The organism is Pseudomonas sp. PIC25, assembly GCF_002286785.1.
Taxonomy (GTDB): Bacteria; Pseudomonadota; Gammaproteobacteria; order Pseudomonadales; family Pseudomonadaceae; genus Pseudomonas_M.
In genome coordinates, this window is record NZ_MUJY01000123.1 from 1 (window position 1) to 57671 (window position 57671).

Annotated in this window: 53 protein-coding genes (1 of these 53 running past the window's edge); 26 read left to right on the forward strand and 27 right to left on the reverse strand. The window is 63.1% G+C overall.

The genetic code is table 11. The features are described from left to right. The 3 genes from BZL41_RS14995 to BZL41_RS15005 form a co-directional block, all read left to right on the forward strand. Window positions 1-565 (forward strand): ABC transporter permease (locus tag BZL41_RS14995; RefSeq protein WP_143518097.1); only part of this gene is annotated, 565 nt, incomplete at its 5' end. Next, window positions 562-1251 (forward strand): ABC transporter permease, encoded by a 690-nt coding sequence (locus BZL41_RS15000; protein WP_095600040.1) that lies wholly within the window; start codon window positions 562-564, stop codon window positions 1249-1251. The genes BZL41_RS14995 and BZL41_RS15000, both read left to right, overlap by 4 nt. A gap of 95 nt (window positions 1252-1346) precedes the next feature. Continuing rightward, complete coding sequence (locus BZL41_RS15005; RefSeq protein ID WP_084338704.1) at window positions 1347-1808, forward strand: Lrp/AsnC family transcriptional regulator; 462 nt, start codon at window positions 1347-1349, stop codon at window positions 1806-1808. A gap of 36 nt (window positions 1809-1844) precedes the next feature. On the opposite strand, the gene BZL41_RS15010 is transcribed toward BZL41_RS15005, so the two are convergent. From BZL41_RS15010 to BZL41_RS15025, 4 genes are all read right to left on the reverse strand, one after another. Continuing rightward, window positions 1845-3527, reverse strand: a complete 1683-nt coding sequence (locus tag BZL41_RS15010) for a thiamine pyrophosphate-binding protein (protein ID WP_095600041.1) — start codon at window positions 3525-3527, stop codon at window positions 1845-1847. A gap of 255 nt (window positions 3528-3782) precedes the next feature. Further along, window positions 3783-5174, reverse strand: coding sequence for a VOC family protein (locus BZL41_RS15015; protein WP_095600042.1), 1392 nt, complete (start codon window positions 5172-5174; stop codon window positions 3783-3785). A 147-nt stretch (window positions 5175-5321) separates the two neighbouring features. Next, entirely contained in the window at window positions 5322-6572 is a 1251-nt protein-coding gene (locus tag BZL41_RS15020; protein ID WP_095600043.1) for an aspartate aminotransferase family protein, read from the reverse strand. A 168-nt stretch (window positions 6573-6740) separates the two neighbouring features. Next, a complete protein-coding gene (locus tag BZL41_RS15025; protein WP_095600044.1) occupies window positions 6741-7625 on the reverse strand; it encodes a LysR substrate-binding domain-containing protein in 885 nt (294 codons plus the stop codon). A 132-nt stretch (window positions 7626-7757) separates the two neighbouring features. On the opposite strand from BZL41_RS15025, the gene BZL41_RS15030 reads away from it, so the two are divergent. Together BZL41_RS15030 and BZL41_RS15035 are read left to right on the forward strand one after the other, a co-directional pair. Beyond that, complete coding sequence (locus tag BZL41_RS15030; RefSeq protein WP_095600045.1) at window positions 7758-9248, forward strand: aldehyde dehydrogenase family protein; 1491 nt, start codon at window positions 7758-7760, stop codon at window positions 9246-9248. Between the two features lie 378 nt (window positions 9249-9626). Continuing rightward, the gene (locus BZL41_RS15035) at window positions 9627-11618 is read left to right on the forward strand and encodes an AAA family ATPase (protein ID WP_095600046.1); all 1992 of its coding nucleotides are present in this window, start codon (window positions 9627-9629) and stop codon (window positions 11616-11618) included. A 12-nt stretch (window positions 11619-11630) separates the two neighbouring features. On the opposite strand, the gene BZL41_RS15040 is transcribed toward BZL41_RS15035, so the two are convergent. From BZL41_RS15040 to BZL41_RS15060, 5 genes are all read right to left on the reverse strand, one after another. Further along, the gene (locus BZL41_RS15040) at window positions 11631-12248 is read right to left on the reverse strand and encodes a TPM domain-containing protein (protein WP_095600047.1); all 618 of its coding nucleotides are present in this window, start codon (window positions 12246-12248) and stop codon (window positions 11631-11633) included. A gap of 37 nt (window positions 12249-12285) precedes the next feature. Next, on the reverse strand, window positions 12286-13008 hold the full coding sequence (locus tag BZL41_RS15045) for a YgcG family protein (RefSeq protein ID WP_095600048.1): 723 nt from the start codon (window positions 13006-13008) through the stop codon (window positions 12286-12288). Continuing rightward, window positions 13008-13610 carry a LemA family protein gene (locus tag BZL41_RS15050; protein WP_084338686.1) on the reverse strand — a complete coding sequence of 201 codons (603 nt, stop codon included), beginning with the start codon at window positions 13608-13610 and terminating at the stop codon, window positions 13008-13010. The genes BZL41_RS15045 and BZL41_RS15050 overlap by 1 nt, the downstream gene beginning before the upstream one ends. A gap of 91 nt (window positions 13611-13701) precedes the next feature. Further along, window positions 13702-14922 (reverse strand): CaiB/BaiF CoA-transferase family protein, encoded by a 1221-nt coding sequence (locus tag BZL41_RS15055; protein ID WP_095600049.1) that lies wholly within the window; start codon window positions 14920-14922, stop codon window positions 13702-13704. Between the two features lie 145 nt (window positions 14923-15067). Next, a complete protein-coding gene (locus BZL41_RS15060) occupies window positions 15068-16246 on the reverse strand; it encodes an acyl-CoA dehydrogenase (protein ID WP_084338682.1) in 1179 nt (392 codons plus the stop codon). 176 nt (window positions 16247-16422) lie between these two features. On the opposite strand from BZL41_RS15060, the gene gcvA reads away from it, so the two are divergent. Next, entirely contained in the window at window positions 16423-17376 is a 954-nt protein-coding gene (gene gcvA / locus BZL41_RS15065) for a LysR family transcriptional regulator (protein ID WP_095600050.1), read from the forward strand. On the opposite strand, the gene BZL41_RS15070 is transcribed toward gcvA, so the two are convergent. The 9 genes from BZL41_RS15070 to gspE all read right to left on the reverse strand — a co-directional run bounded on the left by BZL41_RS15070 (window position 17360) and on the right by gspE (window position 25076). After that, window positions 17360-17881, reverse strand: a complete 522-nt coding sequence (locus BZL41_RS15070; RefSeq protein ID WP_095600051.1) for a type II secretion system protein M — start codon at window positions 17879-17881, stop codon at window positions 17360-17362. The genes gcvA and BZL41_RS15070 overlap by 17 nt on opposite strands. A gap of 4 nt (window positions 17882-17885) precedes the next feature. Then, complete coding sequence (gspL, locus tag BZL41_RS15075; RefSeq protein ID WP_095600089.1) at window positions 17886-19025, reverse strand: type II secretion system protein GspL; 1140 nt, start codon at window positions 19023-19025, stop codon at window positions 17886-17888. Between the two features lie 5 nt (window positions 19026-19030). After that, entirely contained in the window at window positions 19031-20008 is a 978-nt protein-coding gene (gspK, locus tag BZL41_RS15080; protein WP_095600052.1) for a type II secretion system minor pseudopilin GspK, read from the reverse strand. Continuing rightward, window positions 20005-20733: a type II secretion system minor pseudopilin GspJ gene (gene gspJ, locus BZL41_RS15085; RefSeq protein ID WP_095600090.1), complete on the reverse strand. Its 729-nt coding sequence runs from the start codon at window positions 20731-20733 to the stop codon at window positions 20005-20007. Before gspJ ends, gspK begins: the two co-directional genes overlap by 4 nt. A 5-nt stretch (window positions 20734-20738) precedes the next feature. Next, a complete protein-coding gene (gene gspI, locus BZL41_RS15090) occupies window positions 20739-21146 on the reverse strand; it encodes a type II secretion system minor pseudopilin GspI (RefSeq protein ID WP_095600053.1) in 408 nt (135 codons plus the stop codon). Continuing rightward, the gene (gspH, locus tag BZL41_RS15095) at window positions 21143-21811 is read right to left on the reverse strand and encodes a type II secretion system minor pseudopilin GspH (RefSeq protein ID WP_095600054.1); all 669 of its coding nucleotides are present in this window, start codon (window positions 21809-21811) and stop codon (window positions 21143-21145) included. Before gspH ends, gspI begins: the two co-directional genes overlap by 4 nt. Beyond that, window positions 21811-22239: a type II secretion system major pseudopilin GspG gene (gspG, locus tag BZL41_RS15100; RefSeq protein ID WP_095600055.1), complete on the reverse strand. Its 429-nt coding sequence runs from the start codon at window positions 22237-22239 to the stop codon at window positions 21811-21813. The genes gspH and gspG overlap by 1 nt, the downstream gene beginning before the upstream one ends. 4 nt (window positions 22240-22243) lie before the next feature. Next, window positions 22244-23458, reverse strand: a complete 1215-nt coding sequence (gene xcpS / locus BZL41_RS15105; protein WP_095600056.1) for a GspF family T2SS innner membrane protein variant XcpS — start codon at window positions 23456-23458, stop codon at window positions 22244-22246. Window positions 23459-23555: 97 nt separating this feature from the next. After that, window positions 23556-25076: a type II secretion system ATPase GspE gene (gspE, locus tag BZL41_RS15110; RefSeq protein ID WP_095600057.1), complete on the reverse strand. Its 1521-nt coding sequence runs from the start codon at window positions 25074-25076 to the stop codon at window positions 23556-23558. Between the two features lie 428 nt (window positions 25077-25504). Here gspE and BZL41_RS15115 point away from each other — a divergent pair, with 428 nt between their 5' ends. From BZL41_RS15115 to BZL41_RS15140, 6 genes are all read left to right on the forward strand, one after another. Next, window positions 25505-27277 (forward strand): DUF1302 domain-containing protein, encoded by a 1773-nt coding sequence (locus BZL41_RS15115; protein WP_095600058.1) that lies wholly within the window; start codon window positions 25505-25507, stop codon window positions 27275-27277. Between the two features lie 26 nt (window positions 27278-27303). Next, window positions 27304-28674: a DUF1329 domain-containing protein gene (locus tag BZL41_RS15120; RefSeq protein ID WP_095600059.1), complete on the forward strand. Its 1371-nt coding sequence runs from the start codon at window positions 27304-27306 to the stop codon at window positions 28672-28674. Window positions 28675-28804: 130 nt separating this feature from the next. Then, entirely contained in the window at window positions 28805-31366 is a 2562-nt protein-coding gene (locus tag BZL41_RS15125; protein WP_095600060.1) for a LuxR C-terminal-related transcriptional regulator, read from the forward strand. A 466-nt stretch (window positions 31367-31832) separates the two neighbouring features. Further along, window positions 31833-32954 carry a Re/Si-specific NAD(P)(+) transhydrogenase subunit alpha gene (locus BZL41_RS15130; RefSeq protein WP_095600061.1) on the forward strand — a complete coding sequence of 374 codons (1122 nt, stop codon included), beginning with the start codon at window positions 31833-31835 and terminating at the stop codon, window positions 32952-32954. A 10-nt stretch (window positions 32955-32964) separates the two neighbouring features. Next, a complete protein-coding gene (locus BZL41_RS15135; RefSeq protein WP_095600062.1) occupies window positions 32965-33279 on the forward strand; it encodes an NAD(P) transhydrogenase subunit alpha in 315 nt (104 codons plus the stop codon). Between the two features lie 2 nt (window positions 33280-33281). Then, a complete protein-coding gene (locus BZL41_RS15140; RefSeq protein WP_095600063.1) occupies window positions 33282-34721 on the forward strand; it encodes an NAD(P)(+) transhydrogenase (Re/Si-specific) subunit beta in 1440 nt (479 codons plus the stop codon). Window positions 34722-34786: 65 nt separating this feature from the next. Here BZL41_RS15140 and BZL41_RS15145 read toward each other — a convergent pair whose 3' ends face one another. Then, window positions 34787-36556 (reverse strand): sulfatase-like hydrolase/transferase, encoded by a 1770-nt coding sequence (locus tag BZL41_RS15145; protein ID WP_256578163.1) that lies wholly within the window; start codon window positions 36554-36556, stop codon window positions 34787-34789. Between the two features lie 139 nt (window positions 36557-36695). Here BZL41_RS15145 and BZL41_RS15150 point away from each other — a divergent pair, with 139 nt between their 5' ends. After that, the gene (locus BZL41_RS15150; protein ID WP_095600065.1) at window positions 36696-37490 is read left to right on the forward strand and encodes a 2OG-Fe(II) oxygenase; all 795 of its coding nucleotides are present in this window, start codon (window positions 36696-36698) and stop codon (window positions 37488-37490) included. On the opposite strand, the gene BZL41_RS15155 is transcribed toward BZL41_RS15150, so the two are convergent. Genes BZL41_RS15155 through BZL41_RS15180 form a run of 6 tightly spaced genes read right to left on the reverse strand, consistent with a single transcriptional unit; the run spans window position 37484 to window position 43211 of the window. Continuing rightward, window positions 37484-38635 (reverse strand): acyltransferase, encoded by a 1152-nt coding sequence (locus BZL41_RS15155; protein ID WP_095600066.1) that lies wholly within the window; start codon window positions 38633-38635, stop codon window positions 37484-37486. The two genes, BZL41_RS15150 and BZL41_RS15155, sit on opposite strands and share 7 nt — an antisense overlap. A 5-nt stretch (window positions 38636-38640) precedes the next feature. Beyond that, window positions 38641-39408 (reverse strand): class I SAM-dependent methyltransferase, encoded by a 768-nt coding sequence (locus BZL41_RS15160; protein ID WP_095600067.1) that lies wholly within the window; start codon window positions 39406-39408, stop codon window positions 38641-38643. An 18-nt stretch (window positions 39409-39426) separates the two neighbouring features. Beyond that, on the reverse strand, window positions 39427-40503 hold the full coding sequence (locus tag BZL41_RS15165) for an acyltransferase (protein WP_095600068.1): 1077 nt from the start codon (window positions 40501-40503) through the stop codon (window positions 39427-39429). After that, complete coding sequence (locus BZL41_RS15170; protein WP_095600069.1) at window positions 40500-41486, reverse strand: glycosyltransferase; 987 nt, start codon at window positions 41484-41486, stop codon at window positions 40500-40502. Before BZL41_RS15170 ends, BZL41_RS15165 begins: the two co-directional genes overlap by 4 nt. Beyond that, on the reverse strand, window positions 41483-42406 hold the full coding sequence (locus BZL41_RS15175) for a glycosyltransferase family 2 protein (RefSeq protein WP_095600070.1): 924 nt from the start codon (window positions 42404-42406) through the stop codon (window positions 41483-41485). The genes BZL41_RS15170 and BZL41_RS15175 overlap by 4 nt, the downstream gene beginning before the upstream one ends. Window positions 42407-42419: 13 nt before the next feature. After that, window positions 42420-43211 carry a sulfotransferase family protein gene (locus BZL41_RS15180; RefSeq protein ID WP_256578164.1) on the reverse strand — a complete coding sequence of 264 codons (792 nt, stop codon included), beginning with the start codon at window positions 43209-43211 and terminating at the stop codon, window positions 42420-42422. Between the two features lie 72 nt (window positions 43212-43283). Here BZL41_RS15180 and BZL41_RS15185 point away from each other — a divergent pair, with 72 nt between their 5' ends. The 11 genes from BZL41_RS15185 to BZL41_RS15235 all read left to right on the forward strand — a co-directional run bounded on the left by BZL41_RS15185 (window position 43284) and on the right by BZL41_RS15235 (window position 54274). Further along, window positions 43284-44039 carry an ABC transporter permease gene (locus tag BZL41_RS15185; protein WP_095600071.1) on the forward strand — a complete coding sequence of 252 codons (756 nt, stop codon included), beginning with the start codon at window positions 43284-43286 and terminating at the stop codon, window positions 44037-44039. A gap of 1 nt (window position 44040) precedes the next feature. Then, window positions 44041-44799: an ABC transporter ATP-binding protein gene (locus tag BZL41_RS15190; RefSeq protein ID WP_095600072.1), complete on the forward strand. Its 759-nt coding sequence runs from the start codon at window positions 44041-44043 to the stop codon at window positions 44797-44799. A gap of 53 nt (window positions 44800-44852) precedes the next feature. Then, window positions 44853-48122, forward strand: coding sequence for a glycoside hydrolase family 99-like domain-containing protein (locus BZL41_RS15195; RefSeq protein ID WP_095600073.1), 3270 nt, complete (start codon window positions 44853-44855; stop codon window positions 48120-48122). A gap of 30 nt (window positions 48123-48152) precedes the next feature. Further along, entirely contained in the window at window positions 48153-49115 is a 963-nt protein-coding gene (locus BZL41_RS15200) for a glycosyltransferase family 2 protein (protein WP_095600074.1), read from the forward strand. A 23-nt stretch (window positions 49116-49138) separates the two neighbouring features. Beyond that, window positions 49139-49738 carry an adenylyl-sulfate kinase gene (gene cysC / locus BZL41_RS15205; RefSeq protein WP_218224526.1) on the forward strand — a complete coding sequence of 200 codons (600 nt, stop codon included), beginning with the start codon at window positions 49139-49141 and terminating at the stop codon, window positions 49736-49738. Window positions 49739-50146: 408 nt separating this feature from the next. Continuing rightward, entirely contained in the window at window positions 50147-50362 is a 216-nt protein-coding gene (locus BZL41_RS15210; protein ID WP_095600076.1) for a DUF1127 domain-containing protein, read from the forward strand. 235 nt (window positions 50363-50597) lie between these two features. Beyond that, complete coding sequence (locus BZL41_RS15215) at window positions 50598-50804, forward strand: DUF1127 domain-containing protein (protein WP_095600077.1); 207 nt, start codon at window positions 50598-50600, stop codon at window positions 50802-50804. A 183-nt stretch (window positions 50805-50987) separates the two neighbouring features. Continuing rightward, the gene (locus BZL41_RS15220) at window positions 50988-51305 is read left to right on the forward strand and encodes a DUF2388 domain-containing protein (protein WP_095600078.1); all 318 of its coding nucleotides are present in this window, start codon (window positions 50988-50990) and stop codon (window positions 51303-51305) included. A gap of 175 nt (window positions 51306-51480) precedes the next feature. Next, a complete protein-coding gene (locus BZL41_RS15225; protein ID WP_095600079.1) occupies window positions 51481-51801 on the forward strand; it encodes a DUF2388 domain-containing protein in 321 nt (106 codons plus the stop codon). A 24-nt stretch (window positions 51802-51825) separates the two neighbouring features. Continuing rightward, a complete protein-coding gene (locus BZL41_RS15230; RefSeq protein ID WP_095600080.1) occupies window positions 51826-53775 on the forward strand; it encodes a DUF4105 domain-containing protein in 1950 nt (649 codons plus the stop codon). Window positions 53776-53848: 73 nt separating this feature from the next. Further along, a complete protein-coding gene (locus BZL41_RS15235) occupies window positions 53849-54274 on the forward strand; it encodes an OsmC family protein (protein ID WP_095600081.1) in 426 nt (141 codons plus the stop codon). A 7-nt stretch (window positions 54275-54281) separates the two neighbouring features. Here BZL41_RS15235 and BZL41_RS15240 read toward each other — a convergent pair whose 3' ends face one another. Beyond that, complete coding sequence (locus tag BZL41_RS15240) at window positions 54282-55469, reverse strand: diguanylate cyclase (protein ID WP_095600082.1); 1188 nt, start codon at window positions 55467-55469, stop codon at window positions 54282-54284. Between the two features lie 184 nt (window positions 55470-55653). Here BZL41_RS15240 and BZL41_RS15245 point away from each other — a divergent pair, with 184 nt between their 5' ends. Together BZL41_RS15245 and BZL41_RS15250 are read left to right on the forward strand one after the other, a co-directional pair. Beyond that, a complete protein-coding gene (locus BZL41_RS15245) occupies window positions 55654-56574 on the forward strand; it encodes an AEC family transporter (RefSeq protein ID WP_174706175.1) in 921 nt (306 codons plus the stop codon). Between the two features lie 111 nt (window positions 56575-56685). Then, the gene (locus BZL41_RS15250) at window positions 56686-57579 is read left to right on the forward strand and encodes a tetratricopeptide repeat protein (RefSeq protein WP_095600084.1); all 894 of its coding nucleotides are present in this window, start codon (window positions 56686-56688) and stop codon (window positions 57577-57579) included. Between the two features lie 10 nt (window positions 57580-57589). Here the strand turns inward: BZL41_RS15250 and recD are convergent, their stop codons facing one another. Continuing rightward, window positions 57590-57671 carry the final stretch of an exodeoxyribonuclease V subunit alpha gene (recD, locus tag BZL41_RS15255; protein ID WP_095600092.1) on the reverse strand. It continues 1772 nt past the right edge of the window, so only the last 82 of its 1854 coding nucleotides appear in the window; its start codon lies off the right edge, out of view; the stop codon is at window positions 57590-57592.

A 57671-nucleotide genomic window follows, 5' to 3' on the forward strand; every position in this document is an offset into this window, starting at 1 on the left:
CTACAAGCCGCTGCAATGGCTGGGCGGAAGCTATTCGACCATCGTGCGCGGCGTGCCCGAGCTGCTCTGGGTGCTGCTGATCTACTTCGGCACCGTCAATCTGATGCGTGGCCTGGGCGAATGGTTCGGCAATCCGGAGCTGGAGCTGAGTGCCTTCGCGGCCGGCAGCATCGCCCTTGGCCTTTGCTTCGGTGCCTATGCCACCGAAGTCTTCCGTGGCGCGCTATTGGCGATTCCCAGAGGCCATAGCGAGGCGGGCCACGCTCTCGGCCTGTCCAAGGGACGGATCTTCTGGCGGCTGATCATGCCGCAGATGTGGCGCATCGCCCTGCCCGGCCTGGGCAACCTGTTCATGATCCTGATGAAGGACACGGCGCTGATCTCGGTGATCGGCCTGGAGGAAATCATGCGGCGCTCGCAGATCGCGGTGACTTCCAGCAAGGAGCCGTTCACCTTCTACCTGGTGGCCGCTTTCATCTACCTGAGCCTGACGGTCATCGCCATGGCGGGGTTGTCCATCATGGAGAAACGCGCGAACCGTGGCTTTAGGAGGGCCGTTGCATGAACTGGGAGCTGATCATTAAATGGCTGCCGCGTCTTGCCGAAGGCGCGCTGCTGACACTGGAGCTGGTAGGCATCGCGGTGATCGCCGGGCTGCTGCTCGCCCTGCCGCTGGGCATCGCCCGCGCCTCGCGGTATTGGTACGTGCGCGCCTTTCCCTACGGCTACATCTTCTTCTTTCGCGGTACACCGCTGCTGGTGCAGTTATTCCTGGTCTATTACGGCGTGGCGCAGTTCGAGGCGATTCGTCAGGGGCCGCTCTGGCCGTACCTGCGCGATCCCTACTGGTGCGCAGTACTGACCCTGACCTTGCACACCGCGGCCTATATCGCCGAAATACTGCGCGGCGCCATCCAGGCGGTGCCCCACGGTGAAGTGGAAGCGGCGCGGGCGTTGGGAATGTCGCGGGCACAGGCGCTGTTGCATGTGATCCTGCCGCGCGCGGTGCGTATCGGACTGCCGGCCTACAGCAACGAGGTAATCCTGATGCTCAAGGCCAGCGCATTGGCCAGCACCATTACCTTACTGGAGCTGACCGGCATGGCGCGGACCATCATCGCCCGCACCTACCTGCCGGTGGAAATCTTCTTCGCCGCCGGCATGTTCTATCTGCTCGCCGCTTATGTGCTGGTGCGTGGCTTCCGCTTGCTGGAGCAGCGTCTGCGGGTGGATGCCTGTCGCTCACGCTGAGACCTGTCGGACGGCGAGGTAAGAAAGGCATCCACTTTTACTGCGCCGTCTTTCACAATACCTCGCTGAATCCCTGACGCGTGGATGCCGTCTCGATGTCTGATCTGCCCTCCTTTCGCCTGGACGATATCGATCGCCAGTTGATCGCCGCACTGCAGCTGAATGCGCGCGAGAGCGTGGCCATGCTGGCGCGCAAGCTCGGCATTGCCCGTACCACGGTGATTTCCCGACTTGCTCGCCTGGAAAAGAACAAGGTGATCACCGGCTACGGCTTGCGCCTCGGTCAGAGCGTCCTGGACGGCGGCTTGCAGGCATATGTGGGGATCACCCTGCAGCCGCGCTCGGGCAAGGAAGTGCTGCGCCGGCTCACCAACATGGCTGAGGTCCAGCAGCTCTGCACGGTGAGCGGTGAGTTCGATTTCGTCGCCTGGCTGCGCGCGGAATCGCCGGAGCGGCTCGATCAGCTTTTGGATGAAATCGGCGCGGTGGACGGCGTAGAGAAGACGACCACGTCGATCATCCTCTCCTGCAAGCTGGATCGGGGTCAGAAGCTCTGAGATATCCGCGACGGACCGGGTCCATCGCGGGATCACTCAACGACCCTGCAGGGCCTGTTCGCGAATCTGGCTCAGGCTCTGGCGCGGAGTAAGCGCTTCAGGGTCGAGGCGAATCTCGATCAGCGCCGGCCTGCCGGCTTCCACGGCGCGCTCGAAGGCAGGCGCGAACTCGACAGTACTGGCAACGACTTCGCCATGCAGGCCATAGGCTTGCGCCAGCGCGGCGAAATCCGGATTGTGCAGCTCGGTGCCGGAGACCCGGCCAGGGTAATGACGCTCCTGATGCATGCGGATGGTTCCGTACATGCCGTTGTTCACTACGATGACGATCAGGTTGGCGCCGTATTGCGCGGCGGTTGCCAGCTCCTGGCCGTTCATGAGAAAGCAGCCGTCGCCGGCAAAGGCGATCACCATACGCTCCGGCGCGGTCAGCTTGGCGGCGACCCCGGCGGGTACGCCATAACCCATCGAGCCGTTGGTGGGGCCGAGCTGGGTCCGGAATTGGCGGTATTGATAGAAGCGCTGCACCCAGACGGCGTAATTACCGGCACCGTTGGTAAGGATGGCATCGGCGGGAAGACGCTGGCGCAACCAAGCGATGATTTCCGCCATCTGAACCGGACCGGGAGAGGCGGGGCAGTCGAGGTTGGCCTGGTAGTGCTCGTTCAGGCTGCGGGTCCATGCGGCATAACCTGGCTCCTGCTGCGGCTCGAGGCCGGCAACCTGTGCGGCGAAGGCTGGCATGCCGCTGTTGATCCCCAGCGCCGGCTGGTAGACGCGGCCCAGCTCCTCGATGCCGGCATGGATGTGGATGAGTGTCTGCCGGGGCACCGGAACGTCCAGCAGGCTGTAGCCGCCCGTCGTGATTTCCCCCAGGCGCGCACCGACCACCAGCAACAGATCGGCATCGCGCACCGCCTGGGCCAACTTCGGTCCGGCAGCCAAGCCGAGATCTCCCGCATAGTTCGGGTGTCGGTTATCGAACAGATCCTGACAGCGGAAGGAGGCGGCTACCGGCAGTTTCCAGCGCTCGGCAAAACAGCGAATGTCGTCCACGGCCGCAGCATTCCAGCCGCCACCGCCGAGAATCATCAGGGGACGCTGGGCGCGCTCCAGAAGGCGGGACATTTCGCCCAGGTCGCTTGCAGACGGGTGCGCCTCGATGTGTTTGGCGGGCCCCGCATCGGAAACTTCGACGCTATCGGTCAGCATGTCCTCCGGGAGAGCCACCACGACCGGCCCCGGCCGGCCGTTGATGGCTCGGTGAAAGGCCTGGCTGATCAGCTCGGGAAGGCGTAGGGCATCGTCCACCTGGACGACCCACTTGCACAGCGGGCCGAACATGCGACGGTAGTCGATCTCCTGGAACGCTTCGCGCTCCGCCTGATCCCGGGCCACTTGGCCGATGAATAGAAGCATCGGCGTGGAATCCTGAAAAGCGGTGTGCACACCGATCGAAGCGTTGGTCGCCCCCGGGCCACGGGTGACGAAGCAGACGCCCGGCCTCCCGGTCAGCTTGCCGTACGCCTCGGCCATATAGGCCGCGCCACCTTCCTGACGGCAGACCACCAGCTCGATGTGATCCCGTGCGTCATGCAGTGCGTCCAGCGCGGCCAGGTAGCTCTCCCCCGGTACGCAAAAGGCACGCTCTACTCCATTGATGCGTAGCGCATCGACCAGAATCTGTCCGCCAGTGCGGGGGCGTATCGAATTGACCACGGGAAACTCCTGACCAGTTGGTTTGCAGGCAAGTGTAGGTATCCGCCCGTTTCCTCCGGTTCTACAGCCCCGGCACCTGCACTCGTGGATGTTTCAACGTCTCACCCCGATGACACCAAGGATCGAGACAGGCCTCAAACGAAAATATCGACTCGGTTCATTCCGATCGCGACTGAACGGTCACCGCCTGAAAACGGCACCCCGCTGGCGGAAGACGGGGCGCCAGCGAAGTGCCCTGAAAACGAAGCAGCTCCATCAGCCGAGACTGACCAGCCCCAGTTGTGCCGCACACTGCTCGAGCGAACGCCGCTGGGTCTCGGCATACAACGCCAGTTCGTCATTCACCGGAGCCCCGAGGTCACGCTCGAACTGCTCGCGGTTGGACAGTTGCGCATAGCTGCCGCGACCCTGGCCGCCCAGGTTGGACTGGAAAATCCCGGCTGCGCTGACCGGCAGGAAATCCTCGTACACCAACGGCTCGACGCTCAGGTAGCCGCCACGCAGCAGGCTCTCCAGATCGCCGGGCAAACTGCCATCCGCTTTACCGGCCATGCCCTTGTCGGTGACGAAGTAGCGGAAATAGGCGAGCCCATGGCGACGCATCAGGTCATAGTCGTCCGGGAAATCGGCGAAGTGCTCGCCGAGCACGCGCTGGTAGGTTTCCGGATCGTCTTCCCCGCGAATGACTTCGCGAGTGGATTGCAGGAGCTGGTCGTACAAGGCCCGCCCTTTCGGGCTCAGGGCCACACCACGTTGTTCGATTTCGCCGAAACGAGCCGTATGGCTGCCGGCCGTTACTCCGCCCTCGCCGATGAAGTCCACCTGCTCCTGCAGCGCCTTGAAGCTGGTCTGGCGCAGCAGAATAGGGCACTTGCGCCGCGGCGGCCCCTCGATGATCGCCTTCGGCGTGATGCCGTGGCGCGGCATGCCGGCCTGTATGGCGTCGATGTCCAAGGTTCGCGGCGTGAGGTGGTTGATGTGCGGCCCCTTGAACGCCACCACGTCGGCGATCAGCCGGTGCTGGTCATGCAACTGCCGGTAGACTTCGGCACTAACGGTCGCCTCGCGATGCCAGCGGAAAGTCTCCAGTGCCTCTTCGACGAATGTCTCTGCCTCCGCTGCGCTCAGCCCGCCCACGCGCTCGAACTGCTCGATCAGCTCCAGCACACGCGGCGTGAAGATGTTGCGCCGGGCCAGAATCGCGCGCGCCGTCTCGCGCAACGCGGGATTGTCGATCAGCTCCAGACGCAACAACGAGGTGAAGACCCGGAACGGCGAGCGCTGCAGCGCATCCTCATGAATGGCGCGGAAAGCGGTGGAATGCACCGGCACCCCAGCGCAGGACAGGTCGTAATAGCCCACCGGGTACATACCCATCACCGCGAACAACCGGCGGATGGTGGCCAGCTCTTGCGCAGTACCGACCCGGATCGCCCCGTGGCGCTCCATGTCCAGGCGCTCCATTTCACCGGTCCGGCGCAACTGCTCGGCCAGGGCCGGTTCGGCGGCGAGGGTCTGGCGGTTCACCTCGCCGACCAGCTCCAACAACGTGCCGTACAGCGGCACCTCCGCCTTGTACATCGCCGACATGGCCTGGGAGAAACGGGTGCGGATGTCATCCGGATTAACGAAAGCCTGAACGCTCATGTGAACACGACTCCTGGAGCCGCCGAGGCCGCAACCTCGGCAAAGATGGATTCCACGTGGTAATGCAAAGCCATTCTCTGCAACCGGAATATCCCTTACAAACGACTAATCCTCTTTTGATCATTCCTATAGGGAATCAAATATCGCTCATTCGAGCGCAGCCAGGCAGCGTTCGAAGATGTCGAATCCCTCCTCCAGGCAAGCGCGTTCTATAGTCAGCGGAGCCAACAGGCGGACGACATGCCGCGCCTTACCGCTGGGCATCAGCAGTAACCCCTGCTCCCGTGCAGCCACCAGCAACGCCGCCATCCGCGCCGTACCGGGTGCCCCATCCGCCGCACGCAGCTCGATACCACGCATGGCACCGACACCATTCAGACGGCCGAGCACGCCGGACCAGGGCATCCCCTGCCAACGCCGGTAGCGTTCGAGGATGATGCTCTCCTGCTGTTCGCCCCAGCCGGACAAGTTGGCGTCGCTCATCTGCTCCAGGGTGGCCAGAGCGGCGGCACAGCCCAGCGGATTCCCGGAATAGGTGCCGCCCAGCCCACCCTTGGGCAGCGCATCGAGTAGTTCGCGGCGACCAACCACTGCCGCCAGCGGCAGGCCGCCCGCCATGCTCTTGCCGAGCAGCAACAGGTCCGGCTCGATGCCCAGGCGGGAGAAGGCAAAGCGCTGGCCGGTGCGGCCGAAACCGGACTGAATCTCATCGATGATCAACACGATCCCGTTCGCGTCGCAGAAGCGACGCAAGTCTTGGGCGAAGGCCGGGTCCAGGGCCAGGAAGCCACCCTCCCCCTGCACCGCCTCGACGATGATGCAGGCCACCTCGCTCTTATCGATCTCGACGCTGAACAGACGGTCCATGGCCTGCAAGCCCTGCTCGCGCGTCACAGCGGTGTCGGCGCTGGGATACGGCAGGTGATAGACCGGCCCGGGGAGGTTGCCGACCTTCTGTTTGTAGGGCGCCACCTTGCCGTTGAGGTTGAGCGTGGCCAGAGTGCGACCATGGAACCCCCCGTCGAAGGCGATCACCGCGCTGCGTCCAGTGGCAGCGCGAACGATCTTGAGCGCGTTTTCTGCCGCCTCGGCACCGCTGTTGGTGAGCATGCCGGACAACGGATAGCTGACCGGAATGAAACGATCCAACGCATCCATCAACTGTCCGTATCCGGCATGCGGCACGGCGTTGAAAGCGGAATGCGTCAGCCGCCCAGCCTGCTCGCGTACCGCCTCGACGACCTGCGGGTTGCAATGGCCGAGGTTGAGTACGCCGATACCGCCGACGAAATCGATGTAGCGCTTGCCGTCGGTATCCCAGACTTCCGCATTGCGGCCATGGGACAAGGTGATGGGGTGGACGATGGCCAGGGACTGGCTGACATGCGCGTGGCTCATGCCGCATCCCCCTGGCTCGACAGACCGGACATGACGCCGCATGGGGAGAACGCAGACATGGACAGTTCCTCTCGCTGGGTGGTGAGGCATCTATGAAAGCGAGAGGCGAACAACCCCACAAACGAAAAAAAATCGCCGGGTCATTCCTTTTTTTCGGAAACGACGACTTTAAAGCTGACTGCGAATCCACTTCACGAAGGCACGAATCTTAGGCACTTCGGCGGCATGCTCGGCATAGGCCATGAAGTGCTTGCCGTTACTGCGCATCGGATGGTCCCAGGGGATCACCAGCTTGCTCTCCGCCAGCTCGTCTTCCACCAGATAGCGCGGCACCAACGCCACGCCACAGCCGGACTGTGCGGCGCGGATGCACATATAGAAAGTGTCGAAACGCGGGCCATGGTAGCTGTGCTCGGTTTCCAGTTCCTGGCCGAGGAACCATTCGTGCCAGGCTTCGGGACGCGAGCCGCACTGCAGCAGGACCATGCGCGTCAGGTCCAGGGCGCTGTCCAGCGGTTGCCCGGACAGGATGTCCGGTGAACAGACCGGCACCACCTCCTCGCCGAACAGCTCGATGCACTCCGCTCCCGGCCAGGTGCCCTGACCGAAGAAGAACACCACGTCGGCCTTGCCTTGCAGCAGGTCGAAAGGCTCCAGCTCGTTATGGATATCCAGGTGGATGTTCGGGTTGCTGGCACCGAAGCCCTTGAGATGCGGAATCAACCAGCGCGCGCCGAAGGTGGGCTGGGTGGCCACGGTCAGCACCTCGGTCTCTCCGCCATAGGACAGGATGTAGCGGGTGGACATCTCCACCTGATTGAGGATCTTGTTCACCTCGCCCAGGTACAGCGAGCCGGCCGGCGTCAGTTGCAGGCGCCGGCGAATGCGGCGGAACAGCAGGTGCTGAAGCATTTCTTCCAATTGCGCGACCTGCTTGCTCACCGCGCTCTGGGTCAGGTGCAGCTCTTCCGCCGCACGGGTGAAACTGAGGTGGCGGGCGACCGCCTCGAAGCATTGCAGGGCCGTCATCGACGGCATCAGGCGCTTGGACATGGATGATCTCGTAACGCGCGAATTGATGAATCCAAGGAATGACGTGGCGAATAAAGGTCGCTTGTAGGCCGCCAGCAGGCGGATTAATACTGACCCGATCCGAAATAGCAACCAACAACGAAGGAGAGCGCCATGGTCGACGGACTCTTGAGCCGCCTCGGCGTCAGTGCCAGTGCGATTACCAACGGTACCCACCCGGTCCACACTCCCATCGATGGCAGCCGGATCGGCACCGTCGCCCTCGAGGACAAAGCCGCCGTGCTGGCCCGGATCGACCGCGCCGAGCAGGCTTTCAAGGCCTGGCGCAGCGTACCGGCCCCGCGTCGTGGCGAGTTGGTCCGGCTGTTCGGCGAAGTGCTGCGCGAACACAAGGCCGACCTCGGCGAACTGGTTTCCTGGGAAGCCGGCAAGATCACCCAGGAAGGTCTGGGCGAAGTGCAGGAAATGATCGACATCTGCGACTTCGCCGTCGGTCTGTCGCGCCAGCTCTATGGCCTGACCATCGCCTCCGAGCGTCCCGGCCATCACATGCGCGAAACCTGGCACCCGCTCGGCGTGGTCGCGGTGATCAGCGCCTTCAACTTCCCCGTTGCGGTCTGGGCCTGGAACGCCACCCTGGCGTTGGTCTGCGGCAACCCGGTGATCTGGAAACCGTCGGAAAAGACCCCGCTCACCGCCCTGGCCTGCCAGGCCCTGTTCGAGCGTGCCCTGAAAGCCTTCGGCGATGCGCCGGAAGGGCTCAGCCAACTGGTCGTCGGCGACCGCGCTGCCGGCGAAGCGCTGGTGGACGATCCGCGCGTAGCCCTGGTCAGCGCCACCGGCTCCACCCGCATGGGCCGCGAAGTGGCACCGCGCGTGGCGGCTCGCTTCGGCCGCAGCATCCTCGAGCTGGGCGGCAACAACGCAATGATTCTCACCCCCAGCGCCGATCTGGACATGGCCGTGCGCGCCATTCTGTTCGGCGCGGTGGGTACCGCCGGGCAGCGCTGCACCACCCTGCGCCGCCTGATCGCCCACGAGTCGGTGAAGGACGACATCGTCGCCCGCCTCAAGGCCGCCTATTCGAAGATCCGCATCGGCCATCCGCTGCAAGGCAATCTGGTCGGCCCGCTGATCGACCGCCAGAGCTTCGATGCCATGCAGACCGCCCTGGCCAAGGCACGCGCCGAAGGCGGCCAGGTGTTCGGTGGCGAGCGCCAGTTGGAAGCGCAGTTCCCCAACGCCTACTACGTGTCGCCGGCCATCGTCGAAATGCCCGGACAGACCGAGGTGGTGCGTCACGAAACCTTCGCCCCAATCCTCTACGTCATGACCTACACGGACTTCGACGAAGCGCTGCGGATGAACAATGAAGTGCCGCAGGGCCTGTCTTCCTGCATCTTCACCACCGACGTGCGCGAGGCCGAGCAGTTCCAGAGCGCAGCGGGCAGCGACTGCGGCATCGCCAACGTCAACATCGGCACCAGCGGCGCCGAGATCGGCGGTGCCTTCGGTGGCGAAAAGGAGACCGGCGGCGGCCGCGAATCCGGCTCCGACGCCTGGAAGGCCTACATGCGCCGGCAGACCAACACGGTGAATTATTCCCGTGAGCTACCCTTGGCCCAGGGCATCGTCTTCGACTGATCGCCTACGCCGACACGCCAGATGGCCCGCTCACCCGAGCGGGCCGTTTCGCTTGTGGCATCACGTCCGTCCGAATTGTTTCCGGCTTTATCCCTCCCATTTGTCGCGGTTCGGCTTCACGACCGGCCGGCACCCCTGCTCCAGAGCCCTGCGGCAGCCCGCAAAGCGAAGCGGCACACGGACTTCCGCCTTCCTCGTTAGTTCTACAGCAACCGACCAACGGTCCCCCGCTGAGGCTCAACCTCGGATTTACTCCGCCGATAGCCAGTGAGCGTCCCAGGCCAGGGCAGGCAACTCGTGAGTGGGTCGGTGACGCCCTGGCTGTTGTGTGCCCCCCTGTGGGCGTGTGTTAGCGATCGAATCCTGCCTGGAAGTGCAATGAAGAAATCCGATTTCCTGAAAAACCGCCTGCGTCTGGCGTTGTCCGTGCTCGGCCTGCTTGTCCTGCTGGGTGCCGGCCTCTCGTACTGGCAGTGGCAGGGGCGTGACGCAACGGCCGACGCGCCAGCGTCCGGCAGCATCGAAGCGATGCTGGCCGAGCTGCACGAGTCCACTTCGCCGTGGCGCGAGCAGCGCCGCGATCTTTCCACCCTGGTCGACGACATCCGTGCCGGTCGCATCGCCACGGCCGCGCTGAGCGACGAGGCGGTCTATGTTTCCAGTCGCGATGGCGAGCGCTACTGGGTGCCGGACCAATCCGGACGCATTGGCGAGATGATCCTGCGCGACTACGGCCAGGGCAGCACCGCGCTATTCCCGGTCAGCCTGTTTGACACCGACGGCGAAGCCCCGTGGTATCGCCGCGCCTTGGTGTTCTGGCCGTTCTACCTGCTGTTCGCCGGCGCTCTGATCGTCGCTGCCCTCAAGCTGCAGCCATTCAAGGCGCAACGCAAAGGCACCGGCATTTCCTTCGACGACGTAGTTGGCGCCAGCGAAGCCAAGCAGGCATTGCAGGACGTCACCGCCTACCTGCGCGACCCCGCTGCCTTCGCCGCCCTCGGCGCGCGACCGCCCAAGGGCGTGCTGCTGACCGGCGAGCCCGGTACCGGCAAGACCCAATTGGCCAAGGCCCTGGCCACCGAGTGCAATGCCCATTTCATCCAGGTCACCGGAAGCGACTTCTCCTCGATGTACTTCGGCGTCGGCATCCAGAAGGTCAAGTCGCTGTTCCGCACCGCGCGCAAGAATGCACCGTGCATCATCTTCATCGACGAGATCGACGGCCTCGGCCGCCGCTCCGAACAGAGCCGCTCCAGTGACACCGAGAGCAACCGCATCATCAACCAGTTCCTTACCGAGCTGGACGGCTTCGAGGCTGCCGCCGGCGTGCTGGTGCTGGGCGCCACCAACTTCCCCAACTCGCTGGACCCGGCGCTGGTGCGCGAAGGCCGATTCGACCGCTCCATCGCCGTCGCCCTGCCGACCCTGGGCGAGCGCCAGGCGCTGTTCCGTCTGTATACCGGCAAAATCCGCCTGGCCGGCGAAGTGGACTTCGAGCAGTTGGCACGCAACACCGTGGGGCTGACCCCGGCGGCGATTTCCTACATCGTCAACCACGCCGCGCTGCTCGCGGCGCGGGCCAGCCAGCGGCAGGTCGAGATGAGCCATCTGGTGGACGCCATCGAAACCTGCCGCATCGGCGAGCAACCGTCGGCAGTCACCCCGCTGTCGGAGACCGACCGCACCCGCATCGCCGTACACGAAGCCGGTCACGCCCTGGTGGCCGCCGCGCTGAAGGTCGGCCGGGTGGAGAAAGTCACCATCCTGCCGCGCGGCCAAGCCCTCGGCGTGACCCTGGTGACGCCGGTGGAAGACAAGCGCCTGCACCTGGAATCCGAGCTGCGCAACCGCATCAAGATGCTGCTGGCCGGCCGCGGTGCCGAGCAGTTGCACTTCCATGAGGTGTCTTCCGGTGCCGGGCAGGATTTGCAGGAGGCCTCCAAGCTGGCGCTGTCCATGGTCGGTGCGCTGGGCATGGGGCCGAAGGGTTCGTTGCTGAGCCTGCAGGCGGTGCGTGAGGCGCATATCGACTGCGATCCGCGCGAAGCGCTGGAAGCCGCCGACGCCCTGCTGCACCAGCTCAACCAGGAATGCCTGGCCCTGCTGCAACGGCTCAAGCCGGCACTCGACCTGGTCACCCAGCGCCTGCTGGAAGAAGAAACCATCCCCGGCGAAGAAGTGCTGGCAGCCATCGAGAACCTGCCGCAGCAGGACGTCGCCGCCCTCGGCGCGCTGGTGGGCCATGGCCGGCCGCATCTGGAGCGGGTCGCCGCCTCGGCCTTCGAAGTCCCGTTGAATGGCGCTGCGCCGGATTTCGAGCCGCACGCAGAAGACGGCAGCGACGACCAGGGGGGCATGTGCCGGGCCTGACCCGGCACTCCCTCAAGGCAGGACGATCAACCGATTGGGCAGCTCGTTACGTTCGTGCGTCGCCGGCACGTGCTGCCGGAGCAACTCGCCACAACCCCGGATGCAACCGAGGAAGCCTTCCAGGGTTCGCCCGCCGCGGACCTCTGCTGTGAATACATCCACCAGCGCCTGCCAGGCACCGTCGTCGATCCGGCTGGAAATACCCCGGTCGACAATGATCTCGACGTAACGCTCCGCTTCCGAGACGAAGATCAGCATGCCGGTGCCGGCCTCGGTGTGATGCAGGTTGTGCTCGAGAAATTGCCGGCGGGCCAGATTGGCGGCCCGCCAATGCCGCACCGTGCGGGGAATCAGCCGGCTGGTCAGGGGAGGGATACGCCCCAGCAGGGCCAGCAGCGCAAAGGTCAGCCACTGCACCAGCAGCAGCTGCGCCGCACTCAGCCAGCCACCGAAGAAGTTCGCCGCGCCAGGAAGCAGCAGGGCGACGAGACTGGCCCAGAGCAACGGGATGTAGGCGTAATCGTCCGCCCGCGTCGCCAACACCGTTACCAGTTCGGCATCGGTATGGCGCTCTACCTCGGTGATCGCATCGGCCACGCGTTGCAACTCGGCTTCGCTCAATAGCGTCATCTGTCTCCTCGATTCATCCTGTTGCGCCGGCAGCGTCTCACCAGCCGCCGGAGGCACCGCCCCCGCCGAAGCCACCGCCTCCACCGCCGAAACCGCCACCCCCTCCCAAGCCGGAGCCCCGGCCCATGCCGCCGAGCAGCGCTCCCAGGAGCAAGCCCCGACCACCGCCGCCGCCAAGCAGGGCAATGACCACCAGCATCATGAAGAAGAACCCCAACGCCATGAGCCCGGGCGGTTGCCTGGCTGCCGCAGGATCGACCGAGCTGGCCAGGGGCTCGCCGCCGAGCACCTGGATCATCGCCGCCGCACCTTCGCTGATACCCCGGCTGAAGTCGCCCTGGCGGAACGCCGGCAGGATGACGCCGTTGATGATCAGGGCGGATTGCGCATCGGTCAGGCGCTCCTCGAGGCCGTAGCCGACCTCGATACGCACACGCCGCTCCTCACGGGCCACGATCAACAGGGCGCCGTTGTCCTTGCCCTTCTGGCCAATGCCCCAGTGGCGCCCCAGCGCCACGCCGAACTCTTCAATACTCCGGCCCTGCAGGTCCGGCAGCGTCACCACCACCACCTGCTCGCCCGTGGCCTGCTCGTGGGCAGCGAGCATGCCGGACAAGCGTTGTTCGACTGCCGGATCGAGCATGTCCGCCCGGTCCACCACACGGCCGGTCAACGGCGGAAACGTCGGCTCCGCCGCCTGCACCCGGACAAGGCCACAGAGCAGCAGAACGGCCAGGCACAGAAGGGCGCGAAGGCGCATCAGAACTTCACTTGCGGCGCCTGTTCCGCATCCTTGGCGGTGGCCTCGAAGCTCTCGCGGATCGGCATATCGCTGTACAGAATCATGTGCCAGATCCGACCGGGAAAGGTGCGGATTTCCGTGTTGTAGCGCTCGACCGCCGCGATGAAATCACGCCGGGCCACGGCGATCCGGTTCTCGGTGCCTTCCAGTTGCGATTGCAGGGCGAGAAAGTTCTGGTTCGCCTTAAGGTCGGGGTAACGCTCGGACACCGCCATCAACCGGCTCAGGGCCCCGGTGAGCTGGGCCTGGGCCTGCTGGAACTGCTGCAGTCGCTGGGGATCGTCGAGGGTATTGGCATCCACCTGAATGGAAGTCGCCTTGGCCCGCGCCTCCACCACCGCGGTCAGGGTTTCCTGCTCGTGGCTGGCGTAACCCTTGACCGTTTCCACCAGGTTGGGAATCAGGTCGGCCCGACGCTGGTACTGGTTTTCCACCTGCGCCCAGGCCGCCTTCACTTGCTCGTCGTAACGCGGAATGTTGTTGATGCCGCAGCCGGTCAGCAAGGCTGCCAGCCAGAGCAGAGGAATCAGTCGCCAGGTCGCCTTCCACGTCGTCCGCATCGTTGTCTCCCGGTTGGTTCGACAGTTCGTTAGGCCGTCGAAGTCGGCGAGAGTTTAGCCGATGGGTTTCCCCGCTTCCGTCGAATCGCGCTCAGACCACCCCTGCCTCGCGTAGCGCGGCGATACGTTCGGGGCTCAAGCCCAGCATCTCGCCGAGCACCCGTTCGGTGTGCTCGCCCAGCAGTGGCGGGGCGTTACGGTATTGCACCGGCGTTTCGGAGAGGCGGATCGGGCTGGCCACCTGGGGCACCGTGCCGGCCAGGGGATGCGACAACTCGACGCGCAACCCGCGAGCCTGGACCTGCGGGTCGGCGAACACCTGAGCCAAGTCATTGATCGGCCCGCACGGCACCCCGGCTTCTTCCAGCAAGGCGACCCATTGCGCGGTGGTCTTGAACACCGTGGCCTGGCGGATCAGCGGAATCAGCTCGGCGCGATGGGCGACACGGGCCTGGTTGGTGGAAAAACGCGGGTCGTCGGCCCACTCCCGGAAGCCGGCGACCTCGCAGAACTTGCGGAACTGACTGTCGTTGCCCACGGTGAGGATGATGTCGCCGTCGGCCGTGGGGAAATCCTGGTAAGGCACGATGTTCGGGTGGGCATTGCCCAGCCGCCGGGGCGGTACGCCAGTAGTCAGGTAGTTCATCGCCTGGTTGGCCAGGCAGGCGACCTGAACATCGAGCAAGGCCATGTCGATGTGCTGGCCGATGCCGGTCTGATCGCGATGGTTCAGGGCGGCGAGCACCGCCACGGTGGAATACAGGCCAGTGAGAATGTCGGTCAACGCCACGCCCACCTTCACCGGGCCGGCACCCTCCTCGCCCTCCGGCCGTCCGGTCAGGCTCATCAGCCCGCCCAGTCCCTGGATCATGAAGTCGTAGCCGGCACGCTTGGCGTAAGGGCCGTTCTGTCCGAAGCCGGTGATGGAGCAGTAGATCAACTGCGGATTGAGCGCCTTGAGCGATGCGTAGTCGAGCCCATAGGCCGCCAGCCCGCCGACCTTGAAGTTCTCCAGCACCACATCGGCCTTGACGGCCAGCTCGCGGACCAGTCGCTGGCCTTCCGGCTGGGTGAAGTCCACCGTCACCGACTGTTTGTTGCGATTGGCCGACAGGTAATACGCCGCCTCGCGGGTGTTTTCGCCCTGCGCATCCTTGAGGAACGGAGGGCCCCAGTGGCGGGTGTCGTCACCGACGCCAGGGCGCTCGATCTTGATCACCTCGGCGCCGAGGTCGGCCAGGATCTGCCCGGCCCAGGGCCCGGCCAGCACGCGGGAAAGATCGAGCACACGGATATGGGACAGTGCGGACATAAGCGGGCCTCAAGCTGCAGGCTTCAAGCGACACGAGTTGCCGCCCGGTTCGGCGGCAGAACGCCTGGCGCCTGGTGATAGTCGGTTCGGAAGCCGCGAGCCCGTACCGCTTTCTTGCAGCTCGAGGCTCGGCTTGTCGCTGCTCTTAGAAGAACGCCTGGATACCGGTCTGGGCGCGACCAAGAATCAGCGCGTGGACATCGTGGGTGCCCTCGTAGGTGTTCACCACTTCGAGGTTCACCAGATGGCGGGCCACGCCGAATTCGTCGCTGATGCCATTGCCGCCCAGCATGTCGCGGGCCATACGGGCGATATCCAGGGCCTTGCCGCAGCTGTTGCGCTTCATGATCGAGGTGATTTCCACCGCCGCGGTACCTTCGTCTTTCATCCGGCCTAGGCGCAGGCAGCCTTGCAGGGCCAGAGTGATCTCGGTCTGCATGTCCGCCAGCTTCTTCTGGATCAGTTGGTTGGCCGCCAGCGGACGGCCGAACTGTTGGCGGTCCAGGGTGTACTGACGCGCGGTGTGCCAGCAGAATTCGGCGGCACCCAGCGCACCCCAGGAAATCCCGTAGCGGGCCGAGTTCAGGCAGGTGAAGGGTCCCTTCAGGCCGCGCACCTCGGGGAAGGCGTTCTCTTCGGGGACGAACACGTTGTCCATGACGATCTCGCCGGTGATGGATGCACGCAGGCCGACCTTACCGTGGATCGCCGGGGCGCTCAGGCCCTCCCAACCTTTTTCCAGGACGAAGCCACGGATATCGCCGGCATCGTCCTTGGCCCAGACCACGAATACGTCGGCGATCGGGCTGTTGGTGATCCACATCTTGCTGCCGCTCAGGCGGTAGCCACCGTCCACCTTCTTCGCCCGGGTCACCATCGAGCCCGGGTCGGAGCCGTGGTTGGGTTCGGTCAGGCCGAAGCAACCGATCCATTCGCCGCTGGCCAGCTTGGGCAGGTACTTCTGCTTCTGCGCCTCGGAGCCGAATTCGAAGATCGGCACCATCACCAGGGAAGACTGCACACTCATCATCGAGCGATAGCCGGAATCGATGCGTTCGACCTCGCGGGCGATCAGGCCGTAGCACACGTAGTTCAGACCGCTGCCACCGTATTCGGCGGGAATGGTCGCGCCGAGCAGGCCGGTCTCGCCCATCTCGCGGAAAATCGCCGGGTCGGTGCGCTCATGGCGGAAGGCTTCCAGCACGCGCGGAGCCAGCTTGTCCTGGGCGAACTGCGCGGCGCTGTCGCGCACCATGCGCTCTTCTTCGGTCAGTTGCTGATCGAGCAGCAGCGGGTCGATCCAGTTGAAGCTTGCTTTGGCCATGGGAAACCTCGTCGGGCAGTGGCGGGAAGCGGGAAGCCGCTCCATTCGATGCCCTGATGCTAGGCAACGACGGAGAAGAGGGCAAACGACGATTTCGCACGCTATTGTGCGTTTTACTCACTTCGAGATAGCGTTAAGGCTATCTTTCATTCATTTCACTTGAGCCGACCGCATAGATGCGCCGCAAGATTCCCAGCACCGCCGCCCTCCTCGCCTTCGAGGCCGCAGCCCGCCACGAAAGCTTCACCAAGGCTGCCGACGAGTTGAGTCTGACCCAGAGCGCCATCTGCCGGCAGATCGGTGCGCTGGAAGAGTTCCTCGGCATCGAGTTGTTCCGCCGCTCGCGACGCGGCGTGAAGCTGACCGAGGCGGGCCTTTCCTACAGCCGGCGGGTGGCCGCGCAACTGGATGCGGTGGAGCGTGACACCCTGTCGGTGATGGGCCAGCACGGCGCCGGCCGACTCGAACTGGCGGTGGTGCCGACCTTCGGCACGCAATGGCTGTTACCCCGGCTGAAACGCTTCCAGGCGCTGCATCCAGAGGTCACGGTGAACCTGACCAACCGCACCCGTCCTTTCCTGTTCGCCGATACCGAGTTCGATGCTGCGCTCCATTTCGGCGATGGCGACTGGTCGGGTACCGAGGCGCATTTCCTGATGCCGGAGAATTCGATGCCGGTATGCAGCCCCGCCTTGCTGGCGGGCCGTGCGCAACTCGACGCCGAAGAAATCGCCCGGCGGCCGCTCTTGCAACAGACCACCCGCCCCTATGCCTGGCGGCAGTGGTTCGATTCGCTGGGAATGAACGTGGCGCGGGACATGACCGGGCCTCGCTATGAACTGTTTTCCATGCTCGCCCAAGCCGCCGAGCACGAAATGGGTGTGGCATTGATCCCGCCGTTCCTGATCCAACGCGAGCTGCGTGAAGGCCGGCTGGTGGTGGCGATGGAGCACGCCAGTCACAGCGACAAGGCGTATTACCTGATCATCCCGGAGCGCAAGGTGGAATCAGCGGCGCTGCGAGCCTTCCGCGACTGGCTGGTGGAAGAGGCGCGGCGCTACCGGGAGGAGAACCCCGCCGAGGTCATCGCCCCCGGCGGAGCGGCCCGCGGGATCAGCCGCCGGCCTTGAGGGTCAGCCGTGCGTTCACCTTGCCGGTGCTGGCCCGGTCGAGGCTGACCTCGGCCAGTCGCACGCCCTGTGCCTGCAACTCACCGAACCAGCGCAGCATGGCGGCGAACGGTGCTTCGGCCAGGCTGACCAACAACCCTTCGGAATCGCTGTCGAAACGCTCCACCACCAACCCGTGCTGCTGGGCGGTACGCGTAACCAGCCCTTGCAGTTGCTCGGCCTCCAGGCTGACCTGGGGCTTGGCGGAAATCTGGCGAGCCGCCTCCGCATTGCTTTGCAGGTAGGCATTCAGCTCCCGCTGCTGCTGGTAGTAATTGCGAGCGTCCTTGAGTTCACGAGCGGCCGGCTGCCAGATGCTCAGGTAGAGCACCACGCCGATCAGGAACGCGCCGAGCAGCCCGAGCGCCATACGTTCGCGCGGCGCCATCTGCTGCCAACGTTGCCAGAGCGGCGAACTGGTCGCGCGCTCGCTGAATTGCTGTCGAAGTTGAACGAGTGCCTGCATGACTTCAGCTTCCTATGACGACACGGGCGGTCACGCCGCCTTCTTCACGGCTGGCGGAGCCCATCTGCACCGCGAGGCCGGCCTCGCTGAGCCGCTGGCGCAACTGCTCCAACTCGGAAAAATCGCTGGCCCGCACCTGCAGGGCCAGATCGCCCCGGTTCTCGCTGTAATCCAGTTGGATCAGGGTCAGGTTCGGCGCTTGCAGCGGGCCGGCGACCTGATCGAGCAGGTGCAGGAACTGCCCGGAACCCGACGCGGCGCCCTGGGCCAAGTGCTCGGCGAACTGGGCACGCAAATTGACGATGCGCGTGTCCTCGGGGAACAGCTCGCGGTACAACGCCTGACTTTCGGCGGAGTAGGCATCGCCCTGGCGCTCTAGGTACCAGGCCTGAGCCAGGTTGAAGCCGACCTGCAGAACCAGCCAGAGGCCGGCGACGGCCAGCAGCGGCTTCCACTGCTCCAGACTGCCGCCTTCCTGGCGCACGGCGAACTCGGCCTGGGCCAGGTCGACCGCCAGTGAGCGGCCATCGGCCAGGAAGCGGTAAGGCTCGATCACCCGGCGGTACTCGCCGACTTCCAGCGGAGGCTCTTCCGTCTCGCCGTACAGATGGAAGGGCAGCGGCAACTGATCCGCCAGCATCGGCCAGTCCTCCGCGGCGACCGCCAGACGCGCTTCGCTCACACCACCGACCAGCGCCCGATCACCCAACACCAGCACCTGGGTGCCGTCGCGCGGCAACAGGTCGGCATCCACATGCACCGCACCGACCTTCAACCCCTGTGCCTCCAGTTGCGCCAGCCAGCCGGCCAGCAGGCTGCGGCGCAGCGCGATGACCCGGTAACGGCCGTCGGACAGTCGCTCGCCCAGCGCCAGATGCAGCTGATCGACGTCCTCGGCGAGCAGCTCCTCCACCGCGTAGGGCAAAGCCTGGCGCAGCCAACGCGCCTTCTGCGTCGGCAGGGCGACCGCCAGGGCGCTGCACACTTCGGCCGGTAGCACCAGGGCGACTGCCCGGCCCTGAACGGCTTCGGCGCAGTCCTCGAGACTCATCCTGGCGCCCTCGCCTCCGGCGGGCAGGTGGTATACGCGGAGGCCCGCGCTCAACTCCGGCCCGCAATCGGGCGGCAGAAACAGGCAGTCCATGGTGTTCATTCTTCGTCACCTCGTTGGGCCACCGGCAGAATTGCCTGCCGGCCCAGATTGCGTTGCAGCACGCGGATGCGGCCGGTGTTCTCACGCTGCAGCAGGCTGACCAGCACCTGCTTGCGGTCGGCCACCCGCACCTCGCTGATGGCCAGGAAATAATTGCTGCCCACGGACAGCTTCTGGTTCTGCTGCCCAGCCCCCGCCAGGGCCGGCTGGCTGATGAAGGCATTCAGGTCGCGATAGCCTTCCTCACGCCGCCCTGCAACCAGTTCCTCGCCCACGCTGGGGTTCGGCGGGTTGACCAGGGTGGCCAGCACCATGGCGCTGGCGGTATTGACGTTCAGTGCCGTGCCGGCTGGCAGCGCCGTGACATAGGGAGCCAGGCGGCGGAATTCCAGGTCGCTCATGCCAAGCAGCAGGCGCAGTTCGGAAACGTCGGTCAACTCCCGGTTGGCCGTGCGGTACGGTGGGTCGAGCAGCAGATACTGGTTATCCTCGGCCCCCTGCTCGCCGCGCGGTTCCTGATCGGCATCCAGCCAGTCGACCAGGCGATCGGCGTAGCCCGGCTGCAGGCCCAGCAGCATCAGCAGACGTTGGAACTGCTGGTAGGCCGGCTGGTTGAGCTGCCGCTGCTGGACCAGATTGTTCAGGTTGAAGCGGCCGGTCGGGTCCTCGATGCGCACGGCGATTTCGCCCTGGTCGATGGGGAATACCGGCAGCGGTTTGGCCCAAGCCTCGCGCAGATGATCGACCGGCTGCTGCGGGTTGCTGCCAGGCGTTTTCAGATCGCGGCTCAGGATCGCCTGCGCCAGCGCTTCGCCGCCCAAGGCGTAGTGCCAGGCCTGCCGCGCCTGCATCTGGTTGGACGTGCTGCGTATCGCCAGTTGCTGGCGGGCGATCAAGCCGGCACAGACCACCGTGACGATGGCCACCACCAGCAGCACCGTGATCAGGGCGACGCCCCGTTGCGCGTGCCTCATCCAGCATCGCCCTCCGGCTCCGGCTGCGCTCCGCCGTCGCTCCCTTCCTGGCCATCGCCGCCTTCTTGCTCGCCGCCACCGCCTTGTTGCGCCGAGGACTCGGCCGGCGCGTCCGGCAGGCGCAGCAGGCGGGTCAGCTCACCGTAGCGACGGTGCTGCAACTTGATCTCGACGGCCTGGGGAAGGCGGCTACGCTCCCGCTCGCTTTCGCCACTCTGCTCCGGCGGCCAGAGGGTCTGCCACTGGTTTTCCTTGTCCAGATAGCGCAACTCCATGGCCGTGACGCCTTCCAGCACCTTCTGCACCCGCGGCTGGGTGTCCACCGCCTGGTCCAGCGGGACCCAATAGACCCGCTCCAGGGTCTCGCCGGCCAGACGCCAGCGCACCCGCTGCAATTGCGAGCGCGATTGCCCGGTGGGGTTGCGCCAGCCGCTGCGGGTCAGCTCGATGGCGGCCGAACCGTCCAGCGTGCGCTGTTCACCAAGGAAGGCGCCACGCTGGTCGCCATAGGCATCGCGCACCGGCCGGGCGATGACTTGTGACAGGTCGCGCTCCAACGCCCAGAAGGCACGGGCCAGTTCGCGCAGGTTCTGCTCCTGGACACGGGTCGCCTCGTCGCTGTGCAGCACGCTTTCCAGCATGCGGTAGGTGCCCAGGCTGAGCAGTGCGAAGATCGCGATGGCGATCAGCAGCTCCAACAGGGTGAAACCACGGACGGTCCTGATCGCCATCAGCGCACCCCGATGAAGCCGGTAAGGCTTACCACGGCCCGGTCGCGCAACGGCGTGCCGGTACTGCGTTCGGGGCGTGGCGCCACCCAGACGGTGACGCGGCGCATGCCCGGATCGCTGGTCGCTTCGATTTCGCTCAGCGTCTCCCAGCGGCGGCCGGCATATTCCAGGTCCTTGTTTTCCCGTCCCTCGCCCGGGGAGGGGTTGGCGAGCTGAAGCTCGGTGATGCGGTTATCGGCGATCCATCCGGCCAGGGTCTTTTCTTCCAGGCGCATGGCGTTGGTCAGGCTGCGCCCGGCGGCACTCAAAACCACCGCCGCGACCGTCGCGAAGATCGCCAGGGCGACAAGCACTTCCAGCAGGGTGAAACCTCCGCTTCGCAGCCGACGGCCGAATACGAGTCTCATCGCCGCTCCTTGGCCAGTTCGGCCTTGGGCATCTGGAAGCCATCGCTCACCAGTTCGTAAACGGTGCCCTTGGGCTCACGCTCGGCGATTTCCAGGCGGAACGGCGACAGCTCGCCACTGGACAGGATCAAGAGCTGCGGCTCCGGCTGGCGCGGGCCGTTCTTTTCCTTCTCTTTCTTTTCTTCGTCCTGATCCTGGCTGAGCCCCGGTTCGTCGTCGTTCTCCTTGACCGGCGTACTCAGCTTGAGAGGTTCGCCCTCCAGTTCGAGCTCCAGGCGCGCCCAGACCGGCATACGGTGCTCGTTCTGGCCGGGCACGGCGGCCCACACGCCCTTGGCCTCGTCGTAGGCCAACACCCGGTAGCTTTCGCTGCGCACCAGCAGGCCGTACTCCCGGTTGTCGAGCACGGCCTCATCGCTGAGTACGGCGATCAGGCCGGACAGCCGCTGCGCTTCGTCTCGCAGTTCGCGGCTGGTGTTGGCGTTGCCCGTCGACAGCACCGCGAGACTGAGCAGGCTGCCGATGATCACCATCACCACCAGCAATTCGATCAGGGTGAAGCCATCCTGGCGGCGTTCCGCAAGAACCGGACCGTTCGCAATCCCGCGAAGGCCACTGCCGGTAACGGCTGGCGCGGTGGCGCCGGCCCCTGCGGATATGCGCATCAGAGATCCCAGTTACCGATGTCGGCATCCAGGTCGGAGCCCCCTTCCTTGCCGTCGGCACCGAAGGAGTACAGGTCGAACGGCCCACGGGTGCCCGGCGCCAGATACTGATAGGCATTGCCCCAGGGATCGACCGGCAGCTTCTTCAGGTAGCCATCCTTGTTCCAGTTCTTCGGCTGCGGGTTGCCCGACGGGCGCTTCACCAGCGCCTCGAGACCCTGCTGGGTGCTCGGGTAGGCGAAGTTGTCCAGCTTGTACATGTCCAGCGCGGCGGCAATGGCCTTGATGTCGCCTTTGGCCACGGTGACCTTGGCCTGGTCCGGACGGCTCATCACCTGCGGTACCACCAGCGCGGCGAGAATGCCCAGAATGACCACCACCACCATGATTTCGATGAGCGTGAAGCCCAGTTGCTTGCGTCGTTGCACGCGGTTACCCCACCAGTTGGTTGAGAGAAAGGATCGGTAGCAGTATCGCCAGAACGATGACCAATACCACCGCCCCCATGAAGACCAGCATGAAAGGCTCGAACAGGCCAACCAGCAGGGCGACCTGGGCCGCCAGATCGTTTTCCTGATTGCGCGCGGTGCGCGCCAGCATCTGATCGAGTTCGCCGGATTTCTCGCCGCTGGCGATCATGTGCAGCATCATCGGCGGAAATTCCTGAGTAGCGTCCAGGGCGCGGGTCAGGCTGCTGCCCTCGCGCACTTTCTGCGCCGCCTCGATCACCTTGTCGCGGATGCGCAGGTTGGCGATCACCGCCGCGGCGATGGACAGAGCCTCCACCAGCGGCACGCCACTGCGCGACAGGATCGCCAGGGTCGAGGCGAAACGCGCGGTGTTGGTCGCCCGGTTCAAGCGGCCGACCAACGGCACGCGAAGGATGAAACCGTGCCAGCGGCGGCGCAGATTTTCTTCGCGCAAGGCCATGCGCAGGGCCGTCACGCCACCGATCGCGCCGAGCAGCATCAGCCAGCCCCAGGACTTGACCACATCGCTCACGGCGATCAGGCCGCTGGTCAGCGCCGGCAGTTCCTGCCCGGTATTGACGAAGACCTTGACCACGTCCGGCACCACGTAGCCGAGCAGGAAGCCGACGATGGTCAGCGAGGCGACCATCAGGATCACCGGATAGAGCAAGGCGAGCTGAATCTTCTGCCGCGACTGCTGGCGCTGTTCGGTGTAGTCGGCCAGTTGATCCAGCACCAGGCCGAGATGGCCGGCATGCTCGCCCGCGGCGACGGTGGCGCGGTACAGCTCAGGGAAGGCCGATGGATATTCCTTCAGGCTCGCCGCCAGGCTGTGGCCTTCCAGCACCCGGGCGCGCACGGCGAGCAGCATGGACTTGATCTTTTGCGATGTGGACTGCGCCGCGGCGGCGCGCAGCGCTTCCTCGATGGGCAGCGCCGCGCTGACGAGTGTCGCCAGTTGACGAGTGACCAGCGCCAGGTCGCGGGCGGACAAGCCATGGCCGAAGCTGAAACCACCGCTACCGCGTTCTTCCCGGGCCTTGGCCTGCTTCACCTCCAGCGGCGACCACTGCTTCTCGCGCAGGAGCTGGCGTGCCTGGCGCGGGCTGTCGGCCTCCAGCAAACCCTTGTGCTGGCGCCCCTTGGGGTCGATGGCGATGTATTCGAACGCAGCCATCAGCGAACACCGCTCCCGGCTTCCGTGGCAAAGAAACGGCGGTCGCAGGCATGCCGCTGTTTATGGATGAAGGGGATCGCTGAATCGTTCCGCATGCTCATTCTTCCCTGGTTACCCGCAACACTTCCTCCAGGGTGGTCACCCCTTCGCGAACCTTGCGCATGCCATCATCGCGAATGCTCGGCCCGAGCAAGCGTGCATGGCGGGTCATTTCCTGCTCCGATGCCCGATTGTGGATCAGGGTGCGCATCGTTTCGTCGAACACGACCAGTTCATAGATACCGGTCCGGCCACGATAGCCGAGGTTGCGGCACTCGTCGCAGCCCTTGGCATGGTAGAGCGTCGGCGGCGGGCTTTCCGGCTCTACGTTGAGCATCGCGCATTCCGCCGCATCCGCCAGGTAGGGCTGCTTGCACGCCGGGCACAGCACCCGCACCAGTCGCTGGGCGAGCACCCCGAGCAGGGAGGATGAAAGCAGAAAAGGCTCCACGCCCATATCCACCAGACGGGTGACCGCGCCGATGGCACTGTTGGTGTGCAGGGTGGAAAGCACCAGGTGACCGGTCAGCGAGGCCTGCACGGCGATCTCGGCGGTTTCCTGGTCGCGGATCTCGCCGACCATCACCACGTCCGGGTCCTGGCGCAGGATGGCGCGCAGGCCGCGGGCGAAGGTCATGTCGACCTTGGAGTTGACCTGGGTCTGGCCGATGCCTTCGAGGTGATATTCGATGGGGTCCTCGACGGTGAGGATGTTGCGCGTACCGTTGTTCAGGGTGACCAGGCTGGCGTACAGCGTGGTGGTCTTGCCCGAGCCGGTCGGGCCGGTAACCAGGATGATGCCGTGGGGTTTCTGCACCGTTTCCTGCATCAGTTGGCGATCCCGCGTGCTCATGCCCAGGTGGGTCAGGGTCAGGCGCCCGGCCTGTTTATCGAGCAGACGCAGCACCACCCGTTCGCCGTTGGCCGACGGCAGGGTGGACACACGGATATCCACCTCCCGGCCGCCGACTCGCAGGGAAATCCGGCCGTCCTGCGGGACACGCTTCTCGGCGATATCCAGCTTGGCCATGACCTTGATACGCGACACCAGCAGCGCCGCCAGCTCGCGCTTGGGCTGCACCACTTCGCGCAGCACACCGTCGATGCGGAAGCGGATCACCAAGCGCTTTTCGAAGGTTTCCACGTGGATATCGGACGCATTCTCCTTGATCGCTTCGCCGAGAATCGCGTTGATCAGGCGGATGATCGGTGCGTCGTCCTCCTGCTCCAGCAGGTCCTCGGTTTCCGGCACTTGGTCCGCCAGACTGGCCAAGTCCATGTCCGAGCCCAGCCCCTGGACCATCTGCATCGCGGCAGAAGAGTCGTGCTGGTAGGTAGCCCCCAGCACCTGCTCGAATTCCGCCGCCTCCAGCCAGCCGATCGGCAGGCGTTCACCGGCGAAGCGCTGTGCCTCCTGCAGCGCAGTCAGCGCCGCCCCCTCACGGGCGCACAACTGCGGCCGGCCGTCCCGCTGGCGCAGCAGGACCCCATGGCGTCGGGCGAAAGCGAAAGGCAGACGGCGAAATGCCGCCGGCTCGGCCATAGCGGCATCCAGATCGGCGAGGTCGGCAGATGACATGGGAGAGTTCCGTTATAAACAGAGCCTAGAGAGCGCGAAATGCGGCCAGACAAGGTTTAAACCGCATATGAAAGAGCGGGTCAACAGGCTTTATACCGTAAGCCCCGATCACCGTGCTCGGCCATCGGTCTCATATTTCATATAGCCATCACGGCCGGGCGCCGCGCTCCGACGAACGCACCCGACCGTCCGCGCGACGCGCAATCGCCATCGGGACCCGGGCCACAGTCCGCCCCCATCGGTAACGAAACCTCCGACTCACCCCTCCCGAACGCCCACTTCAACCCGCCTTTTCCCGCGTCCTGCCTGACATTTCCGCCCCTGTCTCACCCCAACGGGTGACCCCGCAAATCGCCCCTTCAGGCAGTTATGGGCGCTGTTCCGGCTGATTAGGATGAGGGCTCGTTCAAACCTCTCAGGAGAGCCGCATGACAACAAGAACAATGCGCGGAATCTTCCGGCCGCATACGCTGGCCGCCGCCGTTGCTCTGGGCTGCAGCGCCCAGGCCCACGCCGTTTCGTTCAACATCGGGGAAATCGAAGGCCAGTTCGACTCGCAACTATCGGTGGGCGCCAGCTGGGCGGTGCGCGCGCCGGACAAGGATTTCATCTCCACGGCCAGCGGCGGTACCGCCTCGTCGCGCACCTCCGACGATGGCCGCCTGAACTTCAAGAAAGGCGAGACCTTCTCGAAAATCTTCAAGGGCACCCACGATCTCGAGCTGAAATATCGCGATGTCGGTGTCTTCCTGCGCGGCAAGTACTGGTATGACTTCGAGCTGAAGGACGAACACCGGATGTTCTATGACATCGACGACCACAACCGCAAGGAAGGGGCGAAATCCTCCGGCGCGCAGTTGCTCGATGCCTTCGTCTATTACAACTACAGCCTCGGCGACCTGCCCGGCAGCGTCCGCGTCGGCAAGCAGGTGGTGAGCTGGGGCGAAAGCACCTTCATCGGCAACAGCATCAACTCGATCAACCCGATCGATGCCGCCGCGTTCCGCCGCCCCGGCGCGGAAATCAAGGAAGGCCTGATCCCGGTGAACATGCTTTACCTGTCGCAAAGCCTCACCGACAGTCTGAGCGTGGAAGCCTTCTATCAGCTGGAGTGGGACCAGACCGTGGTGGACAACTGCGGTACCTTCTTCTCCACCTCCGACGTGGTCGCCGACGGCTGCGAGGACCGCCTGGTGGTGGCCGGTAACGACCTGCCCCCGGGCGAGTCGAACAACACCGGCCCGCTGACCGGCAACAACATCTATATTCCCCGCGCCGGCGACCGCGACGCCCGCGACGGCGGCCAGTTCGGCATCGCCCTGCGCTGGTTCTCCGAAGCGCTGAACGATACGGAGTTCGGCCTCTATGCCATGAACTACCACAGCCGCTCGCCGGTATTCAGCACCATCCGCACCACCACGCCCAGCCCGGCCTTCATCCCCGGCGCGCCGAACGCCGGTTACTTCATCGAGTACCCGGAAGACATTCGCCTCTACGGCCTGAGCTTCCAGACCAATATCGGCGGCACCTCGGTGTCCGGCGAGATCAGCTACCGGCCGAACATGCCGCTGCAGATCAACTCCACCGACCTGTCCTTCGCCGCCCTCGGCCTGCCGGTTGCACCGGTGTTCATCGGCGGTGATTCGGACAACGTCAGCGGTGCCGACATCCACGGCTACGAGCGCCGGCCGGTGACCCAAGCGCAGATCAGCGCGGTGCATTTCATCGATCAGGTACTGGGCGCCAGCCGCCTGAGCCTGGTAGGCGAGGTGGGCTACAACCACATCAGCGGGATCAGCGACGACGTCGGCGAAGTGCGCTTCGGCCGCGACCCGATCTATGGCGCCGGGGAGTTCCTCGCGCCGGGCCTCTGCGAAGCCTTCAACGCGGCCAACCCGCACGAGTGCAACGACGATGGCTTCTACACCCGCAGCTCCTGGGGTTACCGCCTGCGCGCCAGCCTGGACTACAGCAACGTGATCGCCGGCATCAACCTGTCGCCGAACCTGGCCTGGTCCCATGACGTGGACGGCTACGGGCCGAACTTCAACGAAGGCTCCAAGGCGATCAGCGTCGGCCTCAACGCCGACTACCAGAACACCTACACCGCCAGCCTCAGCTACACCGACTTCTTCGGCGGGCATTACAACCCGACCACCGACCGCGACTTCGTCGCGCTCAGCTTCGGCGTCAACTTCTAAGCGCCCGGATTAAGGACTTGAAAACGATGAGCAGCAAACGAATCCTGCAGTACGGCGCCCTGGCGCTGTCCCTGATGGCCAGCGCGGTGATGGCCGCGGTTTCGCCGGACGAAGCCAACCAGTTGGGCACCACCCTCACCCCGCTGGGCGCCGAGAAGGCCGGCAACGCCGACGGCAGCATCCCCGAGTGGACCGGCGGCCTGCCCACCGACGCCGCCGCAGTGGATGCCAGGGGTTTCCTCGCCGATCCCTTCGCCGACGAGCAGCCACTGTTCACCATCACCGCCGCCAACGTCGAGCAGTACAAGGACAAGCTCTCCCCCGGCCAATTGGCGATGTTCAAGCGCTACGCCGGTACCTACAAGATTCCCGTCTACAAGACCCACCGCAGCGTCGCCGCGCCCCAGGCGATCTACGACGCGGCAAAGAAGAGCGCGGTGAGCACCCAGCCGGTGGACGGCGGCAACGGCCTGTCCAACTTCGCCGACAGCCGCTATTACGCCTTCCCGATTCCGAAGAACGGTATCGAAGTGGTGTGGAACCACATCACCCGTTACCGCGGCGGTAACGCCCGGCGCCTGATCACCCAGGCCACGCCGCAGACCGGCGGTTCCTACACCCTGGTGCACTTCGAGGACGAAGTGGCGTTTCCCACCGAGATGAAGGACCTCGATCCGCAAAAGGCCGCCAACGTCCTGCTGTACTTCAAGCAGCGGGTGACCGCCCCGGCGCGCCTGGCCGGCAACGTCCTGCTGGTCCACGAGACCATCGACCAGGTCAAGGAGCCGCGCTTGGCGTGGATCTACAACGCCGGCCAGCGCCGTGTGCGGCGGGCCCCGCAAGTGGCCTACGACGGCCCCGGCACCGCAGCCGACGGCATGCGCACTTCGGACAACTTCGACATGTTCTCCGGTGCGCCGGACCGCTATGACTGGAAGCTGGTGGGCAAGCGGGAAATGTACATCCCCTACAACAGCTTCAAGCTGGACTCGCCCAGCCTGAAATACGACGACGTGATCAAGGCCGGCCACATCAACCAGGACCTGACCCGGTACGAGCTGCACCGCGTCTGGGAGGTCGAGGCGACGGTCAAGAACGGCGAGCGGCACATCTATGCCAAGCGCCACCTGTTCTTCGACGAGGACAGTTGGCAGATCGCCCTGGCCGATCACTATGATGGCCGCGGCCAGCTCTGGCGGGTCGGCGAAGGGCACGCCAGCTACCACTTCCAACGCCAGGTGGCCACCTACACCCTCGAAGCGCTGTACGACATCATCGCCGGCCGCTACATCGCCCTGGGTATGAAGAACGAGGAGAAACGCGGCATCGAGTTCGGCTTCCAGGCCTCGGCTGCCGACTACACCCCAGCCGCCCTGCGCAACGCCGGGGTCCGCTGACGGCGACGGCGGTTCCTCGATCCTGTTATGACGCCGTATCAGTCTCGACGATGCTCCTTCACCCTCACGGGTGAGGGGGCTAGTCTCGATTCGCTACGGTTCGCCCATAACAACAATCGAGAGAACCGCCATGCCCCAGGCTCGCTCCGCAAACGGCATCGCTCCGCTCGTGCTCAGTGTTCCGCGGCTACCACCTGCCCATCAGCCCCGCCCGCGCCTGATCGGGCGACTCCGGGATGAGGATTGCCGGCTGCGCCTGCTGTGCGCGCCGGCGGGCTTCGGCAAGAGCGTACTGATCGGCGAATTTCTTCGGGAACGTCCGGCCCATGAGCAGATCATCTGGCTCGGTCTCGCCGGCCAGCCCCTCAGTACCGAACAACTGCTGCTGCGCGTCGTCACGGCGCTGAGCGAACAGATTCCCGCCCTGCCTCCCGGGCAGGCCCTGCTCCAACTGTTCAGCCAGCGCGACCAGCCGATCTGGCTGGTACTCGACGACTACCCCGCCCACCCGAGCCCCGAACTCGACGCCTGCATCGATCTGCTCCTGAGTCAGCCCCTGGATGGGTTGCACCTGCTGGTCAGCACGCGCCAACGCCCGGACTGGAACCTGCCGCGCCTGCTGCTCGCTGGCGAACTGCTGGAGCTGGACAGCGCCGACCTGGCATTCGACCGCGACGAACTGGAACGGCTGATCCAACACCTGGCCCCGCATACCGCCCCGGAACAGCGCGACCAGCTCTGGACGGAAACCGCCGGCTGGTGCGCCGGTGTACGCCTGTTACTGTCCCAGCACGGCTCCCAGGCTGGCGTGGGCACGCATGGCAGTGGCCATTGGCTGCGTGACTATCTGGAGCACGAGCTGCTGCAACGCCTGGGCCCGGATGAACGGGAATGCCTCTATGCCCTGGCTCACCTGCCGAAAGTTTCCATCGAACTTTGCCAGCAACTCTGGGAAGAAGGCGAAGGCGCCCGGCTGTTCGAACAACTGCTGCGGCGCCATGCATTCTTTCAGTCGCTGGACGAGCAGGGGCACTGGTACCGCCTGCTACCCGCGGTGGCCCAGGTCCTGCGTGATCGCCTCACGCCTGCCGCCGCGACTCAGCTGCACCTGCGGGCGTGCCGGTTGTTCGTCTCCGCCGGGTTGGTCGAGGAAGCGGTCGAACAGGCCCTGTGCGCCGGCCAGCCCGAAGTGGCGGCGGCCTATCTGGAACGCCTCAGCCAGGAATGGCTGGCCGGCGAGCAACACCTCGCCCATCTGCTCGCCTGGCGCGAGCGGTTGCCGACCGAACTGCTGGAAAGCACGCCGCGCCTGCTCAGCCTGAATGCCTGGGCGCTGCTGTTGAGCTGGCGGCTGGAAGAGGCCGACCCATGCATCGCCAAACTGGCGCGCTTCCTGCCGCAGCCGGACGCTCGCCGTAACCACAAGCTGCTGGCCAACTGGCAAGCATTGCGAGGCTGTCTGTTGGCGCTGCGCGGCGATCCCGGCGATGCTGCCCGCCAGCATTGCCAGGCGGCACTCACGGCATTGCCGGATGAAGAGTGGATGCCCAAGCTGCTCTGCTACTCGGCACTCGCCCACATCAGCATGGCCGGGAACGAGCCGGACAATGCCGTCGATATCCTGCGCGTCGCACTGGAACTGGCGCGACGCCAGGGCAGCCTGTTGTTCGAGACCCTGCTCAACCTGGATCGCCTTCGCCTGCTGCTGCTGCGGGGCGAGCTATCGCGTGCGCATCACCTGCTGCAACAGAGCTTCGCCCTGCTCGGTCGCCGCCAGACCGAAGACTCCATGCTGCTCGGCCGCCTGCATCTGCTGGAAGCCGAACTGCATCTGCTGCAAGGACGGCCCGAGGACGCCGAGCCCCCTCTGCGAACCGGCCTGCGCCAGGCCATCGACTGCGCCGATCCTTTCGCCCTGCACGGCTACCTCACGCTGGCCGAGCTCTGCTCGCAACGCGGCGATTTCGACGACGCCTTCCTCCATCTGCGCGAAGCTGAACGGCAGATGCATTGCGGCCAGGTCTGGCGTTACTGCTACCGCGGCGCACAACTGGTACAGAGCATGCGCGTGCTGGCCCGCCAGGGGCGCTGGGAACGCATCGGTCCGATCGCCGAGCGCATCCAGCGCTACTTCGACGAACCGAACCCCTGGCTGGCGCCGCCGGACTATCCCGCGCTGTCATTGAACAGCCAACTGCTGCATGCGCGCAGCCTGCATGCGGAAGGCCGCCTGGAAGAGGCCGAACGGCAGCTCCTGGCCGTGCTGGAAAAAAGCCGGCAGCGGCACTTCAACCTGCTGGCCTGCGACACGCAACTCGCCCTGGCCGATGTCTCGCGCAGCCTGCATCGTGAAACGGCAGCGACACTCGAGCAGCAGGCGCGTGAAGAAGCGCTCGAACATGGCTGGTACGGGTTGCTCTCGGGGGTGGCCGCCATTACGGAGGACCCGATTGCACGACACGCCGCACCCGATCTGTCGGCAGCGCCCCCCGCCAGCACGCTGCTCAGTCAACGTGAACAGGCCGTGCTGCAACTCCTGGCCGAAGGCTTTTCCAACCAGGAAATCGGCAACTACCTGTTCATTTCCGTGAATACCGTGAAAACCCATACCAAGAAGATCAACAGCAAGCTCGGCGTGAAGCGCCGGACCCAGGCGATCATGCGAGCCAAGGCCCTGGGCTTGCTCAGATGAACGGGCAACCGCTACGATGCTGACCCCGTAGTCAATAACTAGATCAGCTACAGCTTTACCTCGTTCAGCGTCAGCGCGATATCCCTTTGCGCCATTTCCAGACGCAGAGAGGTTCCTTTTGCCAGCATCCATGCCGTCCCAAAGAGGGAAATACTGTGATGGCGTCTCATTCATGCAAAGGATGTGACGCCCGTAATTAAACCTCTGCGAAGTCCCGTGGTCCCAGTCCGGGCGCCGTTTGGCTGAGTTTCCTAGAATGGCTGGTCAGTTGATGACTTGTAGTTATTCCGTAGTTGTACTTCAGAACTTCTTGAAGGCCTTGCGGTTCGACTGCAAAATGCCCCGCCCCTCGCCGACCTGAGCGTTGCCGCGCGGGATCCTCTGCCGATCAGCAGTCCCCAGGTCACCATCCGTAGTGCCCTGGTTACCTCGAAAAAACGATAAAGATCACGCAGGAGAATACGAAGTGCACATCGGTGTTCCTCTCGAAACACACGTCGGCGAGACGCGGGTGGCCGCGACTCCGGAAACGGTGAAGAAACTGATTGGCCAAGGCCATCGGGTCACCGTGCAAAGCGGCGCCGGCCTTGCTGCCAGCCTGCCGGATGCGGCCTATCAGGCCATTGGCGCGGAAATCGGTAGCGACGCCGACGCCCTCGGCGCCGATCTGGTGCTGAAGGTGGTCGCCCCTTCCGAGACCGAGCTGGCGCAGATGAAGCCCGGCGCGGTACTGCTCGGCATGCTCAACCCCTTCGATAATGACAACATCGCCCGGATGGCCCAGCGCGGCATCATCGCCTTCGCCCTCGAGGCCGCGCCGCGCACCTCGCGCGCGCAGAGCCTGGACGTACTGTCGTCCCAGGCCAACATCGCCGGCTACAAGGCCGTGATGCTGGCGGCCAACCACTATCCGCGCTTCATGCCGATGCTGATGACCGCCGCCGGCACCGTGAAGGCCGCCCGCGTGCTGATCCTCGGCGCCGGTGTGGCCGGCCTGCAGGCCATCGCCACGGCCAAGCGCCTGGGCGCGGTGATCGAGGCTTCGGACGTGCGCCCGGCGGTGAAGGAGCAGATCGAGTCCCTCGGCGCCAAGTTCGTCGACGTGCCGTTCGAGACCGACGAGGAGCGCGAGTGCGCCCAGGGCGTCGGCGGCTATGCCCGGCCGATGCCCGCCTCGTGGATGGAGCGCCAGGCCAAGGCGGTGCACGAACGCGCCAAGCAGTCCGACATCGTCATCACCACCGCGCTGATTCCCGGCCGCAAGGCACCGACCCTGCTGCACGAAGCCACCGTGCAGGAGATGAAGCCCGGTTCGGTGGTCATCGACCTCGCTGCCGCCCAGGGCGGCAACTGTCCGTTGACCGAAGCCGACAAGGTGGTGGTCAAGCACGGCGTGACCCTCGTCGGCCACACCAACCTGGCCGCGCTGGTACCGGCGGATGCCTCCGCCCTCTACGCACGCAACCTGCTGGACTTCCTCAAGCTGGTCATCGACAAGGAAGGCCAGTTCCACCTCAACCTGGAAGACGACATCGTCGCCGCGTGCCTGATGTGCCGCGACGGCCAGGTCGTCCGCAAGAACGGCTAAGGGGCGCGACATGGACCTGATTTCCGACGGTATCTACAACCTGATCATCTTCGTGCTGGCCATCTATGTCGGCTACCACGTGGTATGGAACGTCACCCCCGCGCTGCACACCCCGCTGATGGCCGTGACCAACGCCATCTCCGCCATCGTGATCGTCGGCGCCATGCTGGCCGCCGCCCTCACCGTGACCCCGCTGGGCAAAGTCATGGGCACCCTGGCCGTGGCCTTGGCTGCAGTCAACGTCTTCGGTGGCTTCCTGGTCACCCGACGCATGCTGGAAATGTTCAAGAAGAAAGCGCCGAAGGCGCCGGCGGAGAAGCACTGACCATGAGCATGAACCTGATCACTGTTCTCTACCTCGTCGCCTCGGTGTGCTTCATCCAGGCGCTGAAAGGCCTGTCGCACCCGACCAGTTCGCGGCGCGGCAATGTCTTCGGCATGATCGGCATGGCCATCGCCGTGCTCACCACCATCGGCCTGATCTTCAAGCTGGGCGCCGAGATCGCCACCACCGGCATCGGCTTCGTCATCGTTGGCCTGCTGATTGGCGGCACTGCCGGTTCGATCATGGCCAAGCGCGTCGAGATGACCAAGATGCCGGAATTGGTCGCCTTCATGCACAGCATGATCGGCCTGGCCGCGGTGTTCATCGCCATCGCCGCGGTGGTCGAGCCGCAGTCGCTGGGCATCGTGTCCGACATGACCACACCGATCCCAGCCGGCAACCGCCTGGAACTGTTCCTCGGCGCGGCCATCGGCGCCATCACCTTCTCCGGCTCGGTGATCGCCTTCGGCAAGCTGTCCGGAAAGTACAAGTTCCGCCTGTTCCAGGGCGCCCCGGTGGTCTTCAAGGGGCAGCATCTGGTCAACCTGGCGGTTGGCCTGGCCATCGTCGGCCTCGGCCTGGTCTACACCTTCACTGGTAACGTCAGCGCCTTCGCCCTGTTGGTGGCACTGGCCTTCGTCATCGGCGTGCTGATCATCATCCCGATCGGCGGTGCCGACATGCCGGTGGTGGTATCGATGCTGAACAGCTATTCGGGATGGGCGGCGGCCGGCATCGGCTTCTCGCTGAACAACTCGATGCTGATCATCGCCGGCTCGCTGGTCGGCTCCTCGGGCGCGATCCTCTCCTACATCATGTGCAAGGCGATGAACCGTTCGTTCTTCAACGTCATCCTTGGCGGCTTCGGTGCCGACGCGGATGCCGGCGCCGCAACGGGTGGCAGCAAGGAACAGCGCCCGGTGAAGTCCGGCTCCGCCGACGACGCGGCCTTCCTGCTGACCAACGCCGACACCGTGATCATCGTTCCCGGCTACGGCCTGGCGGTGGCCCGCGCGCAGCATGCCCTGATGGAACTCTCGGAAAAACTCACCCACCGCGGGGTGACCGTGAAGTACGCCATCCACCCGGTTGCCGGACGGATGCCGGGCCACATGAACGTCCTTCTCGCCGAGGCCGAAGTGCCCTACGAGCAGGTATTCGAGATGGAAGACATCAACTCCGAGTTCGGCCAGGCCGACGTGGTGCTGGTGCTCGGCGCCAACGACGTGGTCAACCCGGCAGCCAAGAACGATCCGAAGTCGCCCATCGCCGGCATGCCGATCCTCGAGGCCTACAAGGCCAAGACCGTGATCGTCAACAAGCGCTCCATGGCCAGCGGCTACGCCGGTCTGGACAACGAGCTGTTCTACCTGGATAAGACCATGATGGTCTTCGGCGACGCCAAGAAAGTCATCGAGGATATGGTCAAGGCCGTGGAATAAGCACGTGGTTGCATGGCGCTAGAGAAAACCCGGCTCAGGCCGGGTTTTCTCTTTTCCGGTGTCGCTCAGCGACACAACCGTTCAAGCATGTCGCCCAGGTTGAGCCCCTCCTGCTCGGGTAGCAGTTGCTTGTTGATTACGAGCGGCTGGCCCAGTGGCGCACCGAGAAACGGCTCTCTCCCATCGGCGCCCGCTCCGACATAAGTCGGGCTGGCCAAGTCCTTTGCCGTATCGGGTCGCCCCAGCACCTGGGCGCTATCCAATACAGGCCGGCCGTCCCAGTAGAGAAGTAGGCGGGTCGTGGCAGGGCCGGGAAAGGGGAAGGTGCTTGTCGCCTTAATATGGACACTGACCACCAGGCTGTCACAACGCCCGTGCGGCTGTATCGGCTCGCTGACCTGTACGACATCGCCATGACGAACTTCAAATCGGCCACCCGGAAGCAAGCGCACGCCCCATACACCGGGCTGATCCAGCAGGGTCTGTGCGGTGTCGGCCAAGCGTACGTCTCGCAACGAGAAGCCCATACTATATCCGCCGAATACCGGGGCTCGCTGGAAATCTCGCCCGGTCAGCTTTCCCGGCCGCCCTTGAGCAGCTGCCTCCCAGGTCAACGGAACGGGGCGGACCTGCCACTCCCACTCCCGAATAAGGGTACCGGCGTGAGACCTGTCGACCGCCTGAACTGTCCGCTTTTCGGGTTCTTGTCCGGTAATCGCCGGAGTGACAAGGCCACTACGCAGCTCTCCCAGTGGCTCCCGATAAAAGAACCGGCCCTCGTTCAGCAGATGAGCGGAATAGGTCATCCCCAAGACACCACCGCTGTCACCCGCCCAATAGAGAGCACTGAGGCCGGGCAAACTTCCTCCCTCCAGCAGAGGCCGTAGATCACGCCCCGCCAGACCAGCAGGTGGCTTGCCGCCCGCCAGGGATACCAGCGTCGGATACAGATCCATAAATACCGTCGGCTCCAGGATGTCCTTGTCCTCGTACTGCCCCGGCCAACGCAGCAGCAGCGGCGTGCGTACCCCTCCTTCGGTATAGGTCCCCTTCTTTCCGATCAGCGGATAGTTGTTATCCCGATCGATATTGGCACCACCATTGTCGCTGGCAAAAAGCACAATCGTATTCTGCGCCTGACCGCTTTCCTCGAGCGCCGCCAGCAAGCGCGCCACATTGTTGTCGAGCTCGCTGAGAATAGCGAAGTAGCGACCCTCCGGCGTATCCGGGAAATGCCGGCTGAAGACTGGATTCGGCTGGTAAGGCGTATGTGGCGAGAACAACCAGAGGTTGATGAACCACGGGGCCTCGCCCGCACCTGCCTTTACCAGCTCGACGGCCTTGTCGGTGAGGATGTCGTCCAGATAGCCGTGGTGCTGAACCGGTGCTGCACCGTTGTCCTGCAGCCAGGGGTCGATGTGTGTCGGTTGCCGGCGCAGCAGGCGCCCATCGGGGCCCGGTCCCTGCAGCACAAAGTGATTGAGCATGCCGAACCAGTAATCGAAGCCCTGATGGCCAGGCTGGATTTCGTCATATTCCAATGCTTCGCCGACATGCCATTTACCCACGTGCAAGGTTCGATAACCCAGCGCTTTCAGACTCTTGGGCAAGGTATCCAGATCTGGAGAAAGACCCAGCCCATCGGCCTGGAAGCCCAGGCTCACCGGATGACGCCCCGTGATCAGACTGGCCCGGCTGGGCGAGCAGGTGCTATCCGTGTAATGCCGGCGCAGCCGTACAGCACTTCGACTGAACGCATCCAGCACGGGCGTTGGCGCCTTGCCATCTCCCCAACTGGCGATATCGTTGTTGCCCAGATCATCGACCAGGATCAACAGAATATTCGGCCTCCTGTGCGCCTCGGCCGCATTGCCTGAGCAAGCCATACACAGCAGAATGCCGAGCAGTGCGAGGCGGAAACACACACCACGATCACAATAAAACGGATCTCTCATCTAGAAGGAACCCTGGCGAATGAATGGGGCGAACTTTCCGAAGCTATCAGGCAGCCAGGGCATGGAACCGGCCCCCTCTGGACTGTTGGTCGACTACGATGCATTGCGCGCAGCCGCCGTGGAACTGGGCCAAATCTACCGGACCAATGAGCCCTTCCCTCATATCGTCATCGACGATTTCCTGCCGCAGCCGACCGTGCAACGTCTCTTGGCGGAATATCCTTACGATCAGAGTCTCCCGGTATGGAATGACGCCACCCACCGGGACAAGACGAGTGGCGACTACGTGCAAAAGGACAAGCGCAACATCCGCGACAGCCTGCGCATGCCGCCGACCTACCGGCAACTGTTCTGGGAACTGAACTCTCATTATTTCCTTGATTTCCTTACCACTCTCAGTGGCATTTCCAATCTGATCCCTGACCCCAACCTGCGCGGAGCAGGCATTCACCAGATAGGTACCGGCGGTTTCCTGAAGGTCCATGCGGACTTCACCATTCACCGTGAATTTGGCCTGGACCGCCGACTCAACTTCCTCCTTTACCTGAACCAGGACTGGCCGGAAGAATACGGCGGCCATCTCGAACTCTGGGACAAGGATATGAAAGGCCCGCCACAACGGGTCCTGCCGCTTCTCAACCGTTGCGTAATCTTCAGCACCACTGCCAATTCCTTCCATGGCCACCCTCGCCCACTGACCTGTCCCGAAAGCATCTATCGAAAATCGATAGCCCTGTACTTCTACACCAATGGCCGCCCCGAAGGGGAAGCCGATCCGGTATTCGCCACGGACTGGCGCGACGTGCCCTACTGACTCGCCAGTGCCATCGATTTTTCCCGTTGTGGCAGTCTCGCCTTGAGCCGCAGGAAGGGCCGCTCGATGCAGTGGTAACTCAGCAACGCCAGTAGCCAGGCCATCAACGCGCTGAGGCATACGGCCCACACGACGCCGGACTGCAGCAACTCAGCCCGCTGACCGGCTCCGCCGACTTGCGGATAGATCAGGTAGAACTGGACCGGCACATGGACCAGGTAAAGCGAATAGGAAATCGTGCCCAGATGCCTGGCGGGACCGTTGATGAACAAGCGTTTGCACAACAGCACCGGGCTCAGCGACGCCAACAGCAGCAGCCCCCACAGCATCGCCTCAGCATGGTGATAGAGCGGAAAACGCATCAGTGCCTGACGCTGCCCGGTTTCCCCGTACCACGCCAGCAATGTGAGCAGGGCACCCAGCGCCACGAAGAAGAGCAGGTTGATCGCCAGCCTCGACCGGGATAGCCAGGCAAAACCGGGCGTCCGAGAGAACCAGGCGAACACTCCTCCCAGCAAGAACGCGGCCCCACGGCCGAACAGAGAACTTTCCCATCCATTGTTCGGTGCCAGCCAACCAGGCAGATGGAAGAAATAGACCTGCAGCAGGAGCCAGACGACCAGCAGCACCATGAACAGCCACTGCCCCCCATGCTGTCGCAATAACCAGAACACCAAAGGCAGCACCAGGTAGAACTGCGCCTCGGTACACAGCGACCACCAGGGCACACTGAATGGAAATGCTCCAAAGCCAATGGGAATGAACAGAAGAGCCTTCAATGCTTCACTATTGGCCGTAACGCCCCAGGCCAGCAGTACAACCAAGTAATAGAGCGGCACGATACGCAGGATGCGCGCGCTAAAAAACCCAACGAGATCGATAGGCTCCCCTTGTCTCAGACCATCGATGAACGGGCGAGACAGCAGAAAGCCACTCAGGACGAAGAACAGGGTCACACCGGTGTTGCCTGCTGCGATCCAGCTCAGCCAGAGCGGTGCCTCGCCGTTCAGGAGCGGAGAGCCGCCAGCAAGAATGCCAAGATAATGGAACAGCACCACGAGAAGGATTGCCCAGCCGCGCCAGCTCTCCATTTCCGGAAGATAGCTGGCAGGCCGGCGCAGCCCCTCGGGAACTCCGTGTCCCATCGAGCTCAGCTCGCTGCCTTGGCCTGCCCTTGGCCCTGCGCCTGTCCCTGCAGACGCTTCAGCTTTCGCATGTTCTCCAGATGTTTGCTGGCATGGACATAGAAGGCACGCAGCGAAGCCGCCTCTTCTTCACCGTTCCCGAAGAGCAACTTCAACACTTCCGGGTCCGCACTGCGATCCCCCCCCAGCTTGCGCAGTACGCCAAGTCCGAACCCGTGATTGAACGTGAACGTTTCGTGGTGGCCACGTATCTCTTCCCAGAACTTCCAGGCACCGAAATCCTGCAGGCGGGCCTGTACGTCGTGGAAAAGAATGATGCCGCCCGGCTTTACCTTCGGATACCAGTTGGCAAAGTCCTCGCTGACTGCCTCATAGGTATGAAAACCATCGATATGCAGCAGATCGATGCTGTCTTCGCTGAAATGGCGGAGCGCATCGTTGAAGAACATCCGCATCAAATAAGAAAAACCGTGGTAGTGCTGACGATTGTGATTGTTCACCATCGTGAAGACCGACTCATCGTATTTGTCGGTATGAGAGTCCCCCTCAAAGGTATCTACGGCGTAGCAAAGCCCGTCGATTTCCTGCTCCTTCATCGCCTGGCAGAAAGTGAAATAGGACAGGCCTTTGTGTGTACCCAGCTCGACCAGAAGCCGGGGGCGCAGCGCTGCGACCAAGTCATAACCGAACGGCAAGTGATCGACCCAGGTGCTGAACACCATGTGCAATGGTTCAAAATGGCGAATCGACGGCGGCATGTAGACGAGAGTCATGGTGGTTTCCTCGAGTATTCAAGCCGGCACCGGCGTCAGCTTGCGTTTCAGAGATAGGAGGGGAGACTCCACGAACCTGTGGAGCAGATACGCAGCAAGCAGGGAAAAAGCCAGGGCCAACGCAACGGTGATCCCCAGCGGCAGGTCCGTATGATCCATGACTCCATGGATGACCGGCATGTGCACTAGATAGAGAGAAAAGGAAATCTTTCCAAAGTAACGAGTGAGCTGGTTATCCAGCAGCGTCTCGGCTTCGCCGGTACGCGTGACGGCAATCCACATAATCGCTCCCCAGACCAACGACTCCGGCACGACATACCAGGGAGTTACCCAGATATAGCTGCGGGGCCCGATCTGAGCGACGGGAAGGAGAACGACCATCAACCCGACGAGCATCACAGCTGTCAGCAGTCGAGCCAGGGGCTCGGATAGACGAACGCCCCCCGAGGGAAGGCAGAGGAAAACTACGATACCCGCCAGGAACGCCGGCAATTGGCCCAGCACGGAGAGAATCAACCGGTACTGGGTCTCGAATCCCACATCGATACCCGACCAAACCTTGGTAACGACACTCCAGTAGACGAACCCCGAGACCACCGCTAGGACGAGGATACCTGCGATACCTGGCAGCCGGGCCATGAGCAGGCAAACCAGGGGGAGAAGTACATAAAACTGGACCTCGGTTCCCAGGCTCCACCAGACGGTACTGAACTGACCGACATCATAAGCCCTGGCCGTCAAGGTTAAAGCTGGGACAAGCTGATCGTAACGAGCAGTCAGCAGCACACCGATCAAGGCAATGGTGTAGTAGGTCGGCAAAATACGCAGGGCCCGCTGCGATGCGTATCGTCCAAGCGACGGCAATGGGCGGCGCTCTCGTATCGCTTCGATGAAGGGCCTCCCCACAAGGAAACCACTAAGCGCAAAGAACAGAGTCACGCCAGTGCTGCCCGCGTACAGCAAGGAAAGAAAGAATGGCCCCTCTCCCAACGTGGCCAGACCGCTGCTCTCCGTCCAGGTGTGATAAACCAGCACCAGCAGGATCGCGACCCCTCGCAGGCCATCGAGCCCCTTGACGCGCCCGTTATGAATCATTCGATCGCCTGGCGCATACGCAGCTTCTGCTGCTCATCGGCGTACATGTCCTCGTTGCGTTCGGCACAACGCCTGAGCCGATGCAATCCACGCTCTACCGAGTGCTGCAAGTAGCGCAGAGCGGGGCCTTTCACTTTGCCCAACAGAATCGGCTCGACGGTGGGAGAGCGGAAAGGCTGCCCCAGCAGTGCATTCAACTGCTCGCTCTGCCGTCGAAGGATAGCGTCGCGCTGCACAACCTCAGAGGTCGTCACCCCCCCGTGCAACTGGTGAAAGGACCCTTCCCCGGCCAGCATGAACGAGCGAGTCCGCGGGTGCATTGCAGCCTGGCGATAAATGTAGAGATTCAACGCCCCTCCACCAGGCAGATCGAAGCGCTCGTCAGCCTGGCCGATGTCGCGAAAGACATCGGCGGCCATGAACAGGCAATTGCACTCCATGAACGGGTGGAAGATTCCGTTGGGATTGGCGCCACTGAGGCAGGAAATATCAAAGAGCCTGTAGCCGTTACCATGCCAGTCGATCTCATCCAGCATCGCCTGCTCCTTCTCCTCCGTATAGCCGTGGGTGAGATGAAATTGCTGTTCATGCTCACCCAGGTGGTAGCCAGGCACTACAACCAGTGCGTCAGCAGAGATACGCTGGGCCAACAGGGCGTAATGCAGAACACCGGGGCTCACCATCCGGGCACCGTCGATCATCAGCCCAACTTGTACCCCCTTCGCCTGAGCGAATCCGAAGTTGATCGCAGCCGCCGGCGACACTCCCGGATCGTCACGCAGGAAATAGCGGAAGTTACCCGGCAGAGCCTCGATCGCGCGCATATCCATGTTCCGCTGGGAACGGTTCTCCACCACGATGACTTCGTACTCTTCCGCCGCGACATCTTCCTGATAATCCGGCGCCAAACTACGCAGCGTGTTCAACGCCTGGCGTGGCATGTCATAAACGATGACGATCACCGACAGCAACGGACGCGTCATTGCGGCAACACCTTGTCGAGAGAGTGGCGGATGAAACGATAGACGCTGGGATGGGGCGTACCGTAGAGAATCGGCCGCACCGTCGGCGGTGTACGGTTGTCGCCGCGCAGGGCACGATCCTGATCGTCCAGGGCCCTGTATATCCGGTCACGCTCCTCCTTTCGTGTCCCAGTGGTCACGCCACCGTGGAATTGATGGAAGGAGCCCTCGCCGAACAACATGTAAAACGGCGTATTCGGGTATTCGAGTAAGCGCTTGTACAGATCGAGGTTGGCATTGCCGCCGCCGAAGTCGTCATAACGCGAATCGACACCGCCAAGCGCCTTCCATTTCTTCACCGGCATGGCGATGAAGTTACTTTCGTAATTGGCCTGAAAGAAGCCGCCCTGGCAGGAGCCGCTCAGCACGGCGATATCGAACAGACGATACCCATCCTCTGGCCAGGAAATACTCTGCAGAAGACCTGCTTCTACGGTTTCGTCATAGCCTTCATTCACTGCGACCTGCTGCAGCTTATGGCCGATATGGTAACCAGGCGCCGAGACTGCGGCTTCGGGATCGGCCTTGAATGCCGAGAGCGTATGGCGCAGCACACCGGGAGATAGCATGCGGGCGCCGTCGATCATGATGGCTACGTATCGCCCCCTCGCCTGCGCAGCCCCGAAGTTGATGGCGTGCACTGGGGTGCGCTGGGTTTCGTGGCGGTGATAGTAACGAACATTGTCGGCGTGCCGGGTGGCCCGCTCAGCCCCAAGCAAACGATCCGAGTGGTTTTCCACCACGATCACTTCGTAATCCTGCTCGCGAATCCCCTGTTGATAGGCCGGGCTCAGCGAAAGCAGAGTCTTGTCCGCCTGCTCGGGCATCTTATAAACGATGACGACGATCGAAAGCAGCGGTTTGCGACGAAACAACGGCATGACAGGCATCCTTTCAGCGGGCGCAGGAACGAAGCTCCTGGTAGATCGCATCCAGTTCGACGGGAAGGCTTTTTTCCAGACGGCCGTGATGCTTGAGTTCGGCGCTGAAGAAGCGCTCCTCCGTCAGGGGCGCGAGGTCTAACTCCCGTAGAACCTCATCGAGTTTCCGGTGCAGGACGGATTCGTCCTCATCGAAGCACAGCAAAGGGAAGGGCTGTTGTTGGTAAAGGCGTAACAGGCGAACGTTATAGGCTCGCCATAGGGCGAATGCCTGCGCCTCCGGCATACCGCCACGCGCCGCCAGCGACTGGGCGACAGCTGTCGGATGGCGAAAAATGCCGACGAAACCCAGCATAGGCAAAAGTGCCCGCCAGCCCTCGACCAACAAAAGCGCTCGAGGGTCCTTGAAGCCCCAGCGGGCTACTCCCTTGTAACTGTCGATAAGTGCCCGAGCCCGCTGCCGTTCGTCTGCCGTCCAGACGATCTCCTGCTCCGGCGGGTTATCCCAGGCATATCCTCTGTCATGAAGCACCGTATCGTGAAACGCAACGATGTCCTCGTTTTCCCGATTGCCCTTGAGGTTGTGGGGATTCCATGCGCTGTGCTTGCCCAGCTCCAGCCCCGCCTGCTGCAGGGAGCCGGTCAGAAAACTGGTGCCGCTGCGGTGCATCCCTACCACCATCAAGGGGGAACCGATGCCATCTCCAGCCGCTCTGAAGGCAGGAGCACGCGAGAACAAAGTACGAATGAACCGCATGAAAGCCTCTTGTAGTTTTTCTTTGGCATTTCGATCATGCAAGATCAAACACGATCTTGCATTGAACATGCAGCATTGTGTTTAAATAAAGACAGATTTTCAATCCGGCAGAAAATAAAAATGAACTACCGGGATTTACTCTTCTACGGGGTATACAGCGACCTTCGCACCGAGATCGCCAGGCGATTCCTGGGCTTTCTCTGGTGGATCATCGAGCCGGTCATGTACATGGCCGTCTTCTACATTGTCTTTGGCTTGGCCTTGCGTCAAGGCGGCCCTGACTATGTGCCTTTCCTGCTTTGCGGCATGATCGCCTGGAAGTGGTTCGACGGGTCGGTACGCCAGGCGAGCATCTCGATCACAGGCAACTCCGGGTTGATCCAGCAGATTTTCGTACCCAAGAGCCTACTCGCGCTGATTCAGATACTCGGCAACACGTTCAAGTTCCTCATCGTTCTGCTCCTTTTGCTCGCTTTTCTCCTGCTCATCGGTAAAAGGCCCTCCTGGCACTGGCTCGGCCTGCTGCCGATCATTCTGACGCAACTTTTTCTCATCGTGTCCCTCGGCCTGCTGCTAGCGGCGATCATCCCGTTCGCCCAGGATTTCAAGCAGGTGGTGGATAACCTGATGATGCTGCTGATGTTCATGTCAGGGATTTTCTTCAGTGCAGACAGCTTGCCGATGTCCATGCGCCCGCTTTTCGAGCTGAACCCCATGGTCCTGCTGATCGAATCCTACCGGGCTGCGCTACTGCATAATCACTGGCCGGACTGGAGCAGGCTGGGCTATGTATGGATAGTGGGAACGCCGATGCTACTGGCCGCCCTCTTCACGATCCGCCGCAACGAGCGGCGCTACCCGAAGATGATGATCTGATATGAGCGGCCGCATCATTTTCAATGCACATAACCTAGGGGTCTCGTACCGCCAGCGCACCGGCTTGCTCAGATATGAGAAATTCTGGGCCCTGCAGGATGCCAGCTTCACCCTGCATGCCGGAGAAACATTGGGTGTCATCGGTGCCAACGGAGCAGGCAAGAGCACATTGCTGCGCCTCATCGCCGGAATCATCGAACCTGACCGTGGCCACCTCTGGCGTCATCCGCATATGAGGGCCAGCCTGCTAGCCCTTAACGTCGGCTTCAAGCCGGAGCTATCGGGACGGGAAAACGCCATCATCAGTGGGCTGCTGCTCGGACTCAGCCTGCAACGGATCAAGGCGCTGACCGACGATATTTGCCAGTTCAGCGAGTTGGGGGATTTCTTCGAGCGCCCGGTGGGTACCTACTCGACTGGCATGCGTGCCCGCCTGGGATTCGCCGTCGCGATACACGCCGATCCAGACATCCTGCTGATCGATGAAGTCCTCGGCGTCGGCGACCAGAACTTCAAGGACAAATCGCACGATGCGATGAAGGAAAAGATCAAGTCGAACAAAACTGTCGTTCTGGTTTCTCACAGCATGGATGCCATCCGCTCGCTCTGCGACCGGGTGCTCTGGATCCATGAAGGCAAAAGCATCATTTGCGGCAAAGCCGAGACGGTTATCCAGGGCTACCTGGAGACCATCCGCATCGCTGTCCGGGATGAACAGGCGCAGAAGCGCGCAGCCGCCCGCAAGGCCGCTGCGCTCTAGCGGAACGTCTTTTTTCGACGAACGCTCGATAACAACAACAATTCGGGGCTTGCATGAGCGCTCAACGCAGGAAAGTGCTGGTTGTCCTTGGCATGCATCGCAGCGGTACCAGTGCCATCACACGCGGACTGGAAGTCCTTGGGGTCGACCTTGGTGGCAATCTGATGCCCGCTGCCAAAGACAACAATGAGAAAGGCTTCTTCGAGGATATGGATATCCATGCCTTCAACGGCAAACTCCTGACGAGCCTTGGCTCCGCCTGGGACCGACTTGCTCCGATACAGGCCAAACAGTTGCTGGAGCCTCGCTTCGCTCACCTTCAGGACGAAGCCGAGGCACTGCTGACAGGGAAACTGGCGGATACCGGGGTTTTTGCCTTCAAGGACCCTCAGACTTCCCTGCTCGTTTCCTTCTGGCGCGCCATTTTCGAGCGCATGGAGCTGGATACACGCTATCTGATCTGTTTTCGAAACCCTCTGAGTGTGGCGGAGTCTCTGCGCAAACGAGACGACATGACGCCCACCAAGGCCCAACTGCTCTGGGCGAAGTATTCGCTGGCCGCCCTGCGCGATACCGACTCTTGTCCACGCCTATTCTTGGACTATGACGTGCTGATGGACGCCCCGGCTTCCCAGCTTGCCCGTATCGCCTTGGCATTCGGTCTCTCTGCCCCGGAACAGAATCCAACGGACCTTGAAACCTTCTGTCAGGAGTTCCTCTCTCCGACCCTGCGCCATACTCGCTTCGACAGGAGCCAACTGAATTCTCCGGCAGAAGTGATTCGATTGGTCCGGGAGCTTCATGCCTTGCTGGAAATCGCGGCAGCAACTCCTGGCCAGCTCGATACCCAACAAGAGATCGACACCCTTCAGGCCGCACTCGCGGCTCTCGAACCCATCGTGTCGGATATCGACACATTGAGCGAACGGCAAGTCCAACTTGAGAAAGAACGCATGCAACTGCTCGCCCAACTGCATGCCACGCGCGACGAATGCGGAGAGGCCTGGAAGCTGCACGATCAAGCCAGGAAAGAAATCCAGCGGCTCGTCGATGAACACTCCTACATCGAACAATTACGCAGCGAGACGGCCGCTCGTCATGACCAGATTCGAACACAATACGACCAATTGCACAGAAGCCATGACCAACTACAACTAGAGCTTCAGCGCATCTACACCAGTCATTCATGGCGCTTGCTCGGGGGGCTGCGTCTACTACGCCGGTATTATCGGGATCCGGTCTTGCTGACGCGCGTACTTGTATCGAAAGGCGCCCGCCTAGCCTGGCGACACCTACCCATTACGACCAGCCACAAGCAACGCCTCAAAGCCGGCATTTTTCGTATGGCTTCGCCCATTCTCCGGCAGACCCAGGCCTATCAGGACTGGCAACGGATGACCGGCCAAGCGGCCGAACCACTGTCGGAGCCTACAGCTCCTCTCGTACGAATCGATGAGCCAGTTGAGGCCATACGACGATTACAAGGCCCCACCATTGAAGTGGCAGCTCGGCTGGTCGCCTTCTATCTACCCCAGTTCCACTCCATTCCAGAGAACGATGAATGGTGGGGAAAAGGCTTTACCGAATGGACCAATGTGCGGCCCGCACAACCTCAATATGATGGGCATTATCAACCCCATGAGCCTGGCGATCTCGGTTATTACAGCCTCGACGAGATCGAGACCCAGCGTCAGCAGGTTGAACTGGCCAAGCTCTATGGCATTGGCGGCTTCTGTTTCTACTTCTATTGGTTCGGTGGAAAACGCCTGCTGGAAAAGCCGATCGAACGCTACCTGCAGAACCCCGAGCTGGATCTCCCGTTCTGCCTGTGCTGGGCAAACGAGAACTGGAGCAGGCGTTGGGATGGGCTCGACGAACATATTCTCATCGGTCAAAGCCACTCCAGCGAAGACGACTTGGCATTCATCGCCCATATCGCTCAGTATTTGCGCGATCCACGCTACATCCGCATCGATGGCAGGCCACTTCTGCTCGTCTACCGACCCGCACTATTGCCGAATGCACAAGCCACGGCGCAACGCTGGCGTACATGGTGTCGCGATAACGGCATCGGTGAAATCTATCTTGCCTACACGCAGTCGTTCGAAAGCGTGCCGCCGGGCAAGTACGGCTTCGACGCCGCCGTTGAGTTTCCCCCAAACAACACCACGCCGCCGGATGTCACTGCGAACGTCAAACCATTGCATGAAGGATTCGCAGGCAAGGTCTATGACTGGAGCACCTATCCGAAGCGCAGCACCGCTTATACCCGGCCGCCCTACACCTTGTTCCGAGGCGTTTGCCCTGCTTGGGATAACACGCCCAGACGCAAGGAGCGCGGCATTTCCTTCGTCAACAGCTCCCCCCGCGGCTATCAAGAATGGCTGCTGAATGCCATTCGTGACAGCCATCGACATCACCATAGTGAGGATGAGCGCCTGGTCTTCATCAACGCTTGGAACGAATGGGCCGAGGGGGCCCACTTGGAACCCGATCAACACTATGGGTATGCCTACCTGGAGGCCACCCGCATGGCCCATGTCCGTGCACGCCTCCTGACAACTCCCGCCCCAACGGAAAGCAAGACGGTCGCAGTAGCCATCCATGCCTTCTATCCAGACATCTTCGAAGAAATCGTCGCTTACTTATCGAAAATACGAGATTTCACACTGAAGCTGTATATCTCGACACCGTCAGGAAGTGCAGATGTCATACGCGAGCGGCTTGCAAACTGTCCTCACAGCTATGTGCTTCAGGAAGTACCCAACCATGGGCGGGACATTCTGCCGTTCTTGACGCTACTTCCCCGTATTGTGGCGGACGGCGTCCCGTATCTCGTCAAGATCCATACCAAAAAATCGACCCACCGCAATGACGGAGATACCTGGCGCCGCGATCTCTATGAAAAGTTGCTGACCAGCCAGGCGATGAAGCAAGCCCTCGATGAGTTCTGCAACGATGCCAACCTGGGACTGCTGGGCCCAGCCGGCCATGTGGTACCGATGAGTTTCTACTGGGGCTCGAATGCCCGTGCGGTAGAGCGACTGGCTTGCCGGATGGGCATCCGGCCGTCAGAGCTGCATCAGCTCGATTTCGTTGCCGGCACCATGTTTTTTGCTCGAGTCGATGCTTTACGTCCTCTGCTGAATCTGGCAATCGACGTGAATGACTTCGAGCCAGAGGAAGGACAAGTCGACGGCACTTTTGCCCATGCCTTGGAGCGCGCCATGAGTGTCAGCGCCCACGCGGCGGGCCTGAGCGTTCGCAGCAGCGAAGGCGCTCCGACCAATGCCCGGTACGGATTTGCGGAAGCGACCGCCTGAAAGCAAGGACAACCCAAAGAGGCCAGGGAAATGCTCACAGAGATCATGCCTTCCGACAAACCTGCATTCGGCAGTTCAGCGCGGGTCGCCATTCTTCTGTCGACCTACAACGGCGAGCGTCATCTGGCCGAACAGCTCGATTCGATCCTTGCCCAGACGCATCAGGATTGGCTGATTGCCGCCTCGGATGACGGCTCCAGTGATGCGACATCACTCATCCTGCAGCGCTATCGCACCATGATTGGCGCGAACAGAATGATAATTCTAGAAGGCCCGCGGCGGGGTTTCGTTGCCAACTTTCTCTCCCTCGCCTGTGAGCCATCATTGGAAGCGGACTTCTTCACTTTTTGCGACCAGGACGATATTTGGCACCTCGATCGACTCGAAAGGGCCCTGAACTGGCTCCGCCAGGTACCTCCCGACCGCCCTGCCCTGCATTGCGGCAGAACTCACCTAGTAGACAACCAAGGCCACCATCTAGGTGAATCCCCGCTATTTCCGAAAGAACCCTCGTTTGCCAACGCCTTGGTCCAGAGTCTGGCGGGAGGCAATACCATGGTCTTCAACCAAGCCGCCCGGATGCTCCTGATGAGAGCAGGGAATGTTCCGGTCGCCTCACACGATTGGTGGGCGTATATGCTGATTACCGGCTGTGGAGGTACCGTCCGTTACGACCCGACTCCTACTATCGACTACCGCCAGCACGGTACCAACCTGATCGGCGCCAACTCCAGCATCAGGGACCGACTGCATCGTTTGAAACGTATGTTCGCCGGACATTTCAGAGATTGGAACACACTCAATGTAGCCGCCTTGCAACGCTGCAATACATTGCTCACCCCAGAGCATCGGGCCACCTTCCAGATGTTCGCCGCCGCCCGAGAGGCCGATCTCCTGCCACGCTGCCTGGGGGTGCTACGTTCTGGAGTTCACCGGCAAACGCTGTTCGGCGATCTCGGCCTGATTGCCGCCGCCGCTCTTGGCAAGATTTGAGCAGCGCCGAAGGAGCCCCACATTTGGATAGGAATAACGACAATATCGTCTGGCAAGCAACCCAGGTCAGCCCACAAGAGCGGGCCCTATTGCTGGGTCAGCGTCCCGTCACACTATGGCTGACGGGCCTGAGCGGCTCGGGGAAATCCACCTTGGCATTTGCTCTGGAACGGCAATTGGTGCAGCAGGGAAATCCTTGCTTCGTTCTGGACGGGGACAACATTCGCCATGGTCTCAACCGCGACCTCGGCTTCACACCGGACGCACGCGCGGAAAACATTCGTCGCATAGCCGAAGTTGCCAAGTTGATGAACATGGCGGGTCTTATCGTAATCGCATCCTTTATTTCTCCGTACCGCCAGGACCGGCAGATGGCGCGCGAAATCGTTGGTGCGGATGCCTTCCGTGAGATCCATCTCAGCACAGCGCTGGAACGGTGCGAGGAACGGGACCCCAAAGGACTGTACCGCAAGGCGAGAGCTGGCCTGATCCCAGGTTTTACTGGCATCTCGGCGCCTTACGAGCCGCCCACCCTCCCCGATCTGCGCCTGGATACCGCTGCGCTGACGGTCGACGATTGCTTGGAGCACCTTATGAAGATGATCCGTGGTTTCCTGACGTAACAGCCCGAAAACTGAAATAGTGGAATGAGCCGCTGTACTAGTTGTTCAGGCTTCTTAAATCATGTGACTTTTGCCTTTGGTTGGTGATTTTCACTAGCCATCTTCCTGTAACCAGATTTTTTTCCAAATCATAAGTAAACCACGAGAAACTGTACTGACTAGCAAAGGGAAAACTGTACTGGTCAGATGCTCGAAATTTGGGCAGAAGAGGATAAATGGGTAGCTAAATCGCACTATAACAATGCAAAACCAATACAGTTGGTTCTTTCGGTAACAGTACAGTTCGTTAGGTAACACATTAAAAGGCACGCAATTTTCGATAGCTGTGACTACTGAGTCGCTCGACGAAAGCGGATCATTTGCTCATCCCGATGAAGCAAGCCCGCCACAAGCGGAAGGAAGACCACCATGGAACATACCCTTAGTTCCGACCTGTTTGTCGATGCTCCCGAAGCCAGCTCGAAAGCCCCTTGGCCGCTGCGCGTGATCGCTACCCTGACCCTGTGGCAGCGTCGCATCTCCAGCCGCCATCAGTTGGCCCGTCTGGATGCTCGCCTCCTGGCCGATGCCGGTATCAGCGAAGCCCAGCGTTACGCCGAACTGAATAAGCCGTTCTGGCGTTGATACGCCCGCCTCGACCGAAGGTCGATCACCGAAGACCCGTCGCCGTGTAAACGCCGACGGGTTTTTTATGTCTGGCAGAAAAGAACAGATCATCTACATCGGACCGATACAGTTCATCCAGATATAAAACTGAACCCTTACAATCCAATCCCACTGTCGCTGTAGCTAACACCCGATTCGCGCGACCATGGTTTCCCATATGCCATCCCCGCATCCATGCGGGAAGGACAGTGCCATGGACCGCACCCTCACTCATCGGCCCTCCCTCCCCAAGACAGACCGGCTTTCCAAGGTTCTGGACCTCTACGCCATCTTTTGCCTCTGGCGCCAGCGCGCCCGAACACGCAAGCAACTGGCCGTCCTCGACGAGCGCATGCTCGCCGACGCCGGTATCAGTATCGCGGACAGGGAAGCGGAACTGGACAAGCCGTTCTGGCGCTGACTTTCTTCCGGCCGGCCTTTCTCTGAGGTAGCCGGCCGGAAGCGGGACGAGGCATCCTTGGCTCCTTTCGATCAATACAGCCGCCAAGACTGGCCCAATGCCTCATCTGGCGACGATATGACGGCTTGCGCTAGGCTTTCTCCGGTCCGACGTCAGCGCGACGTCTCGCAAGGAGTTTCGATCATGGCTGCTTTCCGCCTGTTCAGCGCTGCCACTCTGCTGGCGCTTTCCACCGCTGCTTCCGCTTCCAGCTTCATCGTCACCACCGACACGGTCGTCGGGGCGCTCGGGGAGTCGTTGCAGGCTTCCACCGACATGACGTCGTCGCTGCGTGATGACAAGGTGGTGCTCGCAGCACGTGAGGATGCGGCCAGCTTCGTTGCGAGCCAGGGCGAGATTCGTGGCGCGCGGCTGGAGGCGGCCCTGACCCATATCCGCGAACAGGCGCCCCACCTGGCTGCCAGCGACCTGCAACTGGCCCAGGCGATCCTGGCGCTCTGACCGCCTCGCCTTCACCCGACGAGCCAGACGCGTCGCATCCGTACTCGACGCTCTGGCCGGTCGCCGCGCATTCCGTTAGCCTTCCCGCCCGAATCGGCCCCTCGCCACGCCAGCGAACCGGGGCCGATGATTTCCGTCCAATGAACCAATCCGTTTCGTCTGGAGTTGAAACGCCATGCGCACGTCCTTGCTCGTCGCCACCACCGCCCTGTTCCTGTCCGTCGGCGCCGTCCAGGCGCAGACGCTGGTCGCCACCAGCAACATTGTGGTCCGCGCGCTGGACCGCACCGTCGATTTCACCTCCGACACCACCACCTCGATCCGCGACATGAAAGTCGTGGTCGAGGCACGCGACGATGCCGCCAGCTTCGTCGCCAGCCAGGGCGAGATCCGTGGTGCTCGCCTGGAAGCCGCCCTCGATGCCATCCGCAGCCAAGTGCCGGAAGCACGCGACGCCAGCGATCTGACACTGGCCGAAGCCATCCTCGCCCGTTGATCCGACCGACGCGGCAGCCCACCCATGCTTTCGCGCCTGCTCTGCGCCACCCTGCTACTGGTCGCCGGCCCTCTCCAGGCCGGTCTGCGCCTGGAACTGCAAGACGACGGCCTGACCACGGCACAACGCGAAGCCAGCCAAGCCCTGCTCGACGAAGCCCTGGCCGCCCTGCCGCCACGCTTCGTCGAACGCCTCGACCGCCGCGTAGAGGTCCTCTGGCGCGACGATCTGCCTGACAACGGCTACGGCCGGGTCACCCGCCTCGATGCCCTGGCGCTGAACGCGAAACTGCTCGACGGCCTGGCCGATGGCTCCGCCGCACGCGAGCGCACCAACCGTCCCCACGGCACGGTACGCCGCGAGCTGCTGGCTACCGTGCTGCACGAACTCACGCACCTGTACGACCGCGCCCGCCTCTGGCCCGATGGCGAATGGCAGCGCCTGCAGCGTTGCCGTCGACAGGCCGCCGATCTCGGCCCGGTCGGCCTGCCGGACCGTTGCCAAGGCCAGACCGCCCGCCGCTTCACCCTCAGCGACGATCCGCGTCTGCTCGATCTGGCCGGCTGGCCGCAGCGCGTCGGCAGCCGCGGCCAGCGAGAACGGCACAACGGCCAGGTCGCACGCAGCCCGGACGTCTACGAGCTGAGCAACCCGCGTGAATTCGTCGCGGTGAACATGGAGTATTTCCTCCTCGATCCGAGCTATGCCTGCCGCCGTCCGTCCCTGTACCGCTACTTCAGCGAACACTTCGGCTGGTCTCCAGCCGACCGTGACACCTGCCTTGACGGTTACGCCTACCTCAACGCCGGGCGTGATTTCGGCCGGGTACCGCTGGGCAAGCTGGACCCGGAACGGGTCTATGAAGTGGACTACCTGTTCGCCGAAGCCAACGATGCCTGGGTCAGCCGCTGGGGCCACAGCATGCTGCGCCTGGTGGTCTGCGCCCCCGGACGGCCGCGTGGCCCGGCCTGCCGGCTCGATCTCGACCAGCATCTGGTGCTGTCCTACCGCGCCTTCGTCGGCGACGTGCAACTGTCCAGCTGGGACGGTCTCACCGGCGTCTACCCCTCACGGCTGTTCGTGCTGCCGTTGTCGCAAGTGATCGACGAGTACACCAAGGTGGAGATGCGCAGTCTGGCTTCGGTCCCATTGCGTCTGAATCGCACCGAGCAGGACATGCTGGTCGCCCGCGCAGCCGAGCTGCACTGGAGCTACGACGGCGACTATTACTTCCTCTCCAACAATTGCGCGGTGGAGACCCTCAAGCTGTTGCGCAGCGGTACCGACCGCCCGGAGCTGGTCGGCCTCGACAGCATCATGCCCAACGGCCTGCTCGACCTGCTGATCGCCCGCGGCCTGGCCGACCGCAGCATGCTCGACGATCCCAAGGAGGCCCTGCGCCTGGGTTATCGCTTCGATTCCTTCCGTGATCGCTACCAGGCGATGTTCGCCGTACTGCGCCAGCGCCTGGCAGTGCCCCAGGCGCGCGTCGAGGACTGGCTCGCCCTGCCCGCCGAGCGCCGCCGGCCCTGGTTCGAGAATGGCGACCTGCGCGCCTCGGCAGCCCTGCTCCTCTTGGAACAGGCCGCCCTGCGCAGGCAACTGCTGCTGGCCCAGGACGAACTCAAGCAGCGCTACCTCGGTCCGCGCGCCGCCGACGACGCGCTTCTCGCCAAGGCTGGCGATACTCTCGAAGGCATCCTCGCCAACAGCGGCTTCCTCAGCCGCCCCGCCGAAATGCTCGACAGTGGCTACGGCCTGCCCCAGGCCGGCGAATGGCAGCGCCTGGAAGCGGAGGCGTCCGAACGCCAGCAGACCCTGCGCCGACTGAGCGACGACCTCGACCGCGAGGTGCGCCTGCTCCTATTGCCGGAGCGCCGCGTCGAGCTGGAAGCCAGCGAAGCCAACCTGGCCCGCCTAGGCGAACGCCTGCGCGCGCTACATAAAGCCAGCGGCGGGCTGGAGCTACCCTGACAGCCGAACGGCACTGAACTCTCCCGCGCGGAATGCCTCTGAACCAGATCGCAACCCGCACGGAGGACGCATCATGAAAAAGCACGCATCGGCGGTCTGGCAGGGCAACCTCAAGGACGGCAAGGGCACCCTCAGCACCCAGAGCGGCGCGCTCAAGGATAACCCCTACGGCTTCAACACCCGTTTCGAGGACCAGCCGGGCACCAATCCGGAAGAGCTGATCGGCGCGGCCCACGCCGGTTGTTTCTCCATGGCGCTGTCGATGATGCTCGGCCAGGCCGGACTCACCGCCGAACGCATCGAAACGCAGGCCGTGGTGACCCTGGACAAGGTGGGCGAAGGCTTCGAAATCACCGCAGTCGACCTCGCCCTGAAGGCGAAGATTCCTGGAGCCGACGCCAACCAGTTCCAGCAGATCGCCAACCAGGCGAAGGAAGGCTGTCCGGTCTCCAAGTTGCTGAAGGCCCGCATCAGCCTCAACGCCACCTTGGAAAGCTGAGACAGAGTCAGGGCAGCCAGCTGAGCACGAAGCGGTTCTTGCCCCCCGCCTTGGCGCGGTACAACGCCGTGTCGGCACGCTTGTACAAAGTCTCGGCGGTGTCCCGCTCATTGGCGACGGCAACGCCGATGCTCAGGGTCAACGGGCCGCGCTGCCATTCCGAAGGGTGCGGCAGCGCATTTTCGCGCAGGCTCTCGAGAATATTCCCGGCAATGGCCTGGGCACCCGCTTCGTCGGTGTCGTACAGCAGCAGGGCGAACTCTTCGCCGCCGGTCCGGGCCGCTACATCCAGCGGGCGCCGGGCGAATTCGGCGAAGCGCGCGCCAAAGAGCCGCAACAGCTCATCGCCCGCCGGGTGCCCCAGGGTATCGTTGTAGACTTTGAAATCGTCCAGGTCGGCCAACAGCAGCGCCATCGGCATCCGGTCGCGTCGCGCCTGGGCTAGTCGCACCCGCAGCGACGAATCGTAATAGCGCCGGTTCGCCAGGCCGGTCAAGGCGTCATGCTCGGCCACCCAGCCGAGCAGCTTGCGCATGAGGAACTGCTCGCGCTGGGAAAATTCATGCACGAAGCGGCCGGTCGCCCCGATGAACAGAAGGACCAAGTAGTAACCGGTAGCGATCCAGTGCTCGGCCAGCAATGGTCCTTCCAGCCGCCAATGCGCCATCACGCCGTCCACCAGCATGATCAGCAGGCCGCAACACAGCGCCGTCCAGAACGTGATGCCGAGAAAGAAGAACGACGAAACGATCAGCAACCCCGCTTCGTAACGCAGCACCAGCGGCAGCCGGCTGGCTTCGTAGTGCAGATCGACGTGGGAGGCGAGACCGCCGATCACCACCAGCAACAACGGATAGAGCCGCGTCGCGATCCGCCGGCCACGGCGACTGCCGCTCATCAGCAGGACCATGCCGCCAATGCCGATCAATGCCAGGCGGATCAGTGTCACCTCCGTCAGCCACACCGGCTGGTAGGCAACGATGAAGACCTGCTCGATGTACAGATAACCACCGACCACCAGGGTCAGCAGCAGACCGGCGAGGAATTGGGAAAGACGCGACTGCTCGTTGAGCTGGGCGCGGAACTCGCGCTCCAAGGAAGAGGAAAAACGCAGCCAACGAAAACCTTGCCGCAGTTGCTGCCCGTATGGGGTATGGAGAAACTCTTCAACCACCTGACTTTCTTGGGCAAACATGGCGCGGGCACTCGTTGGTCGCCAGGAATGATATCATTTCGATATCTTCCGCTCAGACTTTAGGCCGCCCAATCCGACGAAACGTGGCTGCCTCGGCCAGCATAGCCCGCCCTAGAGCGGCCAGCCCGGTTTTCGATCTTGCCGGCAGGCGCGTCAGCCACCAAGATGTGACCTCCTCTCCTGCCTGGAAATCCGAGTGACCACCCTGCTGCTCGCCCTCTGGCCCCTGTTCGCCCTGATCGTCTGCGGTTATCTGCTGCGCCGCTGGGATTTTCCCAGCGAGGCCTTCTGGCCAGGTGCCGAACGCCTGAACTACTTCATTCTCTTCCCCGCCCTGCTGTTCAGCAGCCTGGCCACCGCTCCGTTGGGCAACCCTGCGCTGCCCCGCCTGGCCCTGGCGGTGCTGCTTGCCCTGGGTCTGGCCTGGATCGCCCTGCTCGTCGCCCGTCGGCTGCGCGGTTGGTCGGCAGCACGCTTCGGCGCCGTCACCCAGGGCGTGCTGCGCTTCAACACCTACCTGGGCCTGGCTGCGGTGGGCAGCCTGTTCGGCAAGGAAGGCCTGACCCTGGCCGCGTTGATGCTGGCACTGATGGTGCCGACGGTGAACGTGATGTCGGTCTGGGCGCTCACCGCCGAGCGCGGCGTCAGTGCCCGCTCGCTGCTACTGCCGATCGCCAGGAACCCGCTGATCCTCGCCTGCCTGGCCGGAGCACTGGTCAACCTCTCCGGTCTCGGCCTGCCCGGCGGCACCGACCGCCTGCTCAGCCTGCTCGCCGCCGCCAGCCTGCCGCTCGGCCTGCTCTGCGTCGGCGCCGCATTGCGGCCGCAGGAGCTTGGTGGCGAAGTCCCGGCCCTCGGCTGGAATTGCGCGATGCGCCTGCTGGCCATGCCGCTCCTGGCGTTCGGCGTGGCCCTGGTGCTGCATCTGCCGGCCATGGAGAGCAGCCTGCTGATCCTGTTCTTCGCCCTGCCCACTGCCCCCACCGCCTATGTCCTGACCCGCCAGCTCGGCGGCGACAGCCACCTGATGGCCGGGATCATCACCCTGCAAACGCTGCTGGCCGCGGCCAGCCTGCCGTTGGTGATGGGATGGATGGGTGGTTGAGCCAACCGTCGGAGCGAGCGTTTCACAGCCACTCGGAACGGGGAAAACAATCCAAGCCAGGCGCCACGACCTGGTGCATCATGGGAGCGCCCAATCCCCATGAGAAACGCCATGACTGCGCACGATGTCGCCGAAGAACTGCACCAGCAGGCTCTCGACCTGTCCGACGAAGGGCGCGAAGACGAGGCGCTGGCGCTCTATCGCCAGGTTCTCGAGCTGGACTACGCCCGTCCCACCACCCACTACAACATCGGCCTGATCCATAAGTACCGGGGCGAGTGGGCGGAATCGCAACGGCACAACCAGTTCGCCGTCGACCTCGATCCAGAGGACGAAGCCGCCAACTGGAACCTCGCTATCGCCGCCACCGCGCGTAAGGATTGGCGCACGGCACGCGCCGCCTGGCACCGGCTGGGCTTACGGATCGAGCCCGGCGACACGCCGATCGAGTCCGACCTGGGCATCACCCCGGTACGTCTCAACCCGGACGAAAGCGCCGAAGTGGTCTGGGCCCGACGCATCGACCCGGTGCGCGCACGCCTCATCAATATCCCCTACGGGGAATCCGGTTTCTGCTATGGCGATGTCGTCCTGCATGACGGCGCGGCTGTGGGGCATCGCGAATACGAAGGGCGTGAGTATTCGGTGTTCAATGTGCTGGAACTCTTCGAGCCCTCGCCCAACAGCACCTATGAAGCGGAACTACGGGTGTCCGGCCAGGCGGACGTGGAAGAGTTGCTCGCCCTGCTGGATGAACGCGATATCGCCTGCGAAGACTGGTCTCAGTCGGTCCGTATCCTCTGCAGGCAGTGCTCGGAAGGCCATCCCCACGAGGAACACGAACCGCAACCGGTGGAACTCGATGAACACAGCCCCGTCCGCGTCATCGCCATCGCCGGGCCGGACGAAGCAGCGATCCGGCAAGCCCTAGACGACTGGAGCACGACCAACCGTCAACTGACACGCCTGGATCAAATTCTGCAAGCCGAGGAATTCGACACGTAACGGGCGCTTGCTAAAACAAATCCAACTGCCCCTTGGCTGCCGGATCGACAGGCTTCGCCGGAGCCGGCGCGATTGGCTCGGCGTTGATGGCT

Excerpts from the sequence above, each read along its gene's own strand:
- BZL41_RS15000 (WP_095600040.1), top strand. The coding sequence starts at position 562 with ATGAACTGGGAGCTGATCATTAAATGGCTGCCGCGTCTTGCCGAAGGC.
- BZL41_RS15005 (WP_084338704.1), top strand. The coding sequence starts at position 1,347 with ATGTCTGATCTGCCCTCCTTTCGCCTGGACGATATCGATCGCCAGTTG.
- BZL41_RS15015 (WP_095600042.1), bottom strand. The coding sequence starts at position 5,174 with ATGAGCGTTCAGGCTTTCGTTAATCCGGATGACATCCGCACCCGTTTC.
- BZL41_RS15020 (WP_095600043.1), bottom strand. The coding sequence starts at position 6,572 with ATGAGCCACGCGCATGTCAGCCAGTCCCTGGCCATCGTCCACCCCATC.
- BZL41_RS15025 (WP_095600044.1), bottom strand. The coding sequence starts at position 7,625 with ATGTCCAAGCGCCTGATGCCGTCGATGACGGCCCTGCAATGCTTCGAG.
- BZL41_RS15030 (WP_095600045.1), top strand. The coding sequence starts at position 7,758 with ATGGTCGACGGACTCTTGAGCCGCCTCGGCGTCAGTGCCAGTGCGATT.
- BZL41_RS15035 (WP_095600046.1), top strand. The coding sequence starts at position 9,627 with ATGAAGAAATCCGATTTCCTGAAAAACCGCCTGCGTCTGGCGTTGTCC.
- BZL41_RS15040 (WP_095600047.1), bottom strand. The coding sequence starts at position 12,248 with ATGACGCTATTGAGCGAAGCCGAGTTGCAACGCGTGGCCGATGCGATC.
- BZL41_RS15045 (WP_095600048.1), bottom strand. The coding sequence starts at position 13,008 with ATGCGCCTTCGCGCCCTTCTGTGCCTGGCCGTTCTGCTGCTCTGTGGC.
- BZL41_RS15050 (WP_084338686.1), bottom strand. The coding sequence starts at position 13,610 with ATGCGGACGACGTGGAAGGCGACCTGGCGACTGATTCCTCTGCTCTGG.
- BZL41_RS15055 (WP_095600049.1), bottom strand. The coding sequence starts at position 14,922 with ATGTCCGCACTGTCCCATATCCGTGTGCTCGATCTTTCCCGCGTGCTG.
- BZL41_RS15060 (WP_084338682.1), bottom strand. The coding sequence starts at position 16,246 with ATGGCCAAAGCAAGCTTCAACTGGATCGACCCGCTGCTGCTCGATCAG.
- gcvA (WP_095600050.1), top strand. The coding sequence starts at position 16,423 with ATGCGCCGCAAGATTCCCAGCACCGCCGCCCTCCTCGCCTTCGAGGCC.
- BZL41_RS15070 (WP_095600051.1), bottom strand. The coding sequence starts at position 17,881 with ATGCAGGCACTCGTTCAACTTCGACAGCAATTCAGCGAGCGCGCGACC.
- gspL (WP_095600089.1), bottom strand. The coding sequence starts at position 19,025 with ATGGACTGCCTGTTTCTGCCGCCCGATTGCGGGCCGGAGTTGAGCGCG.
- gspK (WP_095600052.1), bottom strand. The coding sequence starts at position 20,008 with ATGAGGCACGCGCAACGGGGCGTCGCCCTGATCACGGTGCTGCTGGTG.
- gspI (WP_095600053.1), bottom strand. The coding sequence starts at position 21,146 with ATGAGACTCGTATTCGGCCGTCGGCTGCGAAGCGGAGGTTTCACCCTG.
- gspH (WP_095600054.1), bottom strand. The coding sequence starts at position 21,811 with ATGCGCATATCCGCAGGGGCCGGCGCCACCGCGCCAGCCGTTACCGGC.
- xcpS (WP_095600056.1), bottom strand. The coding sequence starts at position 23,458 with ATGGCTGCGTTCGAATACATCGCCATCGACCCCAAGGGGCGCCAGCAC.
- gspE (WP_095600057.1), bottom strand. The coding sequence starts at position 25,076 with ATGTCATCTGCCGACCTCGCCGATCTGGATGCCGCTATGGCCGAGCCG.
- BZL41_RS15115 (WP_095600058.1), top strand. The coding sequence starts at position 25,505 with ATGACAACAAGAACAATGCGCGGAATCTTCCGGCCGCATACGCTGGCC.
- BZL41_RS15120 (WP_095600059.1), top strand. The coding sequence starts at position 27,304 with ATGAGCAGCAAACGAATCCTGCAGTACGGCGCCCTGGCGCTGTCCCTG.
- BZL41_RS15125 (WP_095600060.1), top strand. The coding sequence starts at position 28,805 with ATGCCCCAGGCTCGCTCCGCAAACGGCATCGCTCCGCTCGTGCTCAGT.
- BZL41_RS15135 (WP_095600062.1), top strand. The coding sequence starts at position 32,965 with ATGGACCTGATTTCCGACGGTATCTACAACCTGATCATCTTCGTGCTG.
- BZL41_RS15140 (WP_095600063.1), top strand. The coding sequence starts at position 33,282 with ATGAGCATGAACCTGATCACTGTTCTCTACCTCGTCGCCTCGGTGTGC.
- BZL41_RS15150 (WP_095600065.1), top strand. The coding sequence starts at position 36,696 with ATGAATGGGGCGAACTTTCCGAAGCTATCAGGCAGCCAGGGCATGGAA.
- BZL41_RS15155 (WP_095600066.1), bottom strand. The coding sequence starts at position 38,635 with ATGGGACACGGAGTTCCCGAGGGGCTGCGCCGGCCTGCCAGCTATCTT.
- BZL41_RS15160 (WP_095600067.1), bottom strand. The coding sequence starts at position 39,408 with ATGACTCTCGTCTACATGCCGCCGTCGATTCGCCATTTTGAACCATTG.
- BZL41_RS15165 (WP_095600068.1), bottom strand. The coding sequence starts at position 40,503 with ATGATTCATAACGGGCGCGTCAAGGGGCTCGATGGCCTGCGAGGGGTC.
- BZL41_RS15170 (WP_095600069.1), bottom strand. The coding sequence starts at position 41,486 with ATGACGCGTCCGTTGCTGTCGGTGATCGTCATCGTTTATGACATGCCA.
- BZL41_RS15175 (WP_095600070.1), bottom strand. The coding sequence starts at position 42,406 with ATGCCGTTGTTTCGTCGCAAACCGCTGCTTTCGATCGTCGTCATCGTT.
- BZL41_RS15185 (WP_095600071.1), top strand. The coding sequence starts at position 43,284 with ATGAACTACCGGGATTTACTCTTCTACGGGGTATACAGCGACCTTCGC.
- BZL41_RS15190 (WP_095600072.1), top strand. The coding sequence starts at position 44,041 with ATGAGCGGCCGCATCATTTTCAATGCACATAACCTAGGGGTCTCGTAC.
- BZL41_RS15195 (WP_095600073.1), top strand. The coding sequence starts at position 44,853 with ATGAGCGCTCAACGCAGGAAAGTGCTGGTTGTCCTTGGCATGCATCGC.
- BZL41_RS15200 (WP_095600074.1), top strand. The coding sequence starts at position 48,153 with ATGCTCACAGAGATCATGCCTTCCGACAAACCTGCATTCGGCAGTTCA.
- BZL41_RS15210 (WP_095600076.1), top strand. The coding sequence starts at position 50,147 with ATGGAACATACCCTTAGTTCCGACCTGTTTGTCGATGCTCCCGAAGCC.
- BZL41_RS15215 (WP_095600077.1), top strand. The coding sequence starts at position 50,598 with ATGGACCGCACCCTCACTCATCGGCCCTCCCTCCCCAAGACAGACCGG.
- BZL41_RS15220 (WP_095600078.1), top strand. The coding sequence starts at position 50,988 with ATGGCTGCTTTCCGCCTGTTCAGCGCTGCCACTCTGCTGGCGCTTTCC.
- BZL41_RS15225 (WP_095600079.1), top strand. The coding sequence starts at position 51,481 with ATGCGCACGTCCTTGCTCGTCGCCACCACCGCCCTGTTCCTGTCCGTC.
- BZL41_RS15230 (WP_095600080.1), top strand. The coding sequence starts at position 51,826 with ATGCTTTCGCGCCTGCTCTGCGCCACCCTGCTACTGGTCGCCGGCCCT.
- BZL41_RS15235 (WP_095600081.1), top strand. The coding sequence starts at position 53,849 with ATGAAAAAGCACGCATCGGCGGTCTGGCAGGGCAACCTCAAGGACGGC.
- BZL41_RS15240 (WP_095600082.1), bottom strand. The coding sequence starts at position 55,469 with ATGTTTGCCCAAGAAAGTCAGGTGGTTGAAGAGTTTCTCCATACCCCA.
- BZL41_RS15250 (WP_095600084.1), top strand. The coding sequence starts at position 56,686 with ATGACTGCGCACGATGTCGCCGAAGAACTGCACCAGCAGGCTCTCGAC.